At 52.6% G+C, this 57,671-nt stretch carries 48 protein-coding genes and 1 riboswitch (1 of these 49 running past the window's edge); of the genes, 43 read left to right on the plus strand and 5 right to left on the minus strand.

The window, feature by feature from the left end; translation table 11 throughout:
* Positions 1–33: 33 nt before the first annotated feature.
* Positions 34–405, plus strand: coding sequence for a type 1 glutamine amidotransferase family protein (locus tag FD30_RS00005; protein WP_235803235.1), 372 nt, complete (start codon positions 34–36; stop codon positions 403–405).
* A 354-nt stretch (positions 406–759) separates the two neighbouring features.
* Positions 760–2,829, plus strand: a complete 2,070-nt coding sequence (locus FD30_RS00010) for a hypothetical protein (RefSeq protein ID WP_146999991.1) — start codon at positions 760–762, stop codon at positions 2,827–2,829.
* A gap of 365 nt (positions 2,830–3,194) precedes the next feature.
* Here FD30_RS00010 and FD30_RS00015 read toward each other — a convergent pair whose 3' ends face one another.
* Entirely contained in the window at positions 3,195–4,877 is a 1,683-nt protein-coding gene (locus FD30_RS00015; RefSeq protein WP_056943383.1) for an ATP-binding cassette domain-containing protein, read from the minus strand.
* Between the two features lie 440 nt (positions 4,878–5,317).
* Here FD30_RS00015 and FD30_RS00020 point away from each other — a divergent pair, with 440 nt between their 5' ends.
* From FD30_RS00020 to FD30_RS00075, 12 genes are all read left to right on the plus strand, one after another.
* Complete coding sequence (locus tag FD30_RS00020) at positions 5,318–5,692, plus strand: hypothetical protein (protein WP_056943384.1); 375 nt, start codon at positions 5,318–5,320, stop codon at positions 5,690–5,692.
* 77 nt (positions 5,693–5,769) lie between these two features.
* Positions 5,770–6,648 carry a proline iminopeptidase gene (gene pepI, locus FD30_RS00025; RefSeq protein WP_056943385.1) on the plus strand — a complete coding sequence of 293 codons (879 nt, stop codon included), beginning with the start codon at positions 5,770–5,772 and terminating at the stop codon, positions 6,646–6,648.
* A gap of 264 nt (positions 6,649–6,912) precedes the next feature.
* Entirely contained in the window at positions 6,913–8,763 is a 1,851-nt protein-coding gene (gene dnaG / locus FD30_RS00030) for a DNA primase (RefSeq protein WP_056943386.1), read from the plus strand.
* 16 nt (positions 8,764–8,779) lie between these two features.
* Positions 8,780–9,904 (plus strand): RNA polymerase sigma factor RpoD, encoded by a 1,125-nt coding sequence (gene rpoD, locus FD30_RS00035; protein ID WP_056943387.1) that lies wholly within the window; start codon positions 8,780–8,782, stop codon positions 9,902–9,904.
* 207 nt (positions 9,905–10,111) lie between these two features.
* The gene (locus FD30_RS00040; protein WP_056943388.1) at positions 10,112–10,516 is read left to right on the plus strand and encodes a YxeA family protein; all 405 of its coding nucleotides are present in this window, start codon (positions 10,112–10,114) and stop codon (positions 10,514–10,516) included.
* Positions 10,517–10,719: 203 nt separating this feature from the next.
* Positions 10,720–11,226 (plus strand): RrF2 family transcriptional regulator, encoded by a 507-nt coding sequence (locus FD30_RS00045; RefSeq protein ID WP_056943389.1) that lies wholly within the window; start codon positions 10,720–10,722, stop codon positions 11,224–11,226.
* Between the two features lie 49 nt (positions 11,227–11,275).
* Complete coding sequence (locus tag FD30_RS00050; RefSeq protein WP_056943390.1) at positions 11,276–14,800, plus strand: MMPL family transporter; 3,525 nt, start codon at positions 11,276–11,278, stop codon at positions 14,798–14,800.
* A 207-nt stretch (positions 14,801–15,007) separates the two neighbouring features.
* On the plus strand, positions 15,008–15,715 hold the full coding sequence (locus FD30_RS00055; protein ID WP_056943391.1) for a tRNA (adenine(22)-N(1))-methyltransferase: 708 nt from the start codon (positions 15,008–15,010) through the stop codon (positions 15,713–15,715).
* Positions 15,702–16,508: a Nif3-like dinuclear metal center hexameric protein gene (locus tag FD30_RS00060; RefSeq protein ID WP_056943392.1), complete on the plus strand. Its 807-nt coding sequence runs from the start codon at positions 15,702–15,704 to the stop codon at positions 16,506–16,508. The genes FD30_RS00055 and FD30_RS00060 overlap by 14 nt, the downstream gene beginning before the upstream one ends.
* A 57-nt stretch (positions 16,509–16,565) precedes the next feature.
* Positions 16,566–17,807, plus strand: a complete 1,242-nt coding sequence (gene pepT / locus FD30_RS00065; RefSeq protein ID WP_056943393.1) for a peptidase T — start codon at positions 16,566–16,568, stop codon at positions 17,805–17,807.
* Positions 17,808–17,945: 138 nt separating this feature from the next.
* On the plus strand, positions 17,946–20,555 hold the full coding sequence (gene clpB / locus FD30_RS00070; RefSeq protein ID WP_056943394.1) for an ATP-dependent chaperone ClpB: 2,610 nt from the start codon (positions 17,946–17,948) through the stop codon (positions 20,553–20,555).
* A 201-nt stretch (positions 20,556–20,756) separates the two neighbouring features.
* Positions 20,757–22,106, plus strand: a complete 1,350-nt coding sequence (locus FD30_RS00075) for an amino acid permease (protein WP_056943395.1) — start codon at positions 20,757–20,759, stop codon at positions 22,104–22,106.
* 30 nt (positions 22,107–22,136) lie between these two features.
* Here FD30_RS00075 and FD30_RS00080 read toward each other — a convergent pair whose 3' ends face one another.
* Positions 22,137–23,087 (minus strand): helix-turn-helix transcriptional regulator, encoded by a 951-nt coding sequence (locus tag FD30_RS00080; RefSeq protein ID WP_056943396.1) that lies wholly within the window; start codon positions 23,085–23,087, stop codon positions 22,137–22,139.
* A gap of 99 nt (positions 23,088–23,186) precedes the next feature.
* Between FD30_RS00080 and FD30_RS00085 the strand changes: the two genes are divergently transcribed.
* The 19 genes from FD30_RS00085 to FD30_RS00175 all read left to right on the plus strand — a co-directional run bounded on the left by FD30_RS00085 (position 23,187) and on the right by FD30_RS00175 (position 44,892).
* Positions 23,187–23,831: an FMN-dependent NADH-azoreductase gene (locus FD30_RS00085; RefSeq protein ID WP_056943397.1), complete on the plus strand. Its 645-nt coding sequence runs from the start codon at positions 23,187–23,189 to the stop codon at positions 23,829–23,831.
* Between the two features lie 470 nt (positions 23,832–24,301).
* Positions 24,302–27,673, plus strand: coding sequence for a DNA polymerase III subunit alpha (gene dnaE, locus FD30_RS00090; RefSeq protein ID WP_056943398.1), 3,372 nt, complete (start codon positions 24,302–24,304; stop codon positions 27,671–27,673).
* Between the two features lie 93 nt (positions 27,674–27,766).
* On the plus strand, positions 27,767–28,501 hold the full coding sequence (locus FD30_RS00095; protein WP_056943399.1) for a transaldolase: 735 nt from the start codon (positions 27,767–27,769) through the stop codon (positions 28,499–28,501).
* 243 nt (positions 28,502–28,744) lie between these two features.
* Positions 28,745–30,502: a pyruvate kinase gene (pyk, locus tag FD30_RS00100; protein ID WP_056943400.1), complete on the plus strand. Its 1,758-nt coding sequence runs from the start codon at positions 28,745–28,747 to the stop codon at positions 30,500–30,502.
* 329 nt (positions 30,503–30,831) lie between these two features.
* Positions 30,832–31,734 carry a CvfB family protein gene (locus FD30_RS00105; RefSeq protein ID WP_056943401.1) on the plus strand — a complete coding sequence of 301 codons (903 nt, stop codon included), beginning with the start codon at positions 30,832–30,834 and terminating at the stop codon, positions 31,732–31,734.
* 28 nt (positions 31,735–31,762) lie between these two features.
* Positions 31,763–32,659 (plus strand): site-specific tyrosine recombinase XerD, encoded by an 897-nt coding sequence (gene xerD / locus FD30_RS00110; protein WP_056943402.1) that lies wholly within the window; start codon positions 31,763–31,765, stop codon positions 32,657–32,659.
* A gap of 63 nt (positions 32,660–32,722) precedes the next feature.
* Positions 32,723–33,118: a hypothetical protein gene (locus tag FD30_RS00115; protein ID WP_056943403.1), complete on the plus strand. Its 396-nt coding sequence runs from the start codon at positions 32,723–32,725 to the stop codon at positions 33,116–33,118.
* The gene (locus FD30_RS00120) at positions 33,039–33,851 is read left to right on the plus strand and encodes a segregation and condensation protein A (RefSeq protein ID WP_225426454.1); all 813 of its coding nucleotides are present in this window, start codon (positions 33,039–33,041) and stop codon (positions 33,849–33,851) included. Before FD30_RS00115 ends, FD30_RS00120 begins: the two co-directional genes overlap by 80 nt.
* Entirely contained in the window at positions 33,829–34,428 is a 600-nt protein-coding gene (gene scpB, locus FD30_RS00125; protein ID WP_056943404.1) for an SMC-Scp complex subunit ScpB, read from the plus strand. The genes FD30_RS00120 and scpB overlap by 23 nt, the downstream gene beginning before the upstream one ends.
* Entirely contained in the window at positions 34,428–35,153 is a 726-nt protein-coding gene (locus tag FD30_RS00130) for a pseudouridine synthase (RefSeq protein ID WP_056943405.1), read from the plus strand. Before scpB ends, FD30_RS00130 begins: the two co-directional genes overlap by 1 nt.
* 56 nt (positions 35,154–35,209) lie before the next feature.
* Positions 35,210–35,328: riboswitch (FMN riboswitch) on the plus strand.
* Between the two features lie 103 nt (positions 35,329–35,431).
* Positions 35,432–36,013, plus strand: a complete 582-nt coding sequence (locus tag FD30_RS00135) for an ECF transporter S component (protein WP_056943406.1) — start codon at positions 35,432–35,434, stop codon at positions 36,011–36,013.
* 97 nt (positions 36,014–36,110) lie between these two features.
* Positions 36,111–37,169: a helix-turn-helix domain-containing protein gene (locus tag FD30_RS00140; RefSeq protein ID WP_056943407.1), complete on the plus strand. Its 1,059-nt coding sequence runs from the start codon at positions 36,111–36,113 to the stop codon at positions 37,167–37,169.
* Positions 37,150–38,598 carry a RecQ family ATP-dependent DNA helicase gene (locus tag FD30_RS00145; protein WP_082604749.1) on the plus strand — a complete coding sequence of 483 codons (1,449 nt, stop codon included), beginning with the start codon at positions 37,150–37,152 and terminating at the stop codon, positions 38,596–38,598. The genes FD30_RS00140 and FD30_RS00145 overlap by 20 nt, the downstream gene beginning before the upstream one ends.
* A gap of 234 nt (positions 38,599–38,832) precedes the next feature.
* A complete protein-coding gene (locus FD30_RS00150; protein WP_056943408.1) occupies positions 38,833–39,471 on the plus strand; it encodes a LysM peptidoglycan-binding domain-containing protein in 639 nt (212 codons plus the stop codon).
* A gap of 38 nt (positions 39,472–39,509) precedes the next feature.
* Positions 39,510–40,196, plus strand: coding sequence for a (d)CMP kinase (gene cmk, locus FD30_RS00155; protein WP_024746260.1), 687 nt, complete (start codon positions 39,510–39,512; stop codon positions 40,194–40,196).
* Positions 40,197–40,269: 73 nt separating this feature from the next.
* A complete protein-coding gene (rpsA, locus tag FD30_RS00160) occupies positions 40,270–41,583 on the plus strand; it encodes a 30S ribosomal protein S1 (protein WP_024746261.1) in 1,314 nt (437 codons plus the stop codon).
* A gap of 114 nt (positions 41,584–41,697) precedes the next feature.
* Positions 41,698–43,005: a ribosome biogenesis GTPase Der gene (der, locus tag FD30_RS00165; RefSeq protein WP_024746262.1), complete on the plus strand. Its 1,308-nt coding sequence runs from the start codon at positions 41,698–41,700 to the stop codon at positions 43,003–43,005.
* Between the two features lie 239 nt (positions 43,006–43,244).
* A complete protein-coding gene (locus tag FD30_RS00170) occupies positions 43,245–43,520 on the plus strand; it encodes an HU family DNA-binding protein (protein ID WP_011667553.1) in 276 nt (91 codons plus the stop codon).
* Positions 43,521–43,632: 112 nt separating this feature from the next.
* Complete coding sequence (locus tag FD30_RS00175; protein WP_056943409.1) at positions 43,633–44,892, plus strand: tetratricopeptide repeat protein; 1,260 nt, start codon at positions 43,633–43,635, stop codon at positions 44,890–44,892.
* A gap of 122 nt (positions 44,893–45,014) precedes the next feature.
* Here FD30_RS00175 and FD30_RS00180 read toward each other — a convergent pair whose 3' ends face one another.
* The gene (locus tag FD30_RS00180; protein WP_056943410.1) at positions 45,015–45,908 is read right to left on the minus strand and encodes a YitT family protein; all 894 of its coding nucleotides are present in this window, start codon (positions 45,906–45,908) and stop codon (positions 45,015–45,017) included.
* A 238-nt stretch (positions 45,909–46,146) separates the two neighbouring features.
* On the opposite strand from FD30_RS00180, the gene FD30_RS00185 reads away from it, so the two are divergent.
* From FD30_RS00185 to FD30_RS00200, 4 genes are read left to right on the plus strand one after another with little or no spacing between them, the layout of a single operon-like run.
* Complete coding sequence (locus FD30_RS00185) at positions 46,147–47,355, plus strand: CCA tRNA nucleotidyltransferase (protein WP_056943411.1); 1,209 nt, start codon at positions 46,147–46,149, stop codon at positions 47,353–47,355.
* Positions 47,356–47,372: 17 nt separating this feature from the next.
* Positions 47,373–49,277, plus strand: a complete 1,905-nt coding sequence (locus tag FD30_RS00190; protein WP_056943412.1) for an ABC-F family ATP-binding cassette domain-containing protein — start codon at positions 47,373–47,375, stop codon at positions 49,275–49,277.
* A 15-nt stretch (positions 49,278–49,292) separates the two neighbouring features.
* Positions 49,293–50,243, plus strand: a complete 951-nt coding sequence (locus FD30_RS00195) for a thymidylate synthase (protein ID WP_056943413.1) — start codon at positions 49,293–49,295, stop codon at positions 50,241–50,243.
* Positions 50,244–50,257: 14 nt separating this feature from the next.
* On the plus strand, positions 50,258–50,752 hold the full coding sequence (locus FD30_RS00200; RefSeq protein WP_056943414.1) for a dihydrofolate reductase: 495 nt from the start codon (positions 50,258–50,260) through the stop codon (positions 50,750–50,752).
* A gap of 91 nt (positions 50,753–50,843) precedes the next feature.
* On the opposite strand, the gene FD30_RS00205 is transcribed toward FD30_RS00200, so the two are convergent.
* Both FD30_RS00205 and trhA read right to left on the minus strand, forming a co-directional pair.
* A complete protein-coding gene (locus tag FD30_RS00205; protein ID WP_056943415.1) occupies positions 50,844–52,040 on the minus strand; it encodes a CynX/NimT family MFS transporter in 1,197 nt (398 codons plus the stop codon).
* A 144-nt stretch (positions 52,041–52,184) separates the two neighbouring features.
* Entirely contained in the window at positions 52,185–52,826 is a 642-nt protein-coding gene (trhA, locus tag FD30_RS00210) for a PAQR family membrane homeostasis protein TrhA (RefSeq protein ID WP_056943416.1), read from the minus strand.
* 143 nt (positions 52,827–52,969) lie between these two features.
* Here trhA and FD30_RS00215 point away from each other — a divergent pair, with 143 nt between their 5' ends.
* The 6 genes from FD30_RS00215 to ylqF all read left to right on the plus strand — a co-directional run.
* Positions 52,970–53,821, plus strand: a complete 852-nt coding sequence (locus FD30_RS00215; protein ID WP_024746271.1) for a DegV family protein — start codon at positions 52,970–52,972, stop codon at positions 53,819–53,821.
* Positions 53,822–53,890: 69 nt separating this feature from the next.
* Positions 53,891–54,817: a GDSL-type esterase/lipase family protein gene (locus FD30_RS00220; protein ID WP_056943417.1), complete on the plus strand. Its 927-nt coding sequence runs from the start codon at positions 53,891–53,893 to the stop codon at positions 54,815–54,817.
* A 12-nt stretch (positions 54,818–54,829) separates the two neighbouring features.
* Positions 54,830–55,432, plus strand: a complete 603-nt coding sequence (locus FD30_RS00225; protein WP_056943418.1) for a YpmS family protein — start codon at positions 54,830–54,832, stop codon at positions 55,430–55,432.
* Positions 55,433–55,443: 11 nt separating this feature from the next.
* A complete protein-coding gene (locus FD30_RS00230; RefSeq protein WP_024746274.1) occupies positions 55,444–55,665 on the plus strand; it encodes a YozE family protein in 222 nt (73 codons plus the stop codon).
* 457 nt (positions 55,666–56,122) lie between these two features.
* Positions 56,123–57,163 (plus strand): zinc-binding dehydrogenase, encoded by a 1,041-nt coding sequence (locus tag FD30_RS00235; protein ID WP_056943451.1) that lies wholly within the window; start codon positions 56,123–56,125, stop codon positions 57,161–57,163.
* A 243-nt stretch (positions 57,164–57,406) separates the two neighbouring features.
* Positions 57,407–57,671: the beginning of a ribosome biogenesis GTPase YlqF gene (gene ylqF, locus FD30_RS00240; protein WP_056943419.1), read on the plus strand. The gene runs 611 nt beyond the window's last position; the window shows 265 of its 876 coding nt (coding positions 1–265); it begins with the start codon at positions 57,407–57,409; its stop codon lies beyond the right edge, outside the window.

Here is a 57,671-nt window from a genome sequence, read left to right on the forward strand (position 1 = left end):
AGAGGCATAGGAGCACCCCGTCGGGTAACTTCTATGCCTCTAAGCTTAGTATTTTTACAGCGGTTAAACGTCGCGCCTGATCAGCGTCCGGTGATTGCGGGGATGTCTAGTTCCCCCGTCCTGCTAGCCAAAGCGGGCTTGCTAGACCATACGAAGTTTACCGCGGGAATTTTTGAGGAAACGTATGCATTAAATCCGTTTATTCCGAAGCAAAACCTGGTTCGCCAGCCAGTGGTGACGGATTGCGGAATCGTCACGTCTAGCTTCCAGTTTTTTCGGGAATTTGCCATTGCGGCGATTCGCGCATGTGGGCTGAAGATCGGGGATCAGGCGTATGCACCTGCACGAACGGACCGGCCTTACACGGCTGAGGAGTTGACGTATCATTTGCCGAAAGAGTCGTAGGTTCCCAATCGTACTTGCGATGGGGTGACGCGCTGGGCGTTAGTTGGCTTGGTGCGGCCTTAACGAAATAGATTTGAAATTTAGGGAAGCCAATTTGCAGGTCAATTGGTTTCCCTTTTTGTTGTGCCCATAGTGTGAAACGTAGTTGGGGGGCATGATGGTACGGGGAAACGACTAGATTGGTCATTAGGCAAGTATGGTCCCTAATTAGCGGGTGGTGCTTGTGCTTTAGCGGAGGTGCGTTGAAAATGGGACGTAGTTAGGCAATTGATTTGAGTCGCTGGTACTGATGATCGTCGAAGAAACCAGCAATCGGTGGGCGAGGCAATTAGGAGATAAGGGATGTTAGGCACTATGAGAAGACTAGTCGGAACGTTAAACTGGGTGGTCGCAGGCTTACTGGCTTGTGCGGCGGTGTTTGCTGTGACAGAGCCCGTCACCACGTTGGGGGATGCCGATTGGGCGCAACCGTTGGTCATGGCGACGTTGCTAGTCGGGGGGTTCCTCATCTTGAATCGTTTTCGGGGACGGGTGGGTCAGTGGTCTTCGGCCAAGTACCGTTTGATTTGGGCCGTTCTCCTGGTTTTGATCGTGGGAGCGCAGGTTTGGGTGGCCATGAACTTTGTTGATGTCAGCCGGGCGGATGGCTACTTTGTCCGCAATCAGGCCATCGCCTTGGCCCAAGGCCGGACCACTTGGAACCACTACTTTATGGTTTATCAGAATAACGTGAATTATACCCTGATCGATGCATGGTGGCTGAAACTGTTATTGCCCGTGACGAAGACACCCTGGGTGGCGATGAATTTATTGCGGTATCTGTGGCTGGATACCGGGTTGGCCGCGGGGTTGTATTTGTTACATCACTGGCGGTTATGGCAACCCGGGGCCTTTTGGTTCACGTTGCTGTGGTTTCTCAGCATCCCCGTGTATGCCCTGGGGCTCTTCGACTATACGGATCCGGTGGTGTTCCCGCTCTTCTTGGACAGCTTGGCGCTGGTCAGTTGGTCCGTGGCTACTCGGGGCTGGTGTCGCTGGCTGGGTGGTGGCTTAGCCCTCCTGCTGGTAAGCGTTGGGGTGGCCGTTAAGAGCAACCTCATCGTCTTATGGTTGGCCTTGGGCCTCTTGATTCTCCTGTTGTGGTGGCAACGCCGCTTGACCTGGCGCCAGGTGGTGGTTTGGATTGCCGGTGCGTGTCTGGTCTTAGGCGGCGTCTTTGCGGGGATGTCCGTGTGGAGTCGACAAGCGGGGTATCGACCAGACCCCAATGCGCAGATGCCCGTGACGGCTTGGATTGCGATGAGCATGAATCCCCAAAATCCGGGGACGTACAGTTTGACGGATGCGATGGTAATCGACCACCAGCCCACGGCGCGAGCCAAACAGGTTGCGGCGACCAGACTCTTGAATCAGCGGTTAAACACCTTAGGCGTCAGTGGTGTGCTGGTTCAGTTGGCCCGGAAGTTTGAGATTTTTTGGTCGACGGGGGACATGGATAGTTTCAAATTAACCACGCAATGGCTCAAAGCGCCATGGTGGTATCTAATGAATCAACGGTCGATTCAGTTTTGGTTAGTTTTAGGGACCCAAGTCCTCTATTTGACCTTGCTGTGTCAGAGTATCTGGTTTCTTTTGAAGGTGCGCCCCAGTTTCGTTGCCGGCCACTTTCTAGCCATAGCGATGCTGGGTTTGATGATTTTTCACGTCTTTTTCTGGGAAGTTGAGCCCCGGTACGCAGTGCCGGTGTTGCCGGCCTTGATGTTATTGGGGACGTTGGGGTGGTGCGGTTTACCAGTCTGGAAACGAACGCCGACCCAGGTGCGGTATGGTCGGTGGTTTGGGACGTTTGCCGTGATCATGTGTGCGCTCAGCCTAGGACAGACCGATGAGACCACGCTGGTCCGAGAAGAGATGCCGGGGCGGCAAGGGAACGGTGATTACTTTACCTTGCCCGTGGCCCGGGTAGCGCCTCAGCGGCAGTTGACGTGGACTATGCCGGTCGTCGGGCCGTCTAATGCCTTGCAATTACAGATTCAACCGACGAATGAGGCGCAAGAACAGGTCAAGGCCAACGTACAACCCCAATATCCGAATGGTCGCTTGCGGGTTCAGGTTCACGCTAACGGTCGCTTACTCAAGACCTGGCACTCAACGCCGAACGCTGCGATGGCTAAGCCGCTACGGTATCCGCAGACCATGGCCCAGTCACTCACGATTACGTTACGGAATACAGGAAAGACGCCGTTCAAGTATGCCCAAGGCTTAGCCCGCTATGATCAACACACGGGGGAAGTTTTGCCCCGGGAACGGGCCTTTCCGCAAGATTACCTGCTGAACCTCCATGGTGCCCGAGCCCTGACCGCACAACCCATGATTTGGCTTAGTATGGGACTCTTTTTAGGATTACTCCTGTGGGCCCTTTAAAGTGGAACGGTTCGGAAAGTGAATAAAAATTCAAAAACCACTCGTCAAAAGTGGGCTGTTTGGTCCGCACTTGACGAGTGGTTTTGATGGTGCCAAAATGAAAAGGACAATTCTCAAGCAGCACCATCAGACCGACCAAAGTATGAGTGTGCGAGAACATGTCCTTAGAATTAGTGTATCGGAAATTGGGCGCCAGGGGAACGGTTAGCAACCATTTGTAATATTACATTTTCGTGGGGTCGCTAATTTTCGGTAGACGGTCACCCTAAGCTTCCGGGATGGTCCCGACGAATTCGGTAGGGACTACGAATAATTATCCAAAGTGGGGCCTTGGAGATGATCGAAACCCCCGTTGATGGCAGCGATTAGTTGTCCGTCAACGGGGGTTTTTGTAAAGATATTGTTAGGGTGGTGTTATTGACGCAGGTGATGAGCCGTTCATTGGGGGGGTTGCTGGTTCCCTGGTACTGGACTAAGTGACCGGCTTGCAAGTCGTAAATCGACGAGTACCACGGTAAGATATCGGCGGGAATGTGGTGATCCACTTCGATGACGGTTAGGTGGGGATTCTTGAGAATCTGACGGTGAATACTGAGGGCCGTGGCGGGATCCAAGGAGGCCGTTCCTTCGTCGATCAGTAACACGCGTCGGTTGAAGAACAAAGCACGAGCAATTTCGAGCCGTTTGAGCTGACCGCCGGAAAAGTTAGCGCCGTTTTCACGAACGGGCGTGTTGAGGTGGGCGGCGAATTCAGGTAATCCCGCCATGGTCAGAGCGGTGCTAATGCTGGTCGGGGTTGCGGGTTGGCCTAGTGTCACGTTGGCTTGAACAGTATCTTGAAAGATAATGGGCGTTTGCCCGACCACCCCAAACCACTGGTAAGCATCGCTTGGCGTGTAGTCTCGTTGATTAACCAGTACTTGGCCGGAAATAGGTTGAACTTCTTTAAGCAGTAAGCGAATCAGAGTGGATTTACCGATGCCGGATTGTCCCCGGATCAAGACTTTGTCGCCAGCTTTCAAGTGGAGATTGAGCTGGTGAAAAATAGCGTGTGGGGCTTGAGGATAAGCGAACGTCACGTGGTTCAAGGCTAGGGTGGTTACAGTGGGGGCAGCACGGTCGGGCACTTTAGCGGGGACGGCGACGTTGTTGAGAACGGTTTGCCGAATTTCTTGGGTGCTGTTCAGAGTGTTCCAGCCGCTAACAATCTGGTTAAACCCGTTGAGAATCCAGCTTGAGGAGAACTGAATGGCCACAAACTGGGAGAGGTGCAAGCGACCGGTAATGGTGAAATAGAGACCAATGCCGATGGGAATGTCGGAGAAAAGCATAAATAAGAAGTTGATCACGCTGTTTGAAAGGGCGATGCGATTCTTGAGATTGGCGTTAGCGTGTTCCATGGCGGATAACGACCGGTGTAAGCGACCGTTGAATCCGGTGATGGCGCCGTAACGCTTAAGGAGACGGGCGCCGTGAAAGAGATCGTGAACCGTCCCGGATAAGGTTTGATTTTTCTGAGACCAAGCAGTGGTTTTGGCTTGGATGGTTTTGCTGAATAATTTTGGGGTTAGGGTTGGGATAATCATAAAGCCTAAAAAGATTAGGGTGACCAAGACGTTACTGTAAAGTGCGTAACTTAAAGTTCCCAACACCATCACGACTGATCCGATGAGGCTGAAGACTTGACGCCAATAATTATCTTCTAGGAGTTTTAGATCATTCATAAAGAAGGAGACGTGGTCGGACTCGGTGGGCCCGCTTAGCGTGGTTGCTGCGATGCTATGAAGAACGTAACGCGTTTTGAGTTGCGTATTAATGGCGTAGATGTTACGGTTGATGGTCCAACTCTTCCAGTAGTTGAGCAGGGCAAAGAGGCCAAAGACTAGGATCATCCCGATAATGGTCGGGATGATCCAGGAAAGGTGTTTCTTTTCAATTAAGTAGAAGAAAAATGAGTAGCTAAATGTATTGAAGGGCGTTTCTAGACCGGCCAAAATACTCGTGAAGATGGCAAGACTGAACAGTGGATAATTGATGAACTTTCTCAAGACAATCACTTCCTTTGATTAGAGTCATTTAATTTTATCTAATTTATTTTTAATGCTACTGCTAGACGAATCTCGTAGCAAGATCTTACGCCCGGTCTAATTAGTTAAATCAAATACGTTTATTCTGGTTTATGTATCATACAATAGTATAGTAAGTACTATCAAACCACCTATTGACTAAAAATAGTTTCAGAAAATAAAATGCTTAAAAATCTGGATATACTGTTGATTTAAAAGTTATTGTAACGTACAAATAATATTTAGTCTGCGACACCCCTTGCCAGCCCGAAATAATGAGATTATTCTCATATTATACGATTCGTTTCACCAATTTAACCAGAAAGAGCCTTGAGATTTGGTTGAAAATCAGACGGTGAATGACCAGATTTTAGCGTATACTTAGAAGCAATTAATCATGATCACAAAGGAGCCCTGATTGCATGAGTAAACACCATAATGATGATCCTAGTACCGTCTACACCACCCGAACCGAAGCCCAGAAGGTGACCGTTAGCTGTGACGGCGTTCCGTTTGAAGTCAGTAATGGCGGGAGCAATGGGTTGAACCTGATTACTCTGATGCGCTTAGACCAGCGCCCCCATTGCTCGGATGTCAATCTGGATGAAGAGGTCGCATTTGAAGGAACGGAAATCTTCTTGACTAACGATGGGGGGTCAGTAGCTGCCCAACTACCAGCCGGATGGTATCTGATGAATTCTCGGCGGGTTCAACCGCTAACGGATGCAGAACTAGACGCCTTGGATCTCGACCATTTACCCACGGCTACGTACGGGGCGTATATTTTTCAAGAATAAATCGGGGCTTGCCGTTTGGAAACGAATCGGTGATGCATTAGCAAATATCGAAACTGGCGCGGAAGAAGGAACATAATATGAAGATTACTGAAGGTTACATGCCGTTTCATGGCTATCAGACGTACTATCGCATCGTGGGAGAACCCAACCCAAACTTGGCCCCCTTATTATTGATTCACGGGGGACCAGGGTCGTCGCATAATTATTTTGAGTTATTGGACGACTACGCGGCAACGGGGCGTCAGTTGATCATGTACGACCAAGTTGGCTGTGGGAAGTCGTCTTTGCCGGAAGATGAGGGCGTCTACGTCAAGGAGACCTGGGCGGAAGAGCTCGTGGCCTTGCGCCAGTACCTGCACTTGGATCAGGTCCATATGTTGGGCCAATCCTGGGGTGGGATGCTTGAGATGTTCTACCTGACGCAGTACAGCCAAGACGGTATTAAAAGTGTGATGATCGACGGGTCGCCAGCGTCTATTAAGTTGTGGACCCAAGAACAGCACCGGTTGATTTCCTATTTAAGTTATGAAGACCGTGCGGCTATTGCGGAGGCAGAACGGACAGGAAACTTCACGGGGCCGAAATACCTAGCCGCGAATGACCGGTACATGGAGCGCTATTGCTGGGATGATCCGGATGAGCATTCACCGGAGCCATTACGGCGCCCGACGAACGGAAAACGGGCGAGTCTGATTGCGGAAGGGCCAAACGAGTTCACCGAGAATGGGACCATTAGTGACTTTGACGTGACTGACGACCTGCACAAGATTCACGTCCCCGTTCTGGTTACCAATGGGACGGATGACCTGTGTACACCGCTGATTGCCAAATCCGTTTACGACCATATTCCGGGTGCCAAGTGGCATTTGTTTGCCAATAGTCGCCACTTAGCCTTGCTGGATCAGCACGATGAGTTTATCGCCGTGTTGGACCAGTGGTTGAAGGCTAACGACTAGGTTAACGGGAAACGTGGTTTAACTGGAAACAAGCATCCGACCAGTGTCCCTTGGGGGGCATTAGTGGGGTGCTTGTTTTTAAGTACTGACGTGACTACTCGGAAAGTTAGGCCATTTTACTTGGTCAAAATAGCGCTTCGTGGTATTATATATTATGTATTTCTACGCACGAATTCCAGTCAACAAGTCGCACTTTTCGGGTTTCCGGGGTGCGGCTTTTCAAGGCTAGGACTGTGCGGGAACTGAATGGGAAGGGGGCTAATGATGGCGAAGATTCCTGAAGAAGTAATTGAAACGGTCCGGACGGCGACGAACATTGCGGATGTGGTCGGCCAGTACGTTCAATTAAAGAAATCTGGTAAGAACTTATTTGGCCTTTGTCCCTTCCATGAGGAACGGACCCCGTCATTTTCCGTTTCGGAAGATAAACAGATTTTTCACTGTTTTAGTTGTGGTCGGGGCGGCAACGTTTTTAAGTTCTTGATGGAACTGGAGCACGTTAGCTTTCCTGAAGCAGTGGTCAAGGTCGCTGACTTTAGTCACGTAGACCTGGACAGTGAGTATCGTCAAGATGCCAATGCACCAGCTGCGAATTCGAAGACGGGGCAGTTGATCGCGTTGCACGAGCAAGCTGCTAAGTTATATCACCATATCCTGGTGAACACGGAGATGGGCCAACCAGCGCTGGATTACCTGCATAACCGGGGATTAACGGATGCGACGATTGAGACCTATCAATTGGGGTTTGCGCCGAGTCAGCGGTTATTGAAGCCGTTCTTTGATCAGCGGCAAGCCGACTATCAGCTCTTACGACAGAGTGGGTTGTTCATCGAAAACCAGCAGGGTGAACTCCGGGATCGCTTTACGGCGCGTGTCATGTTTCCGTTACGGAACGCGAGTGGGCACGTGGCGGCCTTTTCGGGGCGGGTGCTCCAAAAGCAAGAAGACCAACCGAAATACTTGAATAGTCCAGAAACGGCGCTCTTTACCAAGAGTCGGTTGCTCTTTAACTTCGACCTAGCGCGCCCGGCAATCCGGGAAGCGGGCGAAGTGACGCTGTTCGAAGGATATATGGATGTGATTTCGGCCGCCCAAGCGGGGGTTTTAAACGGGATTGCGTCCATGGGAACCAGTCTGACCACGGAGCAGATTTATGCGATCGAGCGGACCACGGATCACCTGAATATTTGTTATGATGGTGATACGCCTGGTCAACGCGCAACGCAACGGGCCATTGGTCTCTTGCGCGAGCATAGTCATCTGGCGTTAAGCGTGATTCAGCTACCGGAGGGGCAGGACCCCGATGAGTATCGGCGCGCACACGGGGACGAAGGTTTCCGGCAGGTGATGCAGAGCGCTAAAGAAACCCCGATTCGGTTTCAATTGCGGTATTTACGGCGGGACCGGGCACTGGAGACGGATAGTGAGCGCTTAGCGTACCTGAACGACGCAATGCCGCTATTGGCACAGGTCAAAGAACCCGTTGCGTTGGACCTGTACTTGAATCAGTTGGCGACCGAGTTTCATCTGGATAAGGATGCCTTGGTGGCCCAGCTCAAGCAAGTCCGGCAACAAGCAGCGGCGCAAGTCGAGCGACACCGGTACCAGGAAACGGCGGCTTCGCGAACGCCGCCGACGGCTCCGAACGTCACGGTGCGCCAGCAACGCCGACCGATGACCCGGCTAGAGCGGGCGGAACGTTACCTGCTTTATTGGTTATTGCACGACCGTAATGTGTGGGCGAAGGTGAGTTCGGTGCCCAATTTTTGTTTCGTGCATGACGATTATCAAGTGATTTATACCCTGGCCCAGGGTTATTTTCAAACGCATCAAGTTTACCAGAGCGCTCAGTTTACGGACTTTATCCAAGAGGAGCGGTTACAACAACTCGTGATCGAGTTGGAGACCACCATTTCCTTAGCGGCGGTCACCCCGCAGGAAATCGATGACTATCTAACGGTCATCATGGATGAAGCCCCGTTGGATGCCAAGCTACGTGATAAAAAGCGGGCTTTGAGCGAAGCCACACGACTGGGTGACGCGGACCAGCAACGGCAACTCGTGATTGAGATTGTGCAGCTGGAACAACAACGACAGGCGAACAAGCAAGTTTAGTCTAGGGGGTATTTGAATGGCAAAAAAGACCACGGATCAACCAATGTTTGACCAAAAAGCTTACAACAAGACGGTGCGAGCCCTAATTAAGGACAAGAAAAAGGCCGGCAACATCTCGTACGATGAATTAACGGATAAAGTTGCTTCCCCGTACTCGCTGGATGCGAAGCAGATGGATAAGTTGTTAGAGACGATCTCGGATGCCGGGATCAGCGTGGTCGATGCTAAGGGTGAACCAGACCCACGGGCCGTAAAAGCCCAAAAGGCGGTTTCGAAGAAAGAATTAAAGGAAGCTTCCACGACTACCGGGGTCAAGATCAACGACCCAGTCCGGATGTACCTGAAGGAAATCGGGCGGGTCAACCTGTTAACGGCGGACGAAGAAGTGGCCTTAGCCTTGCGGATCGAAGAGGGCGACGAGGAAGCCAAGCAGGAATTAGCAGAAGCTAACTTGCGGTTGGTGGTTTCCATCGCTAAGCGTTACGTTGGTCGGGGGATGCAATTCCTGGACCTGATTCAAGAAGGGAACATGGGTCTGATGAAGGCGGTCGAGAAATTCGATTACCGGAAAGGGTTCAAGTTCTCTACGTACGCCACTTGGTGGATTCGGCAAGCCATTACGCGGGCCATCGCGGACCAAGCCCGGACGATTCGGATTCCGGTCCACATGGTCGAAACCATTAACAAGTTGATTCGGATTCAACGGCAATTACTCCAAGACTTAGGGCGGGAACCAACGCCCGAAGAAATTGGGGCGGAAATGGATATGCCAACCGAAAAGGTTCGTGAGATCCTGAAGATTGCTCAAGAACCCGTTTCCTTGGAAACCCCAATTGGAGAAGAGGACGACTCACACCTGGGTGACTTCATTGAAGACCAGGATGCAACGAGTCCGGCTGACCATGCGGCTTATGAACTCTTAAAGGAACAGTTGGAAAGCGTGCTGGACACGTTGACCGACCGGGAAGAAAATGTTTTGCGGTTGCGGTTCGGCCTAGACGATGGTCGGACTCGGACGCTGGAAGAAGTCGGCAAGGTCTTCGGGGTTACCCGGGAACGGATTCGGCAAATCGAAGCCAAGGCCTTACGGAAGTTGCGGCACCCTTCACGGAGTAAGCAATTGAAAGACTTCTTGGAATAGGATAAATGAACCCTGACACGCATTGGCTATGGCTGATGCGTGTTTTTTTGTCGTGACACTGATTAATCCGTAAAAAGCAGGCCATTTTTAGGAGGACGCAAAAAACGTCAAAATTCATTCTAGGGGTTGACCAAAGGTGTAAGATTCGGTATACTTTCGTTACTCACTTAGTTAGTCGAGTAATTAACCGAATAGGGGAAATCAATCATGAAAATTTTGGGGAAATTAATTTTAGGTATTGTGGTGTTGGGGAGCTTGATCGTGGGCGGGGCGGTGGTCGTTCCTAGTCTGACTAAGAACCGCCATTCCGAACTGGCCATGGCCGTCGACAACGTCAATCCGTTGGTGAAGACCGAAACGGTCTATGCTTCAACCACGGCGAAACCAGTCTCTTCGTTTATTGGTGGGGCGGGTGAGAAGGAATACCGCTACCAGCTAGTGACGTATACGGCTAAGGGGGATGCGCGCACACTGGCGTTCGAGTCCCAGTGGCGCCTCAAACCACATTGTTACTTAGCGATTACCACTAAGGGACAGAATGTGGAATCGTGGGAACGTGTGGCGACACAAAAGGTCCCGGCCAGTGTCCGTGAGAATTTAGTGATGAGTTAGCTTGGTTTAACTGGAGAGGCCCCATTGGCAAACGATGCCAATGGGGCCTTTATTGATGGAGAATGGTTTGGTAGAAACCGTTTACATAAAAAATCAATCCGATTCGAGTTAGTTTATTAGGGGTAAAGTATTGAAAAATTCATTAAAGGGGATATAATGTATCTCGTTTAAGATTTTCATAACGGGAAAGGGGAAGGCAGATCGTGAAAGCGAAGCCCAGTTTAGAACAAGCGTTATGTATCGTGGCCTTACTTGGTATCCAGGACCGTAATCGCCCTTTGCAAAGTCGTTTGGTGGCAGAGCGGCTGGATATCTCGACTAGCTACTTGAAAAAAATCGTGCAGCATTTGGCCGTCGCCAAAATTGTCCGAACGGTTCCTGGCCGGGACGGGGGCATCGTCTTAACGCGTGATCCCCATGAGATTACCTTGTTAGACGTTTTTGACGCGATTGAGGGTCACCAACCCTTCGTCAAGAACACCGGATTAGTCAATAAGGTCTTTGGCTTAAAACGTAAGCAGGCGTTCGTAGCAACTTACGGATTGAAAGATTTCAAGGACCAGCAACCGGTGGCTAACGTCATGGCCGTCTTCCATCAGGCTGAAGCCCAGTACCGACGGCAATTAGCGACATTGACGATTGGGGCAGTCCTACCGATGGATGGCACGCAAGCCTTACAGTTGGACTGGACCAAGTGGCTGACGCGTTAGGCTTTTTTAATGAGAGAGAAAGAAAAATTTAAGGAGGTAGTAAACAATCATGCGATGGATGAATAAGCATTACATCTGGAACGTGATCGGCTGGCTGGTGATCGTTATGCTAGCTGTGATCACGATTCCGAACATGAGCAAGTTAGTGGCAGATAAGGGCCAGATTACGGTTCCCAGCAATTATCAAAGTACCCGGGCCACCAATATGCAGAAACAATGGGGCCGTTCGCAGCGGGGCACCACGGCGGTGGTCGTGGTCTTCAACAACGGCGATTCGGCACTGACCCAGACGCAAAATGAGCACATCGACCAAACGGTCCAACGGATCAAGAACCATGCGGACCAGTACCAGATTCGGTCGATCACGGCAGCGAGTGATAGTTCGACCGCCGCTTCCCAGCTGATCTCAAAGGATAAGAGTACCCAACTACTCCAGCTGAACGTTCATCAGACGTCGCGTCATTCGATTACGAAGATTCGTTCGCAGATCACCCAATTGGCTAAGACTTCTGGGGTAACGACCTACGTCACTGGGGCGGACGTCTTGAATCAAGACTTTTCCGATGCTACCCAAGCGGGGGTTCAAAAGACGGAAATTATTGCGGCCATCTTTATTTTCTTGGTCCTGTGGTTCGTCTTCCGGTCACCAGTTACACCGCTGTTCTCGCTTTTGACGGTGGCAGTATCGGTCATTACGTCCGTCTCGGTGGTCGCTAACCTAGTTGACCGCTTCAACTTTCCGTTCTCCAACTTCACCGAAGTGTTTATTGTGATTGTGTTGTTTGGGATCGGGACGGACTACAACATCCTCCTATATAACGAGTTTCGTGAGCGGCTGGCAAACGGTAAAGACCGGTATACGGCCACCCGGGAAGCTATTCGCATCGGGGGGCGGACGGTCCTGTACTCCGGCTTATCCGTTTTAATTGGGATGAGTGTCTTAGGCTTTGCCAACTTCTCCCTGTACCGTTCGGCGGTAGGTATCGCCGTGGGGGTCGTGGTTCTGTTAGCCGTTCTATTAACCTTGAACCCCTTCTTTATGGCCATCTGCGGACCGCACATGTTCTGGCCAGTCAAGAAGTTCCAGGGTGAAGGCGATAGTCGTCTCTGGCACGGGATGGCCAAGCACGCGATGATTCGGCCCGTGATCACGTTGATTATCACGGGAATCATCTTCATTCCACTGGCCTTAACGTCGCACGGGACGTTGGATTACGATAACTTGGTCGAAATCGGGGATAATGTTCCCGCCAAGCAAGGGTTCAAGGTCGTTCAAAAGCACTTCTCCAAGGGGACGGCGGAACCGACGACCATTTACATTCAAAGCAATCATAAGTTAGACAATGAAAAGTCCTTGATGCTGATTGACCGGTTGACGAAACAACTGCAGCAATCTGACGGGGTCAAAACAGTCGCTTCCGCAACTCAACCAGGCGGCAAGGCCATTAAGGCGTTGTACGTACGTAACCAGATGAGTACGGTCACGGGCGGCCTGGTCAAGGCTCAGCAAGGGGTCAATAAGATTAACAAGGGACTTAAGTCGGCCCATAGTCAATTAGCCAGTCAAAACGTTTCCGGCGCAGTTTCCGGGGCTAATAAATTGGCGAGTGGGGCTTCTCAAGTCAGTTCTGGGGCCAACAAACTGAATAATGGGACCCAAAAGGTAGCCAGTGGGGCCTCTCAAGTCAGCTCAGGGGCCGGCAAGCTGAATAGTGGTAGTCAATCCCTATCTAGTGGTGCTGAAAGCCTGAGTGACGGGACCCAGACCCTGCAAAGCGGGATCAGTCAGGTCACGGCCGGCTTGAACCAGTTAAACACCAAGGTGTCCTCGGCTTCGGGGGGCAAGCAAGCCGCTGAATTGGCGCAACTAGAAGCTGCCTTGCCGCAGTTAAATGCCGCCATCCAGCAGTTGAACACCCAAGTTGCCGGGAGCTCAACGGGCAGTGCCAGTGGCGTCACGAGTTCCTTGACCACCATTGGGAACCAGACCAAGGACATCGCAACGCAATTGCAAAACATTAAGAACTCTGTAGGAACGGTCAACTCGGTCTCCATGTCCGAAGTTGAAGCAGCCTTCACTTCTGCGGGCGCACCGCTATCTGCGGCACAAAAGCAGGTCATGTCCGGTGTCTTGGCCAAGCAAACGGCGGCACAAAAGCAATTGACGTCGACGCTGAATAGCTCACTGGCTAAGATTGGCAGTGACGCTTCCGCCATCGGTAACGCCGATAAGACGGTCGCCAGCCAGTTGCAGAGTCTTCAAAGCTCGACCAGTACCTTACAAACGGCAGTGGCAACGTTGGCGCAAAAGGCCAACGTGGTCTTACCAGGGGCGGCGACCGCCTTGCAAGCGGCTAGCTCCCAATCCAGCCAGTTATCGAGTGCAACGGGACAATTATCGTCCGCAATGAACACGATCAATGGTCGGATTCCACAGCTGGTCACTGGCGCGAGCGTCTTGGCGGCTGGTACCAACAAGTTAGCATCTAGCACCGGGCAATTAGCCTCGGGGGCTAGTCAGGTCGCCAGCGGGTCAAACCAATTAGCTGCAAGTACCGGTCAACTGGCCTCAGGGGCTCGCCAAGTGGCCAGTGGTAACCAGACCATGGCCACCCAGCTTGCCGCTACCAGCAAACAGTTGGCAGCCTTGAAGTCCGGCCTGGGCACGGCCACGAACGGTCTCTCCAGTGTTTCGACTGGGATGGGGTCCGCCAACGGATACCTCAAGGGCTTGCAAAAGTCTGCGGCAGCCAAGACCTTCTACATCCCGTCTAAGCAGCTACACAGTGCTAGTTTCGCACCAGCGCTGAAGACCTATCTGTCGCCGAACAAGAAGCTGACCAAGTTGACGGTGGTCTTGGATGATGATCCAAGCTCCGCTGCGGCGATGGCTCGGCTACCGAAGCTTGAGAAGGTCGTTAGTGGCTCCCTTAAGGGGACTAGCTTGGGGAATGCCCAAGTCGCCTTTGGGGGCAACACGTCACAGACCAACGATATTAACGAGATGGCTTCCGGGGACTTCACCCGGACCGTGATCATCATGTTAGCCGGCATCTTTATTGCGCTGATGGTGGTCACCCGTTCGCTGGTTCAACCAATCGTGATCGAGGGTATCCTGGTCGTGGCTTACTCTGGGGCCCTGACGCTGGTTCACTGGTTAGTGAAGCCCGTATTGGGAACCGACATGTTGACTTGGAACACGCCGTTCTTTACTTTCGTGATGTTGATCTCCTTAGGGGTCGATTACTCGATCTTCCTGATGCGGAAGTACCGGGAGTACCTCCACGAACCGGGGGCAACTAGCGACAAGATGTTGCAGGCCGCTACGGTGATCGGAACGGTGGTCATCTCGGCTGGAATCATCTTAAGCGGGACGTTTGCGGCGTTGATGCCGTCGGGTGTCATGACGTTGATTCAGATTGCGTTAGCCGTCATCTTGGGGATCGTCTTATTGATCATCCTGTTACCAATTGTGATGCCGGCCGTGATGAAGATCACGTACCCGTATCCGTACTCTGGGATGGCCCGGAATGCGGACGAACAACGAACGCCTAAGCATTCTCGCGAAGAATAAGTTAGGATATGCGTCATCGGTGATAAAAGATGGGGCGTCTAGGAAGCAATTTTCTAGGCGTCCCATTTTTGTTGCCCCACGATCTAGCTGCGCTCCGGCGTAGGGCTGGCGAGAATCTGCGGGCCGTTAGCTGGTTGGCGCTATCTAAATCGCGACGACTAGCTTATACTAAGAGTAATCAGTTTTTACCAGAAAGGATGTTCAGACATGGACGCAGATCACTTATCACAACGGCTGGCTACGGTCGCCGACTATATTCCTCAAGGAAGCCGGTTGGCGGACATTGGCACGGATCACGCCTACCTGCCGGTCAACTTACTCAAACGCGGCATTATTACTGGTGGGGTCGCCGGCGAGGTCGTCCGGGGGCCCTTTGAAAATGCCCAACGCGAGATTGCCCGTGAAGGGTTTAGTGATCAATTGACAGCACGGTTGGCCAACGGGTTACGGGCCATTGAACCGACCGATCAGATTGACACGGTTGCCATCGCTGGGATGGGCGGGGCGCTGATCACCCAGATCTTAACGCAGGATTTTGACCGGTTGGCGGGTGTCCGGCGGTTGGTCCTCCAACCCAACGTGGGGGCGATGCAGGTCCGGCAGTTCCTGATGACCCACGGCTTCCAGTTGCAGGCCGAGCAGATTCTTAGCGAAGACGGCCACATCTACGAAGTCTTAGTCGCGGACCGATCCGACCACCCCCAAACGTACACGGAAGAACAGCTGCGCTTCGGTCCTTACCTATTGGCGGCGCCAAACGCGGCTTTCGTGACGAAATGGCGGCACGAAGCACAACGGACCCGGGAGGTCTTACAACAAGTCCAAGCGGCCAAGACGGTACCGACAGAGAAGGTTGCGGCGTTGCAGGCGGAATTGGCACAGATTGAGGAGGTCTTAGAACGTGTTAGCGCGTGAGTTTGTTGAACGATTCGAACGGTTTGCCCCTAAGGAATGGGCCGAGCCCTGGGATGTCCCGGGCCTGCAGTTAGGCGATTTAGAGGCACCGATTCACAAAATCTTAGTGGTTCTAGACGTCCGGCCAGAGACGGTCCAAGAGGCTATCGATGTGGGCGCCGACTTTATCTTCGCCCATCATCCGGCCATGTTCCATCCGGCCAAGAATCTGGACTTGAGTAATCCCCAAAACCGGATGTACGCGACCATTCTAGCCCACCACCTGACGGTTTACGCGGCCCACACGAACCTGGACAGTGCGCCAGGGGGCATGAACGATTGGCTGGCAGCGGCCCTAGGCTTGCAAGATTGTCAGGGGCTAGTGCCCAGTAACGGCCCAGCGACGACTGCGGACGTGACCATGGGACGGATTGGTAACTTAGCAACGCCCACGACGGTTCAGGCGTTCGCCCAGCACTGTAAGCAGGTCTTTCATGTGCGGGGACTGCGGCTGATCAGTCAGACGCCCCAGGCACCGGTCCAGCGCGTCGCCGTATTGGGTGGCAGCGGTAGCGAGTTTTACACCGCGGCCGTGGCACAGGGCGCCGACGTCTACGTCACCGGGGATGTTTCCTACCATCCGGCCCAAGACATGTTAGCGGCGGGACTTAGCGTCGTGGATCCGGGACACCACATTGAAAGTATCTGTCAGGTTGAACTGACTCGTTTGTTTACTACGTGGGCGACCGAAAACGATTGGCCGGTGGCGGTTCAGGCATCAACGTTGAACACTGACCCGTTTACTTTTCTTTAGTTTGGAAAACGCGTAAACTAACTTTGAAACTTAAACTTAATTGAGGAGTGATTTGTTTTGGCAAAGTACGAAAACTTGATTCCCCGCTTTTTGAAATACGTGAAGATCAACACCCGTTCGGATCCTAGCTCGACCACGGTGCCGTCAACGCCCCGGTTGACAGAATTCGCTGAAGGTTTGGTCACGGACCTGACGGCCATTGGGCTGAAGAACGTTCACATCAATCAGCAGTCGGCTTACGTTTACGCTACCTTACCAGCTAACACGGATAAAGCCGTCAAGAAGATTGGCTACATCTCCCACTTCGATACGGCCGACTTCAACAGCGAAAACATTCAGCCCCAGATCGTGGAAAACTATGATGGTCAGTCGGTCATCAAGTTGGATGCTGCTGGTAAGTACACCTTGGATCCAGCCGTCTTCCCGAACCTGAAGAACTACGCGGGCCAGACGTTGATCACCACTAACGGGCAGACGCTGTTAGGCGCTGACGACAAGTCCGGGGTCGCCGAGATCATGGCGGCCATGGAATACTTGATTGCCCATCCCGAAATCAAGCACGGTGAAATTGAAATCGGCTTGGGTCCCGACGAAGAAATCGGGACGGGGGCGGACCACTTTGACGTCGCCGACTTCGGGGCCGATATCGCCTACACGGTCGACGGGGGACCTTTGGGCCAACTGGAGTACGAAACGTTCAACGCCGCAGATGCGCAGGTCACCGTTACCGGGACCAACGTGCACCCCGCTGAAGCCAAGGGTGTGATGGTCAACGCGTCGCAGGTCGCCATGGACTTCCACGCGGCTTTGCCGGAACATGACCGTCCGGAAAAGACGGAAGGCCGAGAAGGTTTCTTCCACTTGTATAAGATGACGGGAGACGTTGATACGGCCCACCTGAGTTACATTATTCGGGACCACGACCATGACGTCTTCGAAGACCGCAAGAAGCTCTTCCAAGGTGTGGCCGACCAGATGAACCAAGCGTTTGGGTCTGACCGGGTTCAGGTCACGATTAAGGACCAGTACTACAACATGCGGGAAGTGATCGAAAAGGACATGACGGTGGTGAACCTGGCCAAGGAAGCTTATGAAGACTTGGACATCAAGCCACTAATCTTCCCAGTTCGCGGCGGTACTGACGGGTCGAAGATCTCGTTTATGGGGTTACCGACACCGAACTTATTTGCCGGGGGCGAAAACATGCACGGTCGGTTCGAATACGTGTCCGAACAAACCATGGAACGGGCGACGGACGTCCTGATTAAGATTGCGGAACTGGCGGAACAACAGGCTTAATTTAATTAGTCAAAATTGGTCAAATTATTTTGAATTTGGCTTAGAATCGGTTAGAATATGAGTGAAAGTTGAGGTAAACCTTGGTTTGCCTCTTTTTTAACCATAAAAATAACAGTCATTTGAATGGGGGACGACGGTTTGAATCCAGAAAAGTTTACACAGGCCTTAAGCGATGCACTGGCGGAGGCCCAGCAGATTGCGATGACGCGTAAGCACCAAGCGGTCACGGTAGCGCACCTTTTTAAATTCTTAGTGCAACCTGGAGAGTTGGCCCGCCAACTCTTTACAGATGCGGGGGCGGATGCGGCCCAGCTCGATGCCGAACTGGATCGTGAGTTGGACGGTATCAGTACCGTCACGGGTAGCGGCGTTCAATACGGGCAAGAGTTTTCGCGGAACCTCACGGAGCTGTTACAAAAGGCCGATACGATTCGGGCCAGCTATCGCGATGAGTATCTGGCGATTGATACGGTCGTACTTGCGGTGATGCAACTGACCGGAGAGACGTTTACTGATTATCTGAAGCAACAGGGCGTCACGGAACAGCGGGTCCGGCAAGCCGTGGAAAAGTTGCGCGGCGGTGAACGGGTGACCTCGAAGAACCAAGAAGACCAATATAAAGCCTTAGAGAAGTACGGGACGGACCTGGTCAAGGCCATGCGCAGTGGCAAGATCGATCCGATCATCGGGCGGGATGATGAAATTCTGTCAGTGATTCGGATTCTATCCCGCAAGACTAAGAATAATCCGGTCTTGATTGGGGAACCAGGGGTCGGTAAAACGGCGATCGTTGAGGGACTCGCACAACGGATCGTCCGGGGGGATGTTCCGGACAATTTAAAGGATAAGACGATTTTCTCACTCGATATGGGTTCCCTGATTGCGGGGGCCAAGTACCGAGGAGAATTCGAAGAACGATTGAAAGCCGTTTTAAAGGAAGTCACCAAGAGTAACGGCCAGATCATCATGTTCATTGATGAAATCCACAATATTGTGGGGGCCGGCAAGTCCGAAGGCAGTATGGACGCCGGTAACCTCCTAAAGCCAATGCTGGCCCGAGGAGAGCTTCACTTGATTGGGGCCACGACGCTTGACGAATACCGGCAGTATCTGGAGCAGGATAAGGCCCTGGCACGACGGTTCCAACGGGTCTTAGTAGGAGAACCCAGCATCGAAGACACGGTGACGATTCTGCGGGGATTGCGCGAACGTTTCGAGATTCATCACGGCGTTCGGATCCACGATAACGCTTTGGTGGCGGCGGCTAAGCTGTCGGACCGTTATCTGACCGACCGGTTCTTGCCGGATAAGGCGATCGATTTGGTCGATGAAGCCTCCGCTTCGATTCGGGTGGAAATGAACTCGGCCCCTACGGCCTTGGACCAATCCCGGCGACAACTGATGCGGATGCAGGTTGAACAGACGGCGCTGAAGCAGGAGACCGATGCGGCGTCGCAGAAACGCCTGAAGACGCTCCAGAAAGAGTTGGCCGATACCAAGGAAAAGGTCGACCAGTTAAGCGCACGGTGGAACGACGAAAAGGCCGCCATCAAGCGACTGGGCGACAAGAAGACGGCCATTGATCAGGCGAAGCGCGAACTAGCCAATGCCGAAAGCCAATATGATCTGAACAAGGCCGCCGAATTACAACACGGGACGATTCCGCAGTTGCAAAAGGAGTTAGCAGCCTTAGAACAGCAGGACCAGCAGCAATACTGGTTGGTCTCTGAATCCGTCACGGAAAATGAAATCGCGGCGGTCGTCAGTCGAATGACGGGGATTCCGGTGACCAAGCTGGTTCAGGGCGAACGGGAGAAACTATTGAAGCTAGGAGACCGGCTGCATGACCGGGTCGTGGGTCAAGACCAGGCCGTGAACGCGGTCGCCGATGCCGTCTTGCGCTCCCGGGCGGGGTTACAAGACCCGACCAAGCCATTGGGATCATTCCTATTCTTGGGGCCGACCGGTGTTGGGAAGACCGAATTAGCCAAGGCTCTGGCCGAAAACTTGTTTGACAGCGAAGACCACATGGTTCGGATCGACATGAGTGAATACATGGAGAAGGAGTCCGTTTCGCGGTTAGTGGGCGCGGCACCGGGCTATGTGGGATACGAAGAAGGGGGCCAACTGACGGAGGCCGTTCGGCGGAACCCGTACACCATCGTGCTCTTTGACGAAGTCGAGAAGGCCCACCCGGACGTCTTCAACCTCCTCTTACAGGTCCTAGACGACGGTCGGCTGACGGACAGCCAAGGTCGGACGGTCGACTTCAAGAATACGATTTTGATCATGACCTCTAACCTGGGATCGGACATCCTGTTGCAGGGAACCAATGACCAGGGACAGATTACCCCGACGGCTCAGCAACAGGTGGCCCAGCTCCTGCAAAGTCATTTCCGGCCAGAATTCTTGAACCGAATTGACGAGACCATTATGTTTACGCCACTGAGCTTAGCGGACGTTCAACAGATCGTGGTTAAGTTAGTCGGTCACCTAGCGACCCGGCTACACGAGCAACAGTTGGACTTGACCATCACGCCGGCGGCTCAGGCTTGGATCGCGCAGGCGGGGTACCTTCCTGCCTATGGGGCGCGACCGTTGCAACGGTTTATCACGACCCACGTGGAGACGCCGTTGGCTAAACAGCTGATTGCGGGGCAGATTCCGGCCCACAGTCTGATCACAATCGACGTGGCGGACGATCACTTGACCTTCACCCACGCCTTACAAGCGGCGGCCCAGTCGTAAACTCAGGCGACGTTACCCACGAATAGTATTTTAAAAATGCCTGCCTTCTAACGGTTGTTTCAGTTGAAGGGAGGCATTTTTGGCGGCGCATCGGGGGCAATGCGGTTCACCCCGCGGACGGTTTAGAGAGACTATCGTTGCTCTTAGGCTGATTTTAAGCTACACTGTTTTGATAATTGAAAATAGGAAAGTTGAGGCTATATGGAAAATCAACAATTGGCAAGAAAGTTAAAGCGGCGGCACGTTCAGATGATTGCGCTGGGAGGCGCCATCGGGACCGGACTCTTCTTAGGTTCCGGGACGGCCATTCAAAAGGCGGGTCCTTCGATCCTGCTAGCCTACGCCATTGGGGGCTTCTTCTGTTACCTGATGATGCGCGCGTTGGGGGAACTGTTACTCTCGGATACGCGGAAACACTCTTTTTTGGAATTTGTGAATCAATATTTAGGCAAGAAGTATGAATTTGCGATTGGCTGGACTTACTGGCTATGTTGGGTCAGCCTTGCGATGGCCGATCTGACGGCCAGTGGGATCTATATTCGCTACTGGTTCCCGGGAATCCCGCAGTGGCTGACGCCGTTGATCATCATCGTGATTCTGTTGGCGTTCAACCTGCTCTCCGTGAGTGCCTTCGGGGAACTGGAGTACTGGTTCTCGATGATCAAGGTCGTCGCAATCGTAGCCTTGATCGTTACTGGGGTGGCCTTGATTGGGTCGAGCGCCACGGTGGGCGGTCATACCGTCACTATGGCGAACCTGGTTAGTCACGGGGGCTTCTTCCCTAAGGGGCTAAGTGGCTTTGTGATGTCGTTTTCACTCGTGATCTTTGCCTTCACGGGGATTGAAATGGTGGGAATCACGGCCGGAGAAGCCGAGAACCCCGAAAAGGAACTACCCCGGGCCATCAATAGTTTGCCCCTGCGAATCTCGTTCTTCTACGTTGGGGCGTTGTTGGTGATCATGAGCATCTACCCTTGGACGGCGATTACGCCAGCCCAATCACCGTTCGTGCAAGTCTTTAGTGACGTGGGCATCAAAGCCGCGGCCAGCATCATCAACTTCGTGGTCTTGACCGCTGCGCTGTCGGCCTGCAACAGTGCCATCTTTAGTACCAGTCGGACCCTGTTCACGTTGTCCCATGGCGATAATGCGCCTAAGTGGATGGGGAAGGTCAACCGGTATAACGTGCCGGCACGGTCGTTAGCCTTTTCATCCGGGATTCTGTTGGTGATCGTGGTCTTGAACTACGTGATGCCTAGCACGGTCTTCACGTTGATCTCGAACGTGGCGACGACTAACTTTATCATCGTGTGGTGTTCGTTGTTGGCCTGCCACTTGGTGTACAAACGGACCATGGATTCCAGCCACAACCCCTTCAAGTTGCCGCTGTTTCCTTGGACCAACTGGGCGACCATGGCCTTCTTTATTGCAGTGACCGTGGTGCTATGCTTCGATCCCGTCAACCGCTGGGCGGTCATCGGGTCAGTGGTTTGGTTTGCGGCGTTATTAGGGAGCGAAACGCTTCTGCGACGGCGCCAAGCTCAATCGTAACTTACTGAATTTGGGTCGTGAAGGCCGTCTTTAGGGACGGTCGGCACGGCCCGTTTTGTATTGGTCTAGTATCTGGTGTAGGGCGGTGAGGTAGGCTTGGCGCAAGCTGGCGGGGGCGATGACTTTGACTTGGGCACCCAGTCCCAAGAGGTATTGGACCATGTAGGCCTGTTCGCTGGGAGCGTACTTGCCCGTTAGCCAATCTTGGTCGGCGTGGTGGTCAAGGTGCATATTGGGGTAGCGGTTCTTTTGCACTTCTTCTCGGCCGAGAGGGGTCAGCTGACAGCGAAAGGGAATCGTGTAATGGGCGTCTTGGTACCGCTGAAAGGCCTGGGGTAAGTCGCTACTGGTAAATGGGGCGACACGGTCCGTTGGAGTCAGGGCTTGAATGGCATCGCAGCGGTAGATTCCCCAGGACTGTTCAGCCAAGTGGTAGCCGCTAAAGAACCAGATGCCGTGGCGAAAGAGGAGGTCGTAGAGTTGAAAGTCGCCGGTGTAGGGGGCAATGTTCAAGGTCAGATGGACCACCTGCGGCTTTAAGATGGCGGAGAGTAAGTCCGGGAGAAAGTTGGGACGGTCCAGGTTGGTGACGGTGTAGTAGTGGACCACTTGCTGGAGGCGGTCGACGGTCCGTTGTTCCTGGTGGGGCAACGTTGCCATGAGTTTATCGTAGATGGTCCGGTAAGACTGGTCGAAGGGGGTCACGGCGAGGAGCCGGAGCGCTTTGATAGCGAAGAACAAGGCGTTGACCTCTTGGAGGTTAAAGGTCACGGGAATCCAGAGTCGCCGGTGGATCAGTTGGTAGCCGCCGTAACGACCGGGCTCGACGTAAAAGGCCAGTCCGAGTTGTTCTAGGGCGGCGATGTCCCGTAAGGCGGTGCGTTTTGAAATCTGAAACTTCGTCATGAGGTCGGCCAGATGAAACTGAGTTTGGTTACTGAGAAAGATCAGTTCTTGGTTGAGCCGTTCAGAACGGGTCATGGGAACCACTCCTTAAAAAGATTTTCAATGGTGCCATTAATTGTCACCATTCAACGCTATGCTTAGTATATCAAATCGAAACCACTAAGGAGTTTTTAGATGACCACACTTTTGATTAACGCCCACCCAGATTTTCAAAATGACCAACACTATTCGGCAAAGTTAGCCCAGCGCTTCCTAGAACACTATCAGGCGGCCTTCCCGGAACAGACCGTCGATGTTTTGAACCTATACGGGACCGAGATTCCGCAACTGACCACGACAGCACTCTTGGGTGTCTGGCGCAAGCAGGCCCAACACGTGACGTTGACGCCGGACGAGCAACACACAGCCGCCGTGAATCGCCAGTTATTAACACAATTCAAGGCCCACCACCGAATCGTCATCGTGTCGCCGTTGCACAACTTTAACGTCACGGCGCGGTTAAAGGACTACCTGGACAATATCCTGGTTGCCCGAGAGACGTTCCGGTACACGGAAGCGGGGTCGGTGGGGTTGATGACTGACGATTACCGGGTGCTCTTATTACAGGCCAGTGGGAGTGTCTATACCCGCCAAGACCGCTACACCCCCATGGAATTCTCCCGGCTCTATTTGGATAAGATGTTTACGGAGGTCATGGGCTTTGACACCTTTGACATTGTCCGGATTCAGGGTACCCAGACCCACGGCGTCCGGATCGACGATGCCGTTCAGGCGGGCTATCGCGACCTGGATGCGGCGTTTACTCAGTTTTACCGGTAGGCAGTCAACCCTAGTTTAGTCACGGGGCAGGCGGTGATAACCCCCGCCTTACTGGTTGGTCCTGACGAGGTTGGAAATTGAGCGTTCCAAAGCAATGGTTTCTAACGTTTGAAATTGGAAGGATCAACGTGGGGGACTGTTAAAACCAAACGATAAGGCGTAACCCTTATTAGACCTCGAGCCCGTGGTACGCCTCATCATACATTTGATGGGTTGACGCCATGGTTACAAACAACTAACGGTCGTCGTTACGCAAGTAATCACTGTGACCTTATCCTGCTGGGGATGAGGTCTTTTTTAATTGATAATAGTTGTCAATCATAAGATTAGGTGCTGCGGCCTGATAGCGCATTAGGTTCCTGTAAGGTGGATGACGATCACCACGGTTTTATTTTAAGACCGGCCACACCGGTTGGGAGATGTTGGAACGTCCGTTCGTTTCTCCGGATTTTCTAGGGGTTTCTGGTATAATGGACAGGATAAGAAAGGGGAGAAGCGGTGTGTTCGTACCACTACAAGTTCTGAGTACCTACAGCTTATTACAGAGTCCTAACCGCATTGAGGCTTTGGTGCAGACGGCCAAGCAACGGGGGTATACCGCTCTGGCCCTGACGGATAAAAATGTCATGTACGGCGCGGTTGCCTTCTACAACGCTTGCCAGCAGGCCGGGATTAAACCGTTGCTGGGATTGACGCTAACGGCGCAAGGAATCGTGGCGCAACAGGCGACCAACCTTGACTGGCTGGTCATTGCCCGCGACTTTACGGGGTATCAACAGTTGATGCAACTCTCAACGGCCGCCCAGGTGGGGCAAGGTCCCGTGGATCTAGGACAGCAGGCTGCTAAGTTGACCCACGTGATGGTGGTTGCACCGCTGAATAGCGAGGTGCATCAGTTATTGGCGACCGGTGATACGACCGGGGCTACCCGGGTTCTACAACGGCTGCAACAACTGGTGGGGACGGATCAAGTCTGGCTAGGAATTTCGCCGACGTTATCCCCCGAGCGCCAAGACCAGTTGGCCCAACTTAGCCGGCAGACCCAGGTTGCATTGGTGGCCGTGGAGCCCGTGGCGTACCTGAACCGGGAAGACCACTTTGCAACGGCTGTGTTGCGGGCCATCGCGGCGGGAACCACCATTGATGATCCGGCAACGGCCAAGCAGCAAGCGGGTCAGCATTGGTTGCGTCCGGCCGCGGATCAAGACCAGCGGTTTGCGAGCCCGTTGCTGCAACAAGCCGCTGCTAATACGGGCCGGTTGGCTGATGCGACCCAGGTCACGCTGAAGTTTCAGCAGCCGCAGCTTCCCCACTACCCGACACCGGCTGGTCAGACCTCGCAGTCGTATTTGCAACAGCTCTGTACTCAGGGATTGGCGCGCCGGTTACGTGAGTTACCGGATGCGCCGACGCAAGACTACCGGCAGCGGTTAGACCGGGAGCTGGGGGTCATTCACCGGATGGGGTTCGATGATTACTTTTTGATCGTCTGGGACGTGATGAATTATGCGCACCGGGCCCATATTCAGACGGGACCGGGACGAGGTTCAGCGGCTGGTTCTCTGGTGGCCTACGTCTTGGCCATTACGGAGGTCGACCCTTTGCGCTACCACCTCTTATTTGAACGGTTCTTGAACGAGGAGCGGGCGCAGATGCCCGACATCGACTTGGATATCCCCGATGATCGGCGCGGGGATGTGCTCAACTACGTACATGATAAGTACGGGCATACCCGGGTCGCTCAGATCATTACGTTTGGGACGCTGGCTGCTAAGGCCGCCCTGCGGGATGTGGGGCGGGTCTTAGGTGTCAGTCCGTATGAAATGAGTGACTGGAGCGCGGCGATTCCCAACCAATTACACGTGACCCTAGCCGAAGCCTATCAACAGTCTCAACGCTTACGGAACCTAGTGGCGGATAGTGAGCGTAACCAGTTGCTCTTCACCACCGCCCAAGAATTAGAGGGGCTTCCCCGTAATTACTCGACCCATGCGGCCGGCATCGTCTTAAGCCAGGGGGACCTGACACAGCTGGTGCCCTTACAACCGGGAAGTGATGAGCTGCTGATGACGCAGTACCCCAAGAACACCGTTGAAGCGGTTGGCCTCTTGAAGATGGACTTCTTGGGGCTGCGGAACCTAAGTATCCTAGCGAACGCGTTGCGGCTGGTTAAGCGACAGACGGGTCATTCCTTGGATGTGAACGCCATCGACTTAAATGACCCGGCGACCCTGAAGCTTTTTGCCCAAGGGGAAACTAACGGTGTCTTCCAGTTTGAATCAGCCGGCATCAAGCGAGTCTTGCGGCAACTGCAACCCGATAGTTTTGAATTGGTCGCGGCCGTCAACGCGTTGTACCGGCCCGGCCCAATGGAAAACATTGACACGTTTGTGAAGCGCAAGCGGGGGCAAGAGCCGATAACCTATCCGGCTGCGGCGTTGCAACCCATTTTGGGTCCCACTTATGGCATCCTGGTCTATCAAGAGCAGGTCATGCAGGTGGCCTCCGTCATGGGGGGCTTTACGCTGGGGCAAGCCGATTTGCTGCGACGGGCAATGAGTAAGAAGAAAAAGGCCACGATGGACGCTATGCAACGGCAATTTGTGAGCGGCGCGCAACGGCTGGGCTATCCGCGTGACGTAGCCGAGCAGGTCTTTGCGTACATGGACCGGTTTGCCAATTACGGGTTCAACCGGTCACACGCGGTCGCGTATAGTAAGCTGGCCTTTCAACTGGCCTATTTAAAAGCCCATTATCCGGGGCCGTTTTACGCAGCGTTACTGAATTCGGTGATCAACGTGCCCACCAAGACCAAGTTATACCTCACCGAGGCCAAACGCCATGGCGTGACGATTTTGCCACCAGATATCAACCAGTCGACGGCTTACTTCAACCTGGCGCAGCACCACGCCATCATCTTTGGCCTGAGCTCCATCAAGGGGGTTCGGCGCGACTTCTTGCGCGACGTCTTGGCGGACCGGCATGCTCAGGGGCCGTACCATGACCTGCACCAGTTCTTGGAACGGATTGAGCCGAAGTACCGGAAGGAAGACTTGCTGGATGCTTTGGTCTACGCGGGGGCTTTTGACCACTTTGGGTATAACCGGGCGGAGCTGATTGCGGCGATTCCGGAGTTCTTGAGCAGTGTCGAGCTGTCTGGAGATAACGTGGAATTGTTCGCGGCGCTAGCACCTAAAGTAAAGGCGCGGCCAGACCTGGACTTGATGACGAAGCTGACTAAAGAAGAGGCCGTCTTGGGCGCCTACTTATCGGGTCATCCGGTAGAACAGTACCGTGAGTTGGCAGCCAAACGTCACGCCCAACCCATCAGTGAATTGGCTACGGTCAACCGGGTAACGCTGGTCGCTTACATCACGGCGATTCGGACGATTCGGACCAAGCGAGGTGAGCCCATGGCTTTCTTGACGGTCAGTGATGAGTCGGGAGAAGTCCGGGTCACAGTCTTTCCGAACACTTATCGGCGGGCAGCCGAGTGGTTAGCGACGGATCAAGTGATCGTCATTCGCGGTAAGGTCGAGCGCGAGCGGGGGCTTCAGGTCGTGGCGGATCAGGTGGAGATGGCGCCTGCGCCCACGCGATTGCCGGCCGGAGCGCGATGGTTCATTCGCGTCGATGCCCAGCACGATGACCGCCAGACGGCGCAAGCCCTGGCGACCTTCTTGACCCACCATGCGGGAGCCGTACCAGTCATCGTCTACCAACCCCAGACCGACCAGAAGCGGGTCCTGCCGCAACGGCAGTGGTTGGCGGATGATTCGTCGTTGCAGGCCTTGTTAGAACAGCTTATGGGCCGGGGCAACGTTGTTTTACAAAATGGATAGACCAATTTAATTAAAAAAACCTCTAGACTTATAATACCGGTTTTAGTATGATATATACCAATGATACGATATTGAACTTTGGAGGTTTTTTTAATGCAGTTGAACGTTAAAGTTTATTCAGATGGCGCAGAACTTACAGCGATGAAGCAGGTTGCGGCCCAAGGAATCGTCCAGGGCTTTACCACGAATCCCAGCCTAATGAAGGCTGCGGGAATTACTGATTATTTGGCCTTTGCCCGTGAGGCCGTGGCAGCCTTTCCGGATCAATCCATTAGTTTTGAAGTGTTTGCGAACCAACCGGACCAGATGTTAAAGGAAGCCTTGGTCTTGGCGAACCTGGGGTCACACGTGGCGGTCAAGGTCCCCATCATTCGGGCGACGGGGGCCGATAATACGGCGGTGATTTCCCAACTTTCCCAAGCGGGGGTTCAGGTCAACGTGACGGCCATTACCACCCTGGAACAGGTTCAGTTAGCAGTGAACGCCCTGGATCCCGCAGTAGGGGGCATTGTTTCTGTCTTTGCTGGCCGCATTGCGGATACGGGCGTTGATCCGTTGCCGCTGATGCGTCAAGCAGCCACACTCTGCCACGCCAAGGCCGGGGTGGAACTCCTCTGGGCTAGCACTCGTGAAGTCTTTAACATCGTTCAGGCTGATCGGATGGGCTGCGACATTATTACGGTGCCCCCCAAGATTCTGGCCAAGATGACTAAGTTTGGCAAAGACGCGTTGCAGGTTTCAGTGGACACGGTCAAGACGTTCGATGCGGATATCGCTGAACTCGGTTTCACGATTCCCACGGCGGATCAAGTGGCTCCGAAAATTTAAAAAAACGACGCTTAATTATAAGTAAATGATAAAAAAAAGAACCCGGAAAAGACGGAAACGTCGCCGGAAAACGCTTACTTTGAGAATTTAGAAACAAACTCAGTGAAATTCGACGAACATAGCAGACATAAATTTTTAAAAGTGCTAAAATACTTTTGGAATCAAATTTGTGCCGAAACTTTGGTTTGCTGAATTTTTTTGGTAAGCCGTGTTCGTGCCAATTCTAAAGGAGAGATTTTTCTAATGAAGAAAACCAAGATCGTAAGTACCCTTGGTCCTGCAAGTACTGACGTCGATACGATTGTTAAGTTGATTGAAGCCGGCGCTAACATTTTCCGGTTTAACTTCTCACATGGTGATCACGAAGAACACCTTGGTCGTTTGGAAAACGTCCACAAGGCGGAAAAGATTACTGGTAAGACGGTTGGTATCATGTTGGATACGAAGGGTGCCGAAATCCGGACGACCGTTCAACAAGGTGGTAAGTTGAATTTCACGACCGGTGATCAATTCCGGATCTCCATGGATGCTTCCATCGAAGGAACCAAGGAAAAAATCGCGGTTACTTACCCTGGCTTGTACGATGATGTTCACGAAGGTGGCCACGTCTTATTCGATGATGGTCTGCTGGACACGGTCGTTGACAAGAAGGATGACGCAACTAAGGAATTAGTTGTGACTGCCCAAAACGATGGTGTTTTAGGTTCCCGTAAGGGTGTTAACGCTCCTGGCGTTTCCATCAACTTACCTGGGATCACTGAAAAGGACTCCGATGACATTCGCTTCGGTCTGGACCACGAAATCAACTTCATCGCCGCTTCCTTCGTTCGGAAGCCACAAGATGTTTTGGATATTCGTGAACTCCTCGAAGAAAAGCACATGGAACACGTGCAAATCTTCCCTAAGATCGAATCCCAAGAAGGTATCGACAACTTTGATGACATCATCAAGGTTTCTGATGGTCTGATGGTTGCTCGTGGTGACATGGGTGTCGAAATTCCAACGGAAAACGTGCCTTTGGTTCAAAAGGCTTTGATCAAGAAGTGCAACGCCTTAGGCAAGCCAGTAATCACGGCGACCCAAATGTTGGACTCCATGCAAGAAAACCCACGTCCTACGCGTGCCGAAGCTTCTGACGTTGCCAACGCCGTCTTTGATGGTACGGATGCAACCATGCTTTCTGGTGAAAGTGCTAACGGTGAATACCCTGTTGAAGCCGTTACGACGATGAACCGGATTGACATCAAGGCTGAAAATGCTTTGAAGGACTTTGGTCGGGACAACTTAGACTTCGATAACGGTGACGTTACGGAATCTATCGGTGCTTCCGTTGCCCGGGTCGCTAACCAATTAGGGGTTAAGACCATCGTGGCTGCTACGGAATCCGGCTACACGGCACGGATGATCTCCAAGTACCGTCCAAATGCCAACATCTTAGCCGTTACGTTTGATGACCGGACCCGTCGTGGGTTGATGGTCAACTGGGGTGTTTACCCAATCGTTACGGAAAAGCCTTCTAACACTGATGCAATGTTCGATTTAGCAGCTGCTAAGGCTGTTGAAACCGGCTTGGCTAAGGAAGGCGACTTAATCCTGATCACTGCCGGTGTTCCTGTCGGCGAACGTGGGACTACGAACTTGATGAAGATCCAATTAATTGGTTCTAAGTTAGTTCAAGGTCAAGGTGTCGGTGATGACACGGTTATTGGTAAGGCCGTTATCGCGAACACCGCTGCTGATGCCAACGCTAAGGTAACTGAAGGTAGTATCCTGATTGCCAAGAACACTGACAAGGACTACTTACCAGCCATTGAAAAGTCCAGTGCCGTTATCGTTGAAAACGGTGGGTTGACTTCTCATGCCGCTGTTGTCGGTATCTCCATGGGGATTCCTGTCATCGTTGGTGCCGCTGGTGCCAGTGACAAGATCTCTGATGGTGAATTGATCACCGTTGACTCTCGTCGGGGGATCGTTTACCACGGTGCTTCTAACGCACTTTAAGCTTAACTGAAATCTAACGAAAGGGTTCGAGACGTCTGTCTCGAACCCTTTTTGCTTTTCCGGAACGAAATACGCAGACGCCGTTTTTGCCGATCCGGTACTGAAACGCGGGCCCCAAGCACCCAGCAGTATGAATCACCTTGGGGGCCACGTTCTCTAACGGGGCAAATCATGAAAAGGTGGGGCAGCCGGCAATTGGTGGCGGTTACGCGAATGATTCGTCGGGATTTTATCGGGGAATCTCTCGCTAGTTCTGCCATTTCCGTGTAAAATACAAGGTAAGGCTTTTGAACGGATCACCGAGAACGCTCGGTAGAAACGAGGAAATTATGGAAAACTTACTAGGACGAATCGTTGCGGGTAACGTGACGGACCAAAACGAAACGGATTACTTTGTGCAGGTTGCGGGGACCACTTTTCGGTTAGCGAAGAGTGAAATCAAGAAACCATTGCGTGCTGGCGCCACTTTTCGCGGCTTTGCTTACGAGAATGAAGATCACCAGATGGCGATGACCCGGAACGCGCCGGATGCCCAAGTTGACCACTATGGTTGGGGGACGGTCGTCCGGACCCAGCGGCAGTTAGGGGTCTTCGTGAATATCGGCTTACCCGATAAGGACATCGTGGTCTCGTTAGACGACTTGCCAGACATGATGGAACTGTGGCCGCAACAGGGGGACCGGCTTTTGATTGCCTTGCGAGAAGACGCCAAGCACCGGTTATGGGGTGTCTTAGCGGATACGGACATTTACCAAGCGATTGCCCAGCCGGCTAAGGCGAACATGCAAAACGCTAACGTAACGGCGACCGCTTACCAGTTGAAGTTAGTCGGTACTCGGGTCATGACGGACCACTTTGAATTGGGATTCATTCACCCTAGCGAACGCGAACGTGAACCGCGTTTAGGAGAAGAACTGCACGCTCGGGTCATCGGGGTACATGATGACGGGACCCTTAATTTATCGCTGAAGCCACGGGCTTACGAAGCCATCGATGATGATTCAGCGATGCTGTTAGCGGCGCTCGAGCACTCCCAAGCGGGCCACCTCGAGTTTAGTGATAAGAGTTCACCGGCGGCCATTAAAGCGTACTTTGGAATCAGTAAGGGACAATTTAAGCGTGCGGTGGGCCACCTGTTAAAGGCGCGGCGCATTAGTCAACACGATGGGGAACTCTGGCTGGTTCAGCCCGAAGAATCAACGACCGAAACCACGCCAGACACGACCGACTAAGGCCACGCGCGGCTGAGGAGGGATGTTGATGACCACGTTAGCAATGATGACGGCTGATTTTGGCCATTATTTGACCGTTGAACAGGGGCTAGCCGCCAATTCTGTCAGCAGCTACACTCAGGAAGTCCGGGAGTTTGGTGACTACCTGCAGACGCAGGGAGTGGGCGACTTCTTACAGGTCGACCGGGTCACCGTGATGAATTATTTGGCGGCGTTGACCAGTCAAGGTAAGGCGCGCAATTCAGTGATCCATGCGGTCTCCGCGCTCCGTAAGTTTTACCGGTATCTGGTACAGACCCACCAGACGACCACTAATCCCATGGCGAACGTGGCGGCGCCCAAGCACGCTGAACATTTACCGGCCGTGTTGACGGTCGCGGAAGTCGACCGCCTGTTAGCGGCGCCCGACACGACCGATAAGTACGGTATCCGGGATCGAGCCATGTTGGAGGTTTTATATGCAACGGGCTTACGGGTCAGTGAGCTGGTTCACCTGAAGCTGGTCGACTTGCACCTGGAGATGGGGTTGATTCAGACCCTGGGTAAGGGCGACAAGGAGCGCATCGTGCCGATTGGTGATGTGGCGAGCGATTGGGTTCAACAGTACTTGCAGCATAGTCGGCCTGTCTTATTGAAGCAGCGGACCAGTCCCTACTTATTCTTGAACGCTCACGGTGGCGGCTTGACCCGCCAGGCGATTTGGCAAAAGATCAAGCGCTACGTGGCCTTGGCGGACATCCAAAAAGACGTGACGCCTCACACGTTGCGCCACTCCTTTGCGACGCATATTTTGGAGAATGGGGCGGATCTGCGGGTGGTTCAGGAGCTACTGGGACACGCGGATATTACCACGACCCAGATTTACACCCACATCTCGAAGAAACGCTTGACGGCGGTATATGACCGGTATCACCCCCGGGCTTGATCGCCAGTTGTTTCGGATTTTAAAGTGTGGTAAAGTGAGTGGACGTTTAGACGGAGGACAAGTATGTTATTGAAGTATCGTAGCGATTATCAAAAGATTGCAATGGGGATCTTAAGCCTTGATCCCGTCTTTAAGGATTGGGACCGACTCCAGCATGCGCTGACCTGGTACCAGACGGGCGACGACCGTACCCTTTACTTGTGGAAGGATCGCCGCGATGATTTTGCCGGAATCTTAGGCACCGAACAGCAGGGCCGTTACGTGGTGGTGCGTTTACTGACGTTGATGCCGGATAAGCAGACCACCCGTAATGCCCAGAACATGCTGGATGACTTGGCCGCGACGGTCCCCCAACAACGGGTGATGGGGACGTTGGCGAATGCCAAGATTATTGCAGAGTGGGAGTATCAACATGGACAAGACCACGATGGACGGTCAACCGCTGATTCAAGTCAGTGATTTTGAGGGGCCGCTCGATCTATTGCTTCACCTGATTAAAACCAATGAAATGGATATTTACGATATTCGCATTGCCACCATTACCACGCAGTATCTGGATTATTTGCATCAGATGCAGACGTTACGGTTAGACGTGGCAGGCGAATATTTTGTGATGGCTGCTAATCTGATGGCCATCAAAGCCAAACTATTATTGCCGAAACCACAGACGGTGGTTCCGGCAGCGGACGAAGAAGCGTATAGCGATCCTCGAGAAGAGCTGGTCAACCAGTTGTTAGAGTATCAACGGTACCAGCAGGCGGCCCAGGATTTGAAACGCCGGGCCCAAGAGCGGCAGCAGCACTTTACCCGCTCCGCGATGGCGGTTCCCAGTGATACGCCGTTGACCGTGGCTCCGGGAACGACCGTTGCGGATTTGCAGGCGGCGTTGCTTAAGTTGGTCCACCGGGTGTCGGTGGCGCGTCCCGTGACCCAGCGGGTGGCCTCGGAGCGTTTTACCGTGAAAGACCAGATGCGTACGGTCTTACACCGTTTGAATCGGCAACCCGTGACCTTTGATCACTTGTTCGGGCCGACGCCGGTCTTAGAGGAAGTGGTCACAACTTTTTTGGCCGTCTTAGAATTAGCCAAGCGACATCAAATCGCGTTACACCAAGCGAGTCGGTTAGTCCCCTTGCAGTTGAACGCAGTTGTTAAAGGAGACGATGATCATGACACCACTCGCACAGATTGAGGGGCTACTATTCGTTAGTGGCGATGAAGGGATGACCGTGGCGGACTTAGCGACAGTCACGGGCCTGCTGAAGCCGGCAGTCTTGGCCACCTTAGAACGGTTGGCCCAAAAATATGCCGCGGATACGGATTCCGCACTGGAATTGATGGTCAATGAGACCACGTATCGGCTCGTGACCAAGGAAGCCGCCAGTGACCTGATCAAGCGCTACTTTGAAAGCCCGCTCAGTACTACCTTGTCCCAGGCGTCCTTAGAGGTTTTGGCCATTATTGCTTACCGGCAGCCGATCACGCGGATCGAGATCGATGAGATTCGGGGCGTCCAGAGTGCATCGACCGTGCAGAAATTGGTTCTGCGGCGTCTGATTGAAGACGCCGGTCGCCTGGATGAGCCGGGGCGGCCGAAGCTTTACCGTACCAGCGCCTATTTCTTAGACTACTTTGGGCTGCAACAGCTGACGGACTTACCGCCGTTACCCGCTGCCGCGACCCCCGATCCGGATGGGGACCATCCTGACGGTGACTTATTCTTACAAGCTTTTAACCAGAGCCTTAACCAATCAGGAGATGAAAATTAATGGAACGATTGCAAAAAGTTTTAGCCCATGCCGGTGTCGCGTCACGGCGTCAGTCCGAAAAGTTGATTACTAGCGGTCACGTGCGGGTCAACGGAACGGTGGTCACGGAATTGGGGACCAAGGTCGGCGTGCACGACCAGGTCTCCGTGGATAATGTGCCCATTACCCATGAAGATCCCGTATACGTGATGCTGTATAAGCCGCGGGGTGTCGTCTCAACGGCCAATGATGAGAAGGGGCGGCAAACGGTCGTGGATCTGATCGAAAATGTCTCACAACGGATCTACCCCGTGGGTCGGTTGGACTATGATACCTCCGGGTTATTATTGTTGACCAATGACGGGGAGCTGGCTAATCGGTTGACCCATCCTAAGTACGAGGTCGAAAAGACTTACGTGGCCAAAGTCACGGGGATTCCGAGTAACGATGCCATGCGGCAGATTCGTCAGGGGATGACCATCGACGGTGAGGCGTACGCCCCAGCGAAGTTGAAGCTGTTGAGTAGCGACCAGAAGAAGCATACGGCCATTGTGCAGTTAGTCTTGCACGAGGGGAAGAACCACGAGGTCAAGAAACTGTTGGCGGCCGTGGGCTGTCCCGTAGAGAAGCTGAAGCGAGAAGAGTATGGGTTCTTGACTCTCAAGGGCTTACAGGCGGGCGATTCACGTTACTTGAAGCCAAGCGAATTGGCCGAGTTGAAGCGTTTGACGGGCATGGTTCAATAGTTTTAGTTGACAATCTTACAAAAAGTTAGTATATTATAAGCGTAATTAAATCTATGGTTCATCTTCAGGGCAGGGTGCAATTCCCGACCGGCGGTAATAGTCCGCGACCCGCGTGAGCGGTTGACCCGGTGCAAATCCGGGACCGACAGTATAGTCTGGTATGCAGGAGATGGGACGTTGTTTTTACGTATAATCACGTGAATTTCAAGGTCTTGCCCTTCTGCGGCGAGACCTTTTTTGGTTGCGTCGCTAAGATGGCCGCAAGGAGGAAACAGCTGATGGAGAGTCAACAACAGGGATTGGGCGTACGGGCAATGGTGGAAATGGCGCTGTTTGCAGGCGTTGCGTACGTGTTGATGTTTATTTCATTACCAATTATTCCCATTGTGCCCTATATGAAGTTGGATTTAAGCGATTTGGTGGTTCTATTAGGGATGAGCGTGTTTGGTCCCGGAGGCGCCATCTTAATTGCTGCGGTTAAAGAGCTTTTGTACTTCGTATCGACCGGGATGGACGTTGTGAACCTGATTGGGGTTTTAACCGCGTTCATCGCGGACTTGGCCTACATGTTACCCATTAGTGCGGTCTTGCGCGCTCACCCGAACCAATTACGGCGTCAGGTGTGGGCGGTGTTGGCCGGGACTTTGAGCCTCACGGCGGTCTTATCGCTGGCCAATTGGGGCGTGATTACCCCCCTGTACCTGAAGGTCTGGGGGATGTCGTTGGGCTTACCCGTGAACCAGTTGATTCTGTTAGGGATCATTCCGTTTAACTTGATCAAGGGTGTCGTCTTGGGTATCCTGTTCATTTTGCTCCACCGGCGGATGCAGCCTTGGTTGGCTAAGCACGCGCAACATTAAGGATTCAATTTTAAATTTGTTTGTTCGGGGTCGACGGTCGCGTCGGCCCTTTTTGAGTATGGTAAACTGGTTTCATGGATAAAAGGAGGTGGACGCGTTGGAGGCGGATGATTTGTTACAGCTACTTAGTTCCCGGCAGGCTCGGCGTCTACGCGTCATTGAGAATCTTCTGCGGGGACGGCGAACCGTGTCGACGCTCTTTTGGGGGCAGCGTTACCGACTACTGTACCTCTTGGACCTTGGTAAAGCGTTGACGCGGGGCGGTTTAGATGGCCCAGCTCAAGCGTTGGTGGACCGCCAATTAGCCACTTGGGAGGCGGAAGAACAACCACAGCTGCGGTTGACCCCAGCGGGCGTTGCGGCGCAGCACGCGGCTCAACCGTTCGTCCCGCAGACCGCCGTACTCTGGCCCCAATTAGATATTAATGCCGCCCGAAAGCGCCTGTTGCTAGGCGTTCAGGTCGTTTCAGAGTATCAGCATCAGACCAAGCGGTATTACCCCTTGGCCACGGACCTCGCGACCCGGCAGTTGGTTCGACGGTGGTTCTACCAAAGCGACCGTCAACAGTTGGGGACGGCGTTACAGGCAACCTTGACCCGAAGCTTGGCGCGATTGCCGGAGCGGGTCGCAACGGTGACGGTGGCGGGGTTCACCGGCTATCAGCAGCCGGGGTTGACCAACCAGCAGTTGGCCGTGCGGTGGCAGACAACGGCTTGGCAGGTCTACTTAATGCACATTGAAGCGGTCGTGACGATCGCCCAAGCGGCGCAGGTCGCGACTGACCCTCTGTCAGGCTTGCTGGGGCCACTGTGGACGGTTCCCGTGACGAAAAGCGCTCAGGCGACCTTGGCTGCCGTTCAGGCGGGGGGGACGTTGGATCAGATTGCCCGGCAACGGCGGATCAAGCCCAGCACGGTTCGCGAGCACCTCTTAGAGGCGGCCATTATGTTACCCGAGGCGGCCTTCCCGTACGAACGGCTGTTACCGGCGACCACGCAACGGACCCTATTGGCGCTATTGCCGGCAGCCATTGACGATTGGACGTATACGGACTTGGCGCCGGCGGTACAAGCCAAAATTGACTTTTTTACGTTTCGACTGTTAGCAATTTGGCAAGATAAGCGGGGGGATTCTCATGGAAAGTCTAACGGCTAGTCTAGAACGCGTCTTTGGTTATACGACCTTTCGTGCGGGCCAGCAAGCAGCGCTCACGGCACTAGAAGACCAAAAAGATACGTTAGCCGTCCTGCCGACGGGAGCGGGCAAGACCTTGATCTACCAATTATACGGGTACCGTCACCCGGGCTGCGTCCTGGTGGTTTCTCCCTTATTGGCCTTGATGAACGACCAGGTGGACCGTATGCGCGTTGCGGGGTTTCGTCAGGTGGCGGCCGTGACGTCGTTGACCAGTTTCACGGAACGGCAGGAGATCTTAGCCCAGCTTGACCAGTACCGTTTTCTCTTCCTCTCACCGGAAATGTTGGCGCAACCGGCCGTGTTGAGCCGGATTCAGCAGATTTCCTTAAGTCTCTTAGTGGTCGATGAGGCGCACTGTATCGTGCAGTGGGGACCGGATTTTCGGCCGGAATACCTCTTATTGGGTGCAATTCGTGAGCGGTTGGGGCGGCCCCTGGCGCTTCTTTTGACGGCAACGGCTGACCACACCACGCGCATCGAAATTGCGAAGCAAATGCGAGTAACGCCCACGGTGGTCGCGGAACCCATCGACCGGCCCAACGTTTTTTTGGATGTGGAGACCGTGGCTAATGAGACGGAGAAGCGTGAGCGGCTCTTGGGGCTGGTCAGCCAGCTTCAGACGCCCGGCGTGGTTTATTTTTCCAGTAAACAGCAGGCAACGGATACGGCTAGCTGGTTACAAGAACAGACGGGCTTAGCGGTCGCAGCCTATCATGCGGGATTGTCGAGTGAAGACCGGTTCAAGATTCAACAACAGTTTATGCAAGATGATTTGGCGGTGATCTGTGCGACCAGTGCCTTTGGCATGGGCATCGACAAGAACGATATCCGCTTTGTGATTCACTATCATCTCCCGGCCGACCTGGGGAGCTACGTTCAGGAGATGGGCCGTGCGGGGCGAGATGGTCAGACCAGTGTGGCAATTCTGCTCTATGCGCCGGGGGATGAGCGGTTGCCCCAGGCGTTGAACGAGACCAACCGACCGGATGACGTGACGATCCGTCGCTTCTATGCGACCCCCCAGCACTTTAGCCTAGAGGAACCGGGGATTCGGTTGTTGACCTTTTACCGCGACCACGGGATCTCCGAACCGGCTGTTCACGCCTTATTTGAACGGCGTGAGCGCGAGCGACGGGCGGCCCTGGACCGGATGGTGGCTTATGTGCGTGAACCAACGTGTCTACGGCAAAATTGGTTGACGGCGTTCGACCAGACCGCTCCGGACCACCAGGCCAAGACCTGTTGTGCGCCAGGCGGTCAAGACTTAGATATTACGGCGCTAGGCTTGCGGCGAACACCGGCCGAAGCGGTGACGGCTCCTAACAGCGATTGGCAAACTCAGTTAGCTGGGTTGTTGACGGCGGCTCCAGCGGTACCGGAGGGGTGAAGCCATGCCGGTTAGATTGAACCCATTATCTAGATTTAACGGATTGGCTACTGGGCTTTAAGGTGGTTAGCAGCTGATAGGCTCTGGTCATCTTAGGGGATGGTCATGTGCCGCTCAGAGGTAAAGACTTTTTGAAGAATGCCGTCATACCGGCATTTTAAACAATTATTGCTATGCTATCAGGATTGGTTGTGCTACAATTACCGTTGAAAGTTTTTCAGGGAGGTTAGGATGATGAGTCAGAAGCGTGACGAGCATACAAAGGAAGAAACGTCGCGACCATGGGAGCAATCATTTGCCGATGATCGTGACGATCAAGGGAACTTGTCCCGAACCAAAATGCGGCGTCAGAATCATAGTAATACGATGGTTACAATTATTTTGGTCGCCATCATTGTCGTGATTGCAGCCGCCTCGCTGGTCTATGGCTTAGCTCGGCAGAGTTCGGTCAATCGGCCACAGAATACGGAGAAGGTCGCTGCCAGCTCCTCGAATTCCTTGAAGGCGAAGCCTAAATCTAAGGCCAGTTCGAAGCAGTCGTCGAAGGCGACTAAGCAAGCCCAAACGACGTCTAAGAAAAAGCGTCAGTCGTCTACGGCGGCAACCACGGCCAGCTCAACTGAAGCGGCCGCTAGCAGTTCTACCGCGACGAGCGCTTCGAGCACCACTAGCCAATCGAGTCACCAAGCATCCTCATCAAGTACCAGTAGTAGCACGAGTGCCAGCGGTTCTAAGTACGCCACGGTTGAATCCGGACAAGGGATTTATCGGGTGGCGACGAACGCTGGTATTTCTGTGCAGAAGTTAGAAGAACTGAATGGCCTGTCTTCCGGGGCAACTGTTCACCCCGGCCAGCGTCTACGGGTACGGTAAAGTTTTTAGATAAATCGAAATAAGGAGTTTGATATAAGATGGATAAGCCAGGATTACAGGTCGCCATTGACGGCCCCGCTTCAGCTGGGAAAAGTACGGTCGCTAAGATTGTTGCGCAACGCTTCAACTACATCTATTGTGATACCGGGGCAATGTACCGGGCAATTACTTGGAAAGCGTTGCAAGCGGGCGCAGATCTAGGCGACGAAGCAACGGTCAAGGACCTACTGGATCACATGACGATTCGGTTTGAGCCGGGAACCCCCGTTCAAAAGGTGTTTGTGGATGACACTGAGGTCACGTTAGCGATTCGACAACCCGATGTGACTAACTCGGTCTCCCAGGTCTCTGCGTTACCGGCTATCCGGCAAGAATTAACGGCGCGTCAGCGACAAATTGCTGATGCGGGTGGCATTGTGATGGATGGCCGCGATATTGGCTCCACGGTGCTTCCCCAAGCGGAAGTGAAGATTTTCTTGGTCGCCAGTGTGGATGAACGGGCCCAGCGACGGTTGAAGGATAATGCAGCAAAGGGCATCACGACGCCGTTAGCAACGTTAAAGCATGAGATTGAAGAACGGGATCGGAAGGATTCCACTCGGAAAGTGTCCCCATTGACCCAAGCGGCCGATGCGATTCGCTTAGACACCACTTCGTTATCGATTGAGCAAGTGGCTGATCGGATTGCTGAAATCATTCATGAAAAAGAATTGCAACAGAAATAGGCATTTTACTAGCTTTTATCGCTATAATCAGATAAAATGGTGTTTAGAGTTGTCGCAAGGAGGAAATATTCGCATGAGTGAAAATGGCACGAGTCAAAACAATGATAACAACGATTTGCTGAACGCGTTGAACAACGTGGACAACGTTAAGGTCGGCGATGTCGTTAAGGGTGAAATCTTAGCCATCGATGACGATCAACAAGCAATTGTTGGTATCGGTGAAACTGGTATTGAAGGGGTTGTTCCCAAGAAGGAACTTTCCACGAAGCCAGTCGATGATATTAAATCAGTAATTAAAGTCGGGGACGTCTTAGACCTCGTCGTAATCTCACGTATCGGTAACGATAAAGAAGGTGGGAGTTACTTGCTCTCACAACGTCGTTTGGAAGCCCGTAAGGTTTGGGACGACATTCAAAAAGAATTCGAAGCTGGTCACACGTTAACGGCCCCTGTTACCCAAGTGGTTAAGGGTGGTTTAGTGGTTGATGCTGGTGTCCGGGGCTTTGTTCCGGCATCTATGGTTTCAGACCACTTCGTTGAAGACCTTTCGCAATTCAAGGGTCAAACCTTGGAATTCAAGATTGTTGAAATCGAACCAAGCGAAAACCGTTTGATCTTATCTCACCGGGCAATCGTTGAAAAAGAACGCGCTGCTCAACGTGAAGAAATCATGTCCAAGCTGCAAGCTGGTGACACGGTTGAAGGTAAGGTTGCACGTTTGACGAACTTCGGTGCCTTCGTTGATCTTGGCGGCGTGGATGGTTTAGTTCACGTTTCTGAAATTGCTTACGAACGGGTTGAAAAGCCTAGTGACGTACTGAAGGTGGGCCAAGACGTTAAGGTTAAGGTCTTATCCGTTGATCCAGAACGTAACCGGATTTCCCTGTCCATCAAGCAAACTTTGCCTGAACCATGGGATGGTATCGAAGAAAAGGCACCACAAGGTAGCGTCTTAGATGGGACCGTTAAGCGGTTGACCAGCTTTGGGGCTTTCGTGGAAGTCTTCCCTGGTGTTGAAGGCTTAGTTCACATTTCCCAAATTTCTCACCAACACATCGCGACGCCAGCTGACGTCTTGAAGGTTGGTCAAGAAATCAAGGTTAAGGTCTTAGATGTTCGTCCAGACGATCACCGTTTGGCATTGTCCATCAAGGCTCTGGAAGAAAAGCCACAATCCTCTGACGAAGAAAATGGTAACAGCAACCGTGCTGAAAGCCGTCCTCGTCGGAACAATGGTGGTGCCAACCGTTCTCGGCGGAACAGCCGGAACGCTGCTGAAACTTCTACGGCTAACGCCCCAGAAGAAAGCACCGGCTTCTCTTTAGGTGACCTGATTGGGGACAGCCTGAAGAAGGATATCGAAAACCAGGAAAACAACAACGACTAATTAAGTCGGATTAAAGGGGTCTAGAGCGGAACTTTGTTGGGTTGCGTTCTAGACCTCTTTTTCTTATCATTTTAATCGATTAAGTAAATGTCACAACTAAAGGAGGAATTTGTGATGGCATACCCTGTAGTCGCCATTGTTGGGCGTCCCAACGTCGGGAAATCGACCTTGTTCAACCGCATTGCCGGTGAACGCATTTCCATCGTTGAAGACACACCGGGGGTTACGCGTGATCGGATTTACGCGCCCGCGGAGTGGTTGGGGACGGAATTCCGAATGATTGATACCGGGGGAATTGATATGGGGGACGAACCGTTCCTCAGTCAGATTACCCAGCAAGCGGAGATCGCCATTGATGAAGCTGACGTGATCGTCTTTATCGTGAGCGCGCCTGAAGGCATCACGGACGCGGACGAAAAGGTCGCTAAGATCTTGTACCGTTCTAAGAAGCCGGTCGTGTTAGCCGTAAACAAAGCGGATAATCCTGAGGTGCGGGAAACGGTCTACGATTTCTACGCCTTAGGCTTCGGTGATCCGTATCCCGTTTCCGGGGTCCATGGATTGGGCCTAGGGGACTTGTTAGACGCCGTTATTAAGGAGTTTCCGGATGAAGCGGGAACGCCTCAGGACGATTCAATTCGCTTCAGTCTGATTGGCCGTCCCAACGTTGGGAAGTCTTCGTTGGTCAATGCCATGTTAGGGGAAGACCGGGTCATCGTCTCCAATATTGCGGGGACGACCCGGGACGCCGTGGATACCAAGTTTACGGCGGACGGGACCCACTTCACCATGGTCGACACGGCGGGGATTCGGAAGCGTGGTAAGGTCTACGAAAACACGGAACGTTATAGTGTGATGCGGGCCATGCGGGCTATCGATGACTCTGACGTGGTCTTGATGGTCATGAACGCCGAAGAAGGTATCCGGGAACAAGATAAGCGGGTCGCTGGTTATGCGCATGAAGCGGGTCGGGGCGTCATTATTTTGGTCAACAAGTGGGATACCCTGAAGAAGGATAACCATACGCTGACCGACTTCCAGAACCTGATTCGGGCGGAATTCCAGTACCTGAGTTACGCGCCGATCCTGTTCGTTTCGGCCAAGACGGGCCAACGACTGGACCAATTACCGGCCTTGATCAAGCGCGTATCGAAGAACCACAACCAACGGGTCCAATCCGCAACGTTGAACGACGTGATCATGGATGCGATTGCGTTGAATCCGACGCCTTCCGATAACGGGAAGCGGCTGCGGGTCTACTACGCGACGCAAGTGGCTGTGGCGCCGCCAACTTTCGTGGTCTTTGTGAATGATCCGAAGATGATGCACTTCTCATATGAGCGTTTCTTGGAGAATCAGATTCGGGAACACTTTGATTTTGAGGGGACGCCCCTGCATCTGATCGAACGTGCGCGGAAGTAGTTCCTAAGCCCGTGAAATCAGTGTTTCCCCCGATTCTGGGAGAATCTTAAGGAAATCCCAAGATATTCACCGAAAATCACTAAAAAATCGCGTTATCCCTTGTCATATAAGGCTTCCTGTGCTATCTTTGATAAAGAAATGATGCGGTTTCGCCGCAGTTGTTTCATCATTTTTGGACCACTCAAAAATGATCACTAGATGGTCATCATCTAATCTTCTGTTCAGGAGGTGAATTCAAAATGGCAAACAAAGCACAATTGGTTAGCGATGTTGCAACTGCAACTGGCTTAACTAAAAAGGACGCAACGGCTGCAGTTGATGCAGTCTTCGATTCTGTCCAAGCAACGTTGGCTAAAGGCGAAAAGGTTCAATTGATCGGCTTTGGTAACTTTGAAGTTCGTGAACGCGCAGCTCGTAAGGGCCGTAACCCACAAACTGGACAAGAAATCCAAATTCCTGCAAGCAAAGTACCTGCATTTAAGCCAGGTAAAGCCTTAAAGGATGCTGTTAAATAATTGATCACAACTATTTAATAGGTAAAGGGCCAGGACGGTTGTCACCGGACTGGTTTTTTATTACCTTAAAATCTATCTGAATGGTTAATGAATTTAGGAGGCGGGTTAGTCAATGAGTTACGCACAAACGGCATTAGATCAGCTGGAGAAGGGCCAATTAGCGGACTTCAAGAAACAGTACGCGTTGGCTTTACGGCACGACGATGACGATACGCTCTTCAGCTTGGCAGAAGAGCTGTATTCGTTGGGGTTCTTGAATCAGTCCCGACGAATCTATGAGAAGTTGTTGGCGAAGTATCCGGAGGAAGATGAGCTGCGGACGAACCTGGCCGACATTGCCATCGATGAAGACAAGGACGACCAGGCCTTAGACTACCTGAACCAGGTCAAGCCGGATTCGCCTGCTTACGTCGAAGCCTTAATGGTTGCGGCGGACCTCTACCAGACTCAGGAACTGTTCGAAGTGAGTGAGCAAAAACTGTTAACGGCCAAAAAGGTGGCGCCGGATGAACCGGTGATCACGTTTGCGTTAGCGGAACTGTATTTCACGATGCGGGAATTCCGGAAAGCAATTCCACTGTATTTAGACCTGATCACAGCCGGGACCACGGAGCTGTCCAAGGTCAACTTGGTAGAACGGCTAGGGGTGGCTTATGCCAACGCCGGGCGTTTTGAACAGGCTATCGGTTATTTGAAGCAGATCCATTCTGGAGACATGACCCCAGACGTTAAATTCGAAACGGCCTTCACTTACCTGCAATTAAAGGACCGGCCGGCCGCAATCCGGTTATTTAATGAATTGAAGGATACCGATGCCCACTACACGTCCCTCTACCCGTACTTAGGGCAGGCGTTGGAACAGGAGAACCGGCTAGCGGAGGCCCTAACGGCGTTACAGGAAGGCTTGGGCGTTGATCAGTATAACGAGAAGCTTTGGCTGCAAGCGGCCCACGTGGCCACTCGGCTGGACGATGAGGCGTTAGCCGAGAAGTACCTGAAGAAGGGGCACGACCTTGACCACGATGATCTAAGTGCGGTCATCCAGTTGAGTAACCTCTACGTGAAGCAGGAACGGTGGGACGAGAATACGGCCTTAGTTGTCCCGTACCTGCAAGAGGACAATACGGATCCCCAGCTTTACTGGAATCTCGCGGTGACGGCGGAACATCAAGAAGACTTCGCCAAGGCGCGCCAATATTACGACGCAGCGGCGCCATACTTCATGGATCAGGCTGACTTCTTGAAGCCCGCCATCTACTTCTACCGAGAAGAGGGGGCTCAAAAGCAAGTGGTCGACCTGTTAAAGGCGTACTTGAAGGTGGTTCCCGATGACCAAGAAATGGCGTTGATGTTGGATAGCTATCAGGATTAAGGTTTAAAATACGGCCCAACGGGGGTCGTTTTTTTAGGGTTGGAACATAGAAAAATTACTTTAACTTAAAAACTACCAAAAAAAGCAGCCGCAAACCCCGCGGCTGCCAGTCACTAGCAAATTCAACGGTGAATAAATCGCCGTAAACCCCGTTGCGGAATCTCAAAGGAGAAGCCTTCACCCGCAGCTTCGGTCACGCTAATCACGGAAACGAACGCGTGGGCGTCGTGACGATTGATGATTTGACGAACTTGATGCAGTTCGTGAGGGGAAACCACCACGTAGATCATCTTCCGGGGATGATGCGAGTAACCGCCTTCACCGGAAATCAAGCTAACCCCCCGTTCCAATTGGTCCATGATATCGTTGGTAATGGCTTGATATTGATTCGACACGATGATCAAACCTCTAGCGGCGTAAGCCCCAGCCTGCATAAAATTAACGATTCGAGCGAAGATGTAAGAGTAAATCAAGGTGTAAGCCATGTGACGAACATCGATGTAGACCAGTGAAATCAATAGGATCACGACGTCCAGCCAAAGTAACGTTTGCCCCATGGGGACGCCCCGGAACCGTTCCATGATGCGGGCGACGATATCCGTTCCCCCGGTGGTTCCGCCGTAGCGGTACAACAAGCCGGAGCCACTACCTCCAGTCACCCCGGCTGCCAGAGAAGCGAGCAAGAGGTCACCGTGTAGGTCGATTTGAATGGGCACCCGTTGCCAGATCCACAAGAACAGGGATAGCATGATGGTCCCGTAAATCGTATAAATCAAGGATTGGTTACCTAAGTAGCGCCAACCAATCAGCAATAGTGGGGCGTTGATCAGGATCGTACTTAGGGCGGGGTCAATGTGGAACAGAGCCCGAAAAATCAAAGTAATCCCGGAAATACCGCCGTCTGCCAGGTGATTAGCGATGTTAAAGACCACCAAACTGAACGCCATGGTGGCGCAGCCGATGCCAATCATGATGAAGTCGATGAGTTTTACAGATTCATCTTGTACTGGACTCATGCCATCTCCTCCTATTTGAATGAGATTGTTGATGGGTGCAACCATTAAACCAGTCGAACCAGTCAACCCAAAAATATAGAATCCCGAAATACATTCCGTTCTCATCATAGCATAACTTGAGGGGGTGCAGGAGCCTTAGTCGCGGGGAAACTGGCGCTTTAAATTCAATTCTACCGGTGAATCTGGTAAACTGGACAAGGAATGTTTTTAAAAGTTTGGGTAGAAGGGAACGAAGATTTTGAAGCTAGAACATTTACCACAAGAATTTGAATTGGCGCGACCGGTCCTGCAGACCATCGAACGGGCCGGTTACGAGGCCTATTTCGTCGGTGGTAGTGTGCGGGACACCATCTTGGGTAAACCCATCCATGACGTCGATATCGCAACTAGCGCCTATCCGGACGAAATCAAGCATCTGTTTAAGCGAACGGTTGATACCGGAATCGAACACGGTACCGTGATGATTTTAGACCACGGGACCGGTTACGAGACCACGACCTTTCGTTCTGAATCCACCTATACCGACTTTCGGCGGCCGGATCAGGTCACCTTCGTACGCTCGTTGGCGGAAGACCTTAAGCGCCGTGACTTTACCATTAACGCCCTAGCGATGCGGGAAAATGGGGAGGTCATTGACCTCTTTAACGGTCTTCAAGACTTACAACAACGGCAGATTCGTGCCGTGGGGAATCCCCAGGAGCGGTTCCACGAGGATGCGTTGCGGATGATGCGGGCGGTGCGGTTCGCCAGTCAATTAGACTTTACCATTGTGCCGGAAACGGAAGCCGCGATTACAGCGCACGCGGAACTCTTGACTAAGATTGCGGTGGAGCGGACCCAAGTCGAGCTCTTGAAGCTCTTAGAGGGGGCCACGCCACAACGGGGGTTAAAGCCGTTCATGGCGACGAACCTTTGGCGGTACTGCCCTGAGTTTGCGGAACAGGAGCCTGCCTTGACCCGGTTAACGACGTCGTTGACCCAGGGAGTCGCTGACGAGACCACGGCTTGGACCCTTTTGGCCTGTGCGTTTGGGCTGGTCCCGGCGGCGATTGGCCCGTTCCTCAAGCAATGGAAGACCTCTAACCAGACGATTGCCGCGGTTCAAACGGCTACGGCGGCGGCCAATGCACTCCAAGCCGGTGAGCTTTCGGCTTGGCAATTGTATCAGTGTGGTTCGGAGCTTCTGCCCGTCGCCAATGCCGTGGCGGTGATTCTGGGTGCACCTGACCGGCAAACAGACCTGCTGGCTGCTTGGCAAGCGTTGCCTTTAAAGGCCAAGAAGCAATTGGCTGCGACGGGACGGGACCTCATGCAGGCCGGAATTCAACCCGGTCCTCAATTGGGCGATCTGTTAAAGCAATTAGAATATCAGGTCGTGACGGGGCAACTGCCGAATGACCAAGCGGCGCTGACGCAGCACGCCTTAGATTTAGCGAATTTGAAATAAGAGAGTGACTGAAGACTATGCAAACATTACGTGCGGAACATTTACACCGAACTTACGGAGAGAAGACCCTCTTCGAAGACTTAAACTTTATCATTAATGAGCGCGACCGTATCGGGTTGATTGGCGTGAACGGGAGCGGTAAGACGTCCTTGTTGAATACCTTAGCGGGAATCAGCAATGAGCAGACGGGAACGTTGACGACGCCTAAAGATTATACGATTGGTTATCTGACCCAAAAGCCAGCGTTAGACGAGAACTTGACGGTTATGGACGCCATTTTCTCCGGCGACCAGTCCGTCTTCGTCACGATTCGGCGCTATGAAGCGGCACTGACGGCATACGGACAACATCCTGAAGATCCTAAGGCCGAGAAGCGGTATTTAGACGCCGAGACGCAGATGAACGAAGAGGACGCTTGGACCGCTGAAAGCGACGTGAAGACGATCTTGACGCAGCTGAAGATCACCGACTTGGCTCAACCGATTAAAACGTTGTCCGGGGGACAGGCTAAGCGGGTTGGCTTGGCACAAGTCTTGATCCAGTCACCCGACCTGTTGCTCCTCGATGAACCGACCAACCACTTGGACTTTGACTCAATCGCGTGGCTCCAACAGTATCTGGCAGCCTATAAGGGCGCTTTATTGGTCGTAACGCATGACCGGTACTTCTTGGACCAAGTGGCCAACCAGATCTGGGAATTGGATTTCGGAAAGTTGTACCAGTACCCAGGGAACTACCAAGCCTACGTCCAAGAAAAGGCCGAACGTGTTGACCAAGAGGCTGAAGCGGACAAGAAGTCCCAGCGTCTCTATCAACAGGAATTGGCCTGGATGAAGGCCGGTGCTAAGGCCCGGTCGACTAAGCAGAATGCACGGATCAACCGGTTCCACGAACTGGCGGATAAGCAGGGAACGCGGCAGGTTCAAAAAAACGTCTCAATCTCACTGGGCCAACAACGCCTAGGTAAGAAGGTCATTGAGTTAAAGGACGCTAACCTACAATTAGGTGATCACCTGATTCTAAAAGACTTTAGCGACCTAATTCAGGGGGGCGAACGCATCGGGATCAGTGGCGAGAACGGGGCGGGGAAATCCAGCCTGCTCAACGTGATCGCGGGGAAGTTGCCCCTTGACTCCGGTATCATCGATGTGGGTGAAACCGTAAAGATGGCGTACTACACCCAACAGCTTGAACCGATTCCGGATGACAAACGGATGATCAACTACCTCTCTGAGGTCGGCCAACACGTGACCGATAAACAGGGGAATTCCGTGAGTGTGACCGAATTATTGGAACAGTTCTTGTTCCCCCGGTTCATGCACGGTACGTTGATTCGGAAGCTGTCCGGGGGTGAGAAGCGCCGGTTGTACCTACTCAAGCTATTGATGGAACAGCCGAACGTCTTGTTGCTGGATGAACCCACCAATGATTTGGATATTGCCACGTTAACGGTACTAGAAGACTACATTGCGCAATTTGCCGGGACCGTGATCACGGTTTCCCATGACCGGTACTTCCTGGATAAAGTGGCGGATCGGCTTCTGATCTTCGACGGTGACGGCCAGATCGAACGGTATTCCGGTCAGTTCAGTGACTATCTGGCTAGTCTGCACCCTGCCAATAAGAAGGCCAAGAGTCCTAAGCCTAAGGCGGCTAGTGCGCCGGATTCAACGGCAGAGACGACGGACAAGCCCAAGAAGAAGGTCAAGCTGACCTACGCTGAGCAAAAAGAGTGGGAAGGTATCGAAGGTGAAATTGACCAGCTAGAATCCCAGAAGGCTGACGTTCAAGCAGCCATGAACGCCAACGGGGATAATTACGATAAATTAGCTGATTTACAGGCCCAACTGGACGACTTGGATCAACAGTTAGATACCAAGGTCGCACGGTGGGAATATCTCAGCGAATACGCGGAAGACTAGGAGGTCACAGGAATCATGTTGGAAGATGCTTACTTGAATTTAGCACGAACCGTGTTAACGGAGGGTCACGCCAAGACAGACCGGACGGGAACGGGAACCATCAGCTTGTTTGGGTATCAGATGCGCTTTAACTTACAAGAGGGGTTCCCGTTATTGACCACCAAGAAGGTCCCCTTTGGCCTAATCAAGTCCGAGTTACTCTGGTTCCTACGAGGCGATACCAATATTCGCTTCCTGCTGCAACACCATAATCACATCTGGGATGAATGGGCCTTCCAGCGGTACGTGGAGAGTTCAGACTACCATGGTCCGGATATGCATGATTTTGGGCGGCGGTCACTGGTGGACGCCGACTTTAACCAGCAATACCAGGCTGAGAAGAAGGCTTTCTGCGACCGTATCGTCAACGATGAAGCCTTTGCGAAGGTGTATGGCGACCTAGGTTTGGTCTACGGCAGTCAGTGGCGGGCTTGGCAGGGTCACAACGGGGAAACTATCGACCAGATTGCGAACGTGATTCAGACCCTCCGGACGCACCCGGATTCTCGACGGATGATCGTTTCTGCGTGGAATCCGGCCGATGTCCCGTCCATGGCTTTGCCACCCTGCCACACGCTGTTCCAATTCTACGTCAATGACGGTAAATTGAGCTGTCAGCTGTATCAACGCAGTGCCGACATCTTCCTGGGGGTTCCCTTTAACATCGCCAGCTACGCGCTCCTAACGTCGCTCATTGCGAAGGAAGTGGGCCTGGAGGTCGGCGACTTCGTGCACACGCTGGGGGATGCGCATATTTATCGTAATCACATTACTCAGATCAAGACCCAGTTGGCCCGGACGCCGAAAGCTGCGCCGCAGTTGTGGTTGAATCCGGAGAAGTCGAGTATCTTCGACTACGGGATGAAGGACATTAAAGTAACCGGCTACGATCCGGCACCGGCGATCAAAGCACCGGTAGCCGTTTAGGAGGGAGACATCAGATGTTAATCTACCTTTGGGCGGAGAGCCACGGCGGCGTGATTGGGTATCAGGGGCAATTGCCTTGGCACCTACCCGCGGATATGCACTTCTTTAAAACCACGACAACTGGCCACACAATCATTGCGGGTGCCCGGACGTTTGCTTCATTTGGACGGCCGTTACCGCACCGTAAGAATATCGTGGTCAGTCACCGTCCGGCGGCTGACTTTCCAGCAGACGTCACGGTCTTGGGCTCGCTAACGGCTGTCCGGACTTACGCCCGGGCTCATGAGGCGGAACAGCTCTTCGTAGTAGGGGGCGCGCAATTGTTCGCGGGACTCTTACCCGACGTTGATCAACTCTACCGGACCACGATTCAGGCGGACTTCCCGGGGGACACCTGGATGCCCGAGATCGATTATTCGCAGTTTACCCGGATTGGGCACCAAATCGGTCAAACGGATGAGCGTAATCCCTATCCGTTTACGTTCGAACAGTTTCAACGTAAGAACTAACGGTGACACCCCCAAATTTAACTAAAACACGATAAATAAGACGAGAGGCTAGTAACTAGTCTCTCGTCTTATTTGGTTTATCTTAATTGAATTAGTAGCGGTCGTAGATGGTGTGGTGGCGCCAAATCACGAAGCCGATAGCCGTCATCAGGGCGCTTAATGCGGCCGTTAGTCCCACGACCAAGGACCAGCCTAAGGCGTTACCAATCCAGCCCAGCATGACGGGACCCACGGCGGCGACTAGGTAGCCGGCCGATTGCGCCATCCCCGATAACGCGGCCGTTTCATCCCCGTTGGTGGTCTTTTGGGTAAAGAAGACCACGGACAGGTTAAAGGCCGCACCGGCAGCTAGGCCAATCAAGACGTTTAAGAAAATCGCAACGCCTAAGGAAAGGTGGGGAATCAAGAAACCAGCGACGCCACCAACTAAGCCGATTCCGGTGACGCCTAACATGGCAGCTACCCCGGAAGGCTTCGAAGACGTCATCGGCACGATGTAGGCCATGGGGAGGTTACTGAGTTGCATAACGGTGACCAGCGTCCCGGCAGTGACGGCCGAGAGGCCTTGGTGCATGAAGATTTCGGGTAGCCAGGTGATCAGGACGTAAAAGACCAGTGACTGAACCCCGAAGTAGCCGGTGACGACCCACGCTAAAGGCGTCCGCCAGACACTGGGATGCGCTGTTGCTTTATGGGTAGCCGTGGTGGCCGTGGTCGGTGATGCGGGCCGGTTGAAACGCAGGTTCGGGAGCCAGACTACCAAGTTGACCAGGGCAATCAATGAGAGGACGGCCATGGCCAAGGTCAATGACCACCGGGCGGCTAGCAACCCGGATACCCCGGTCCCCAAGGCCCCAACTAGCAGCATGGACAGGGTGTATTGCGTGGTAGCCCGGTCCATGGTGGTACTAAAATCATCCTTGATGATGGCGGGAATCAAGACGTTACCGCCCGCGACGCCCACGCCTAACAGGGAAGTTCCCACGAAGAGCCAGGCCACCGTGGGGATCAGCCGTAAGAAACTGCCTAGCCCGATTAGAATCAGAGATCCGTAAATCACCAGTTCCGTACCGAAACGTTGCCCCCAACGGGCTAGTAAGGGGGAAGCAATGGCAAAGGCCAGTAAGGGGATGGTGGTCAACAGGCCGGCCAAGGAACTCGGAAGGCCTAATTCGTGCTGCAGACTGGGAAGGAGACCGGGCATCATGGTGATGGGGAGCCGCAGATTGGCCGCCACGAGAATCATCCCGAGGACCAGGTAGCGACTGTGAGCTTTAGGGGTGGACAACGAACGTCACTTCTTTCTAGAGTAGGCCCCGCACGGACTAGAGTCGTGGCAGCGGGGCTGGTTTAATTAAGGAAACTATCGCATTGCAATGCTACCCATGAAAAAGGCTTCCGTCAGCGGTCCTGACGAAAGCCCCGGTCACGGTTAAGCGTAGAATAAAATTGAAAAGTACATCAGACCGGTCCCCAGCATCACGAAGAGGTGCCAGATCACGTGGCCAAAGGGAACGCCTTTAAAGCTGTACAGGATGGCGCCCGCGGTGAAGGCGACACCGCCCGCGAACAATAGACTAAAACCGATGGGTCCTAAGCCGGTGTATAGGGGCTTGATCCCCAGCAGACACATCCAGCCCATGACCACGTAAATGACCGTTGAGAGTATCTGATGCTGTCCCAGCCAGATGGCTTTGTAGATGATTCCCAGAATGGCCATGGCCCAGATCACCCCGAACATGGTCCACCCCAGAGCACCGCCAATGACCAGTAACGTGTAGGGGGTGTAGGTTCCGGCAATCAATAGGTAGATGGCACAGTGGTCAAAAATTTGAAAAACGTGGCTGGCACGGGTGAAGACCAGGCTATGGAACAGCGTCGAGGCCAGATAGAACAACACCATGATGGCTCCATAGATGGCAAAAGTGGTGATGCGCATGGCACCGCCTTTAGCGTGGGCTTGGAGCAGTAGAATCACCAAACCGGCGATGCTGAGCCCCGCACCAATGCCGTGCGTCACGGCGTTTAAGACCTCATTAACAATTTGATATGTCCGACTACGGGTAGGTTCCAAGAAAGTCGACCTCCTTATTTTCTAACGGGTTTTGTATGGGTTCAGCTGAAAATTCCAGCTAATTCTGCTATACTATTACCGTATGTTTCATTACGCATATTGTAGCATAAACCAAATTTCTAGTCAGAAAGAGTGGGATCCCCATGGCTAATATCAAAATCGTCACGGATTCGTCTGCCGGGTTAACCGACCAACAGATTCAAGAGAATCACATCACCATCGTTCCGTTGACGGTCATGATTGACGACACCATCTACGTGGAACGTGAATCGATCACCAACAAAGAATTTATTGATAAAATGAAAACGTCTAAAACGTTACCTAAGACTAGTCAGCCGCCGCTGGGGTCTTTCGTGGAGACTTTTGACAAATTAGGCGAGGACGGCAGTAGTGTTATCTGCTTCACCATGTTGGAAGCTATCAGTGGGACCATTCACGCGGCTGAACAAGCGGCTAATCTCTCAAAGACTGACGTTACGGTCGTCGATAGTCAGTTTACCGACCAAGCGTTAGCTTTCCAAGTGATCGAAGCCGCTCAGTTGGCCGCTCAAGGTGCCGATAAAGCTGCCATTTTGGAACGGGCCGCTAAAGTTCGGGATAATACCCACCTATTCATGGGAATCGTGACGTTAGAAAACATCCTTAAGGGGGGCCGGTTAGGCCGGGCCGCTGGGATGTTGACCTCACTGTTGAACATTAAGATCGTGTTGCAGGTTACCGGCGGTCAGTTGAAGGTCCGGGCCAAGGGTCGGGGAATGAAGACCATCGACCGGTACTTCGACAAGGTTTACGAGCAGATCAAGCAGACGCCGAATATCAAGGCGATTGGGATTTCGCACGTAGAGGCCTTTGACAGTATCGACAAGATTCAGGCGCACTTGAAAGAACTTCTACCGGGGATGCCGGTACTGGTGCGTGAAACGGTGCCAATTATTGCGACCCATGGTGGACCGGGCGCTTTTGCGTTAATGTACTACACGGACCCAACCAAATAACTAAATGACGATGAATCACGGAAAAAGGGGTGGCGACGTCACCGCTTTTTCTGTATAGGGGGGAAGATTATGAAAAAAATGAAAAACCTCTCGAAGGTCTTGGGGATCGCCCTATTGATCGTCGTGGTGGCTTTAGCCTTTCTAACGTACTGGCACCCCGGCGCGCGAACCTTGAAGACGGATAAGGTTCCTCAAAATGACCGCCGACAAACGGTACGGCTGGTGGCCTTGGGGGATTCGTTGACGCAAGGAGTGGGTGACCAAACCAAGACCGGAGGGTACACCAGCCGTATCCAGAAGATGGTGCACCAAAAGGATAAGGTCAAGGTCATCATGCACAACTATGGTCGCGCGGGTGACCGGAGTGACCAGATCGAAAAGCGACTAGTGGATAGTCCCAAGATGCAACAACAGGTCAAACAAGCGCAGGTCATTACGTTGACCGTGGGCGGCAATGACCTCCTCCAGACGTTGACCAAAAATGTCATGATCAATCAGCAGTCCAAGCTAGATCGGCAATTAGATCAAGCTGAAGACACGTACCGGGGGAAATTGGAGAGCCTGCTGAATACAGTTCGCAAGTATAATGGTCACGCATCGATTTTTATCTACAGTATCTACAATCCCATCTACGTGTACTTTGCGAACGTGACCCAGATTACCAACGCCGTAACGGACTGGAATAAGGTCACGACCAAGGCGACTCGTAGGTATCAGAACCTATACTACGTTGATATCGACCGGCCCTTATCAGTCGGTCAATACCGCTCAATCAGTCAACAGGCTAAGCTTAAACGGGCCGCTCAAGAAAGCAATTCGGGAGAACTGTCCGTCGAGACGTTCCAAAAGCAGATTTTGGCCAGTGACGTCAACGACGAGCTGAACGATTACTTATCACCAGCCGATCACTTTCACCCGAATGCGAAAGGGTACCGGTTAATGACCCAGAAGTTGTATACTCAAATGCAAGCACATCAACAATGGTTAAAGAAATAGGGGGGAATGCAGATGCAACGACACGGAACACAACCCACCCCGCGTAACGGGTGGAAACTGGGCTTTCTGACGTTGCTAGCCGTCATCGTGGTCGGCTTTTTGGTCACCATCTTTCTGGCAATGCGACCCGTTAAAGTGGCCGCAACGGCGCAACCAGCTACGACGGCAACCACTAAGATCAACGTGACGTTGAATAAGCAACAAGTTAATGCTCTGGCTGATTACTACGTCAATAAATCGTTGACTAATCAGTCCATGAAGTACCGCTTTCAGGTCGCCGACCACGCCATGTTGACCGGCTCAACGCAGGTATTAGGGGCGCACGTGAACTTTTCGTTAATGTTTCAGCCAACGGTTCTACCGTCGGGGGATGTGAAGCTAACGGCCCAGAAGCTGTCCATCGGTGCTTTACCGGTACCGGTCAGCTTCGTCATGAACTACATCGCGAAGAACTATCCGCTGCCTAAGTGGGTAGCTGTGGATAGCGGGAAGCACACGGTTACCCTGCACTTGACGGCTATCGGTAACGGGAAGAAGTTATCGTACGCGGCGAAGACGATTGACTTATCCGGTAAGGGCAAGTTTGTCTTCCAAGCGCGGATTCCACAGAATTAAGGAGTTTTGACATGATTAAAACATTTTACACGTTTCTCATGACCCAACGGAATCCGGAGAGTTATGATCCGGTCGCCGAGTTTGCCAACAATGCGTTTTACGACAGTTCGTTTCCCAAGCAAGAAACGGACTTCGAGCGTCTTTCGAAGTACCTGGAAGAAAATGCCAGTTACCTGCCCTCGATGACCATCTTTGACGACGCTTGGCGGCTCTACCAGGACTTCTTGGCGTAAATGAACGAACATAAACTGACCCCCTAAGGTTGGACACGCAATCCAACTTTAGGGGGTCAGTTTGTTTCAATCTAATTTAGCGTTTCGAATCGAGGCTGACTGAATACTATATCAAAAGTTGAAGTCTTTACCAGAAAATTAGGGGGCATCTCACCCAACCGGTATAAGTGTAACTTATGGTTGGGGATAGGTGATAGGTATTTTATTTACCAGAAAAATGCACCTATACTGAAGAGGATAAATGACGATTGGGCAACGATTAGCCGACAGGTTAGCGTGCAAACGTGTGATTTAATGGTTATCCAGTCTAAGTGTTAAATGGTGGTTGGACTGAATCGTTTATCCTAAGTCGTTTTTCTTGTGATTCATTTTTCGAGACGTTAAACTAAACTTAATTTACAGGATGAAAGGAAGCGCTTCCTGAAACGTTAAATTCGGGAAGTCTGGGTGATTGATCATGAAGTCTGCGATTTTCGAACATTCAGGATTAGTAGAAGTTGAAGATATTGATAAGCCAACGTTACAGGCTGACGATGATGTGATTATTAAAATCGTTCGGACCTGTGTTTGTGGTTCTGATCTGTGGGCGTATGCGCAGGGAGACCGGAAAGCTGCACATTCGACGAACGACGGGCACGAAGCACTGGGAATTGTCGATGCCGTTGGTTCCGCCATCACTACGGTAAAACCGGGCGACTTTGTCATCGCGCCGTTCACCCACGGTTGTGGGGAATGCGCTGCTTGCCGCGCTGGTTTCGATGGCACTTGTGACCGGCACCCGGGGAGTAGTAATTGGTCGAACGGGTTTCAATCCGAATATATTCGATTCACCTATGGCAACTGGGCTTTAGTGAAGATCCCGGGACAACCAGAAGATTATACGGATGGTATGCTAAAGTCATTATTAACCTTAGCTGATGTGATGCCAACGGGATACCACGCTGCACGCTGTGCTAACGTTCAACCTGGAGATAAGGTTGTCGTGATTGGTGACGGTGCTGTGGGACAATGTGCGGTCATTGCTGCCAAGATGCGTGGTGCCTCACAGATTGTGCTGATGAGTCGCCATGCTGATCGGCAACAAATGGCGTTGCAATCCGGCGCCAGCGCGGTCGTCGCTGAACGGGGAGACACTGGAATTGCCAAAGTCCGTGAGATTTTAGGTGGGGGTGCTGATGCCGCTCTAGAATGTGTGGGAACGGGTGCGTCATTCGAACAAGCCTTAGGAGTCTTGCATAACGGCGGCCGTATTGGTTATGTGGGGGTTCCCCACTACACGGATCATGCCATCGGATCAACGTTTGCGCAAAATATTGCGATTGCCGGGGGTTCCGCGTCCGTCACAACCTATGACAAGCATTTCTTGTTAAAGGCTGTTTTAGATGGGGACATCAACCCAGGTCGGGTCTTCACCCAAACCTATGCCTTAGCAGACATCAACCAGGCTTATCAGGATATGCAAGCCCGGAAGACCATTAAGGCCATGATTGAACTCTAATTAATTTAATGAATCTTAGGAAACGCGTTCGCCTTTCGAGACGAACGCGTTTTGGATTTGTGAGGAGGACTACCGCAAACGGGATGGAAAATGATAGAATGGGAATACTAATACCATGCGGTGCTGGCGAATTTACCAGACTTCAACCATCAAAACCGCCGTTTGGTAACCGTTTATCCCTAATTTTATCTAAAAACGGCCCACTGGGCTACTAAACTTAACGATCATAAAGGAGTACAACCTATGAGTACCATTCAATGGTTTCCTGGCCATATGGCCAAAGCAATTCGCCAGATGGAAGAAAACGTTCACCTGGTTGACATTGTGTTTGAACTTGTCGACGCCCGCATCCCCGCGGCTTCTCGTAATCCAGAAGTCAGTCGGATCAGTCGGGACAAGCCACATTTGATTATTTTAACCAAGAAGGACTTAGCCGATTCCCAGCAGACGGCAGCGTGGCTGAACGCCTATCGTGCGCAGAATATCCCGGCGATTGCCATCGATTCAC

Source organism: Levilactobacillus namurensis DSM 19117 (assembly GCF_001434785.1).
GTDB lineage: Bacteria > Bacillota > Bacilli > Lactobacillales > Lactobacillaceae > Levilactobacillus > Levilactobacillus namurensis.

Excerpts from the sequence above, each read along its gene's own strand:
- FD30_RS00005 (WP_235803235.1), top strand. The coding sequence starts at position 34 with ATGCCTCTAAGCTTAGTATTTTTACAGCGGTTAAACGTCGCGCCTGAT.
- FD30_RS00010 (WP_146999991.1), top strand. The coding sequence starts at position 760 with ATGAGAAGACTAGTCGGAACGTTAAACTGGGTGGTCGCAGGCTTACTG.
- FD30_RS00020 (WP_056943384.1), top strand. The coding sequence starts at position 5,318 with ATGAGTAAACACCATAATGATGATCCTAGTACCGTCTACACCACCCGA.
- pepI (WP_056943385.1), top strand. The coding sequence starts at position 5,770 with ATGAAGATTACTGAAGGTTACATGCCGTTTCATGGCTATCAGACGTAC.
- dnaG (WP_056943386.1), top strand. The coding sequence starts at position 6,913 with ATGGCGAAGATTCCTGAAGAAGTAATTGAAACGGTCCGGACGGCGACG.
- rpoD (WP_056943387.1), top strand. The coding sequence starts at position 8,780 with ATGGCAAAAAAGACCACGGATCAACCAATGTTTGACCAAAAAGCTTAC.
- FD30_RS00040 (WP_056943388.1), top strand. The coding sequence starts at position 10,112 with ATGAAAATTTTGGGGAAATTAATTTTAGGTATTGTGGTGTTGGGGAGC.
- FD30_RS00050 (WP_056943390.1), top strand. The coding sequence starts at position 11,276 with ATGCGATGGATGAATAAGCATTACATCTGGAACGTGATCGGCTGGCTG.
- FD30_RS00055 (WP_056943391.1), top strand. The coding sequence starts at position 15,008 with ATGGACGCAGATCACTTATCACAACGGCTGGCTACGGTCGCCGACTAT.
- FD30_RS00075 (WP_056943395.1), top strand. The coding sequence starts at position 20,757 with ATGGAAAATCAACAATTGGCAAGAAAGTTAAAGCGGCGGCACGTTCAG.
- FD30_RS00080 (WP_056943396.1), bottom strand. The coding sequence starts at position 23,087 with ATGACCCGTTCTGAACGGCTCAACCAAGAACTGATCTTTCTCAGTAAC.
- FD30_RS00085 (WP_056943397.1), top strand. The coding sequence starts at position 23,187 with ATGACCACACTTTTGATTAACGCCCACCCAGATTTTCAAAATGACCAA.
- dnaE (WP_056943398.1), top strand. The coding sequence starts at position 24,302 with ATGGACAGGATAAGAAAGGGGAGAAGCGGTGTGTTCGTACCACTACAA.
- FD30_RS00095 (WP_056943399.1), top strand. The coding sequence starts at position 27,767 with ATGCAGTTGAACGTTAAAGTTTATTCAGATGGCGCAGAACTTACAGCG.
- pyk (WP_056943400.1), top strand. The coding sequence starts at position 28,745 with ATGAAGAAAACCAAGATCGTAAGTACCCTTGGTCCTGCAAGTACTGAC.
- FD30_RS00105 (WP_056943401.1), top strand. The coding sequence starts at position 30,832 with ATGGAAAACTTACTAGGACGAATCGTTGCGGGTAACGTGACGGACCAA.
- xerD (WP_056943402.1), top strand. The coding sequence starts at position 31,763 with ATGACCACGTTAGCAATGATGACGGCTGATTTTGGCCATTATTTGACC.
- FD30_RS00115 (WP_056943403.1), top strand. The coding sequence starts at position 32,723 with ATGTTATTGAAGTATCGTAGCGATTATCAAAAGATTGCAATGGGGATC.
- FD30_RS00120 (WP_225426454.1), top strand. The coding sequence starts at position 33,039 with ATGCCAAGATTATTGCAGAGTGGGAGTATCAACATGGACAAGACCACG.
- scpB (WP_056943404.1), top strand. The coding sequence starts at position 33,829 with ATGACACCACTCGCACAGATTGAGGGGCTACTATTCGTTAGTGGCGAT.
- FD30_RS00130 (WP_056943405.1), top strand. The coding sequence starts at position 34,428 with ATGGAACGATTGCAAAAAGTTTTAGCCCATGCCGGTGTCGCGTCACGG.
- FD30_RS00135 (WP_056943406.1), top strand. The coding sequence starts at position 35,432 with ATGGAGAGTCAACAACAGGGATTGGGCGTACGGGCAATGGTGGAAATG.
- FD30_RS00145 (WP_082604749.1), top strand. The coding sequence starts at position 37,150 with ATGGAAAGTCTAACGGCTAGTCTAGAACGCGTCTTTGGTTATACGACC.
- FD30_RS00150 (WP_056943408.1), top strand. The coding sequence starts at position 38,833 with ATGAGTCAGAAGCGTGACGAGCATACAAAGGAAGAAACGTCGCGACCA.
- cmk (WP_024746260.1), top strand. The coding sequence starts at position 39,510 with ATGGATAAGCCAGGATTACAGGTCGCCATTGACGGCCCCGCTTCAGCT.
- rpsA (WP_024746261.1), top strand. The coding sequence starts at position 40,270 with ATGAGTGAAAATGGCACGAGTCAAAACAATGATAACAACGATTTGCTG.
- der (WP_024746262.1), top strand. The coding sequence starts at position 41,698 with ATGGCATACCCTGTAGTCGCCATTGTTGGGCGTCCCAACGTCGGGAAA.
- FD30_RS00170 (WP_011667553.1), top strand. The coding sequence starts at position 43,245 with ATGGCAAACAAAGCACAATTGGTTAGCGATGTTGCAACTGCAACTGGC.
- FD30_RS00175 (WP_056943409.1), top strand. The coding sequence starts at position 43,633 with ATGAGTTACGCACAAACGGCATTAGATCAGCTGGAGAAGGGCCAATTA.
- FD30_RS00180 (WP_056943410.1), bottom strand. The coding sequence starts at position 45,908 with ATGAGTCCAGTACAAGATGAATCTGTAAAACTCATCGACTTCATCATG.
- FD30_RS00190 (WP_056943412.1), top strand. The coding sequence starts at position 47,373 with ATGCAAACATTACGTGCGGAACATTTACACCGAACTTACGGAGAGAAG.
- FD30_RS00195 (WP_056943413.1), top strand. The coding sequence starts at position 49,293 with ATGTTGGAAGATGCTTACTTGAATTTAGCACGAACCGTGTTAACGGAG.
- FD30_RS00200 (WP_056943414.1), top strand. The coding sequence starts at position 50,258 with ATGTTAATCTACCTTTGGGCGGAGAGCCACGGCGGCGTGATTGGGTAT.
- FD30_RS00215 (WP_024746271.1), top strand. The coding sequence starts at position 52,970 with ATGGCTAATATCAAAATCGTCACGGATTCGTCTGCCGGGTTAACCGAC.
- FD30_RS00220 (WP_056943417.1), top strand. The coding sequence starts at position 53,891 with ATGAAAAAAATGAAAAACCTCTCGAAGGTCTTGGGGATCGCCCTATTG.
- FD30_RS00225 (WP_056943418.1), top strand. The coding sequence starts at position 54,830 with ATGCAACGACACGGAACACAACCCACCCCGCGTAACGGGTGGAAACTG.
- FD30_RS00230 (WP_024746274.1), top strand. The coding sequence starts at position 55,444 with ATGATTAAAACATTTTACACGTTTCTCATGACCCAACGGAATCCGGAG.
- FD30_RS00235 (WP_056943451.1), top strand. The coding sequence starts at position 56,123 with ATGAAGTCTGCGATTTTCGAACATTCAGGATTAGTAGAAGTTGAAGAT.